The 57,671-nt window shown below is 38.7% G+C and carries 58 protein-coding genes and 2 pseudogenes (1 of these 60 running past the window's edge); 16 read left to right on the top strand and 44 right to left on the bottom strand.

The window, feature by feature from the left end; all coding sequences use genetic code 11:
- From DCC39_RS11345 to DCC39_RS11325, 5 genes are all read right to left on the bottom strand, one after another.
- Positions 1-615 carry the 5' portion of an SPFH domain-containing protein gene (locus tag DCC39_RS11345; RefSeq protein ID WP_116555017.1) on the bottom strand. Its footprint begins 228 nt before the window's first position, so only the first 615 of its 843 coding nucleotides appear in the window; its start codon is at positions 613-615; the stop codon falls past the left edge of the window.
- Between the two features lie 131 nt (positions 616-746).
- On the bottom strand, positions 747-950 hold the full coding sequence (locus tag DCC39_RS11340; RefSeq protein WP_116555016.1) for a CLC_0170 family protein: 204 nt from the start codon (positions 948-950) through the stop codon (positions 747-749).
- Between the two features lie 21 nt (positions 951-971).
- Positions 972-2,183: a Ger(x)C family spore germination protein gene (locus DCC39_RS11335; RefSeq protein WP_116555015.1), complete on the bottom strand. Its 1,212-nt coding sequence runs from the start codon at positions 2,181-2,183 to the stop codon at positions 972-974.
- On the bottom strand, positions 2,183-3,286 hold the full coding sequence (locus tag DCC39_RS11330; protein ID WP_116555014.1) for a GerAB/ArcD/ProY family transporter: 1,104 nt from the start codon (positions 3,284-3,286) through the stop codon (positions 2,183-2,185). The genes DCC39_RS11335 and DCC39_RS11330 overlap by 1 nt, the downstream gene beginning before the upstream one ends.
- Positions 3,234-4,898 (bottom strand): spore germination protein, encoded by a 1,665-nt coding sequence (locus tag DCC39_RS11325; protein WP_116555013.1) that lies wholly within the window; start codon positions 4,896-4,898, stop codon positions 3,234-3,236. Before DCC39_RS11325 ends, DCC39_RS11330 begins: the two co-directional genes overlap by 53 nt.
- A 131-nt stretch (positions 4,899-5,029) precedes the next feature.
- Between DCC39_RS11325 and DCC39_RS11320 the strand changes: the two are divergent.
- A pseudogene (locus DCC39_RS11320) lies at positions 5,030-6,046 on the top strand (DUF3231 family protein).
- A gap of 25 nt (positions 6,047-6,071) precedes the next feature.
- On the opposite strand, the gene DCC39_RS11315 reads toward DCC39_RS11320, so the two are convergent.
- The 4 genes from DCC39_RS11315 to DCC39_RS11300 all read right to left on the bottom strand — a co-directional run bounded on the left by DCC39_RS11315 (position 6,072) and on the right by DCC39_RS11300 (position 8,890).
- Positions 6,072-6,533, bottom strand: coding sequence for a hypothetical protein (locus tag DCC39_RS11315; RefSeq protein WP_116555012.1), 462 nt, complete (start codon positions 6,531-6,533; stop codon positions 6,072-6,074).
- A 253-nt stretch (positions 6,534-6,786) separates the two neighbouring features.
- The gene (locus DCC39_RS11310; protein WP_165820847.1) at positions 6,787-7,098 is read right to left on the bottom strand and encodes a cupin domain-containing protein; all 312 of its coding nucleotides are present in this window, start codon (positions 7,096-7,098) and stop codon (positions 6,787-6,789) included.
- Between the two features lie 18 nt (positions 7,099-7,116).
- Positions 7,117-7,446 (bottom strand): chaperone CsaA, encoded by a 330-nt coding sequence (gene csaA, locus DCC39_RS11305; RefSeq protein ID WP_116555010.1) that lies wholly within the window; start codon positions 7,444-7,446, stop codon positions 7,117-7,119.
- A gap of 91 nt (positions 7,447-7,537) precedes the next feature.
- Positions 7,538-8,890 (bottom strand): MATE family efflux transporter, encoded by a 1,353-nt coding sequence (locus DCC39_RS11300; RefSeq protein ID WP_116555009.1) that lies wholly within the window; start codon positions 8,888-8,890, stop codon positions 7,538-7,540.
- 211 nt (positions 8,891-9,101) lie between these two features.
- Here DCC39_RS11300 and DCC39_RS11295 point away from each other — a divergent pair, with 211 nt between their 5' ends.
- The 3 genes from DCC39_RS11295 to DCC39_RS11280 all read left to right on the top strand — a co-directional run bounded on the left by DCC39_RS11295 (position 9,102) and on the right by DCC39_RS11280 (position 12,385).
- Positions 9,102-9,554, top strand: a complete 453-nt coding sequence (locus tag DCC39_RS11295) for a TlpA disulfide reductase family protein (protein ID WP_116555008.1) — start codon at positions 9,102-9,104, stop codon at positions 9,552-9,554.
- Positions 9,555-9,683: 129 nt separating this feature from the next.
- Positions 9,684-9,953, top strand: a complete 270-nt coding sequence (locus DCC39_RS11290; RefSeq protein ID WP_116555007.1) for a hypothetical protein — start codon at positions 9,684-9,686, stop codon at positions 9,951-9,953.
- Between the two features lie 527 nt (positions 9,954-10,480).
- Positions 10,481-12,385 carry a heavy metal translocating P-type ATPase gene (locus tag DCC39_RS11280; protein WP_116555006.1) on the top strand — a complete coding sequence of 635 codons (1,905 nt, stop codon included), beginning with the start codon at positions 10,481-10,483 and terminating at the stop codon, positions 12,383-12,385.
- Between the two features lie 32 nt (positions 12,386-12,417).
- On the opposite strand, the gene DCC39_RS11275 is transcribed toward DCC39_RS11280, so the two are convergent.
- Positions 12,418-13,116: a response regulator transcription factor gene (locus DCC39_RS11275; RefSeq protein WP_116555005.1), complete on the bottom strand. Its 699-nt coding sequence runs from the start codon at positions 13,114-13,116 to the stop codon at positions 12,418-12,420.
- 189 nt (positions 13,117-13,305) lie between these two features.
- Between DCC39_RS11275 and DCC39_RS11270 the strand changes: the two genes are divergently transcribed.
- A complete protein-coding gene (locus tag DCC39_RS11270) occupies positions 13,306-14,205 on the top strand; it encodes a R2-like ligand-binding oxidase (RefSeq protein WP_116555004.1) in 900 nt (299 codons plus the stop codon).
- 125 nt (positions 14,206-14,330) lie between these two features.
- Here DCC39_RS11270 and DCC39_RS11265 read toward each other — a convergent pair whose 3' ends face one another.
- Positions 14,331-15,161 (bottom strand): YihY/virulence factor BrkB family protein, encoded by an 831-nt coding sequence (locus DCC39_RS11265; protein WP_116555003.1) that lies wholly within the window; start codon positions 15,159-15,161, stop codon positions 14,331-14,333.
- 12 nt (positions 15,162-15,173) lie between these two features.
- The gene (locus DCC39_RS11260; protein WP_116555002.1) at positions 15,174-15,608 is read right to left on the bottom strand and encodes a YtxH domain-containing protein; all 435 of its coding nucleotides are present in this window, start codon (positions 15,606-15,608) and stop codon (positions 15,174-15,176) included.
- Positions 15,609-15,818: 210 nt separating this feature from the next.
- Here DCC39_RS11260 and DCC39_RS11255 point away from each other — a divergent pair, with 210 nt between their 5' ends.
- On the top strand, positions 15,819-16,187 hold the full coding sequence (locus tag DCC39_RS11255) for a hypothetical protein (RefSeq protein WP_116555001.1): 369 nt from the start codon (positions 15,819-15,821) through the stop codon (positions 16,185-16,187).
- Between the two features lie 169 nt (positions 16,188-16,356).
- On the opposite strand, the gene DCC39_RS11250 is transcribed toward DCC39_RS11255, so the two are convergent.
- Positions 16,357-16,833, bottom strand: a complete 477-nt coding sequence (locus tag DCC39_RS11250; RefSeq protein ID WP_116555000.1) for a low molecular weight protein-tyrosine-phosphatase — start codon at positions 16,831-16,833, stop codon at positions 16,357-16,359.
- A 151-nt stretch (positions 16,834-16,984) separates the two neighbouring features.
- Here DCC39_RS11250 and DCC39_RS19730 point away from each other — a divergent pair, with 151 nt between their 5' ends.
- Positions 16,985-17,557 carry a BCCT family transporter gene (locus DCC39_RS19730; protein ID WP_338066553.1) on the top strand — a complete coding sequence of 191 codons (573 nt, stop codon included), beginning with the start codon at positions 16,985-16,987 and terminating at the stop codon, positions 17,555-17,557.
- Positions 17,553-18,518: a BCCT family transporter gene (locus DCC39_RS19725; RefSeq protein ID WP_338066554.1), complete on the top strand. Its 966-nt coding sequence runs from the start codon at positions 17,553-17,555 to the stop codon at positions 18,516-18,518. Before DCC39_RS19730 ends, DCC39_RS19725 begins: the two co-directional genes overlap by 5 nt.
- A gap of 45 nt (positions 18,519-18,563) precedes the next feature.
- Here DCC39_RS19725 and DCC39_RS19620 read toward each other — a convergent pair whose 3' ends face one another.
- On the bottom strand, positions 18,564-18,695 hold the full coding sequence (locus DCC39_RS19620; protein ID WP_276309915.1) for a hypothetical protein: 132 nt from the start codon (positions 18,693-18,695) through the stop codon (positions 18,564-18,566).
- Between the two features lie 360 nt (positions 18,696-19,055).
- Between DCC39_RS19620 and DCC39_RS11240 the strand changes: the two genes are divergently transcribed.
- Positions 19,056-19,481: a YlbF family regulator gene (locus DCC39_RS11240; protein ID WP_165820846.1), complete on the top strand. Its 426-nt coding sequence runs from the start codon at positions 19,056-19,058 to the stop codon at positions 19,479-19,481.
- Positions 19,482-19,553: 72 nt separating this feature from the next.
- Here DCC39_RS11240 and DCC39_RS11235 read toward each other — a convergent pair whose 3' ends face one another.
- Positions 19,554-20,273 (bottom strand): class I SAM-dependent methyltransferase, encoded by a 720-nt coding sequence (locus DCC39_RS11235; protein ID WP_116554998.1) that lies wholly within the window; start codon positions 20,271-20,273, stop codon positions 19,554-19,556.
- 205 nt (positions 20,274-20,478) lie between these two features.
- Here DCC39_RS11235 and DCC39_RS11230 point away from each other — a divergent pair, with 205 nt between their 5' ends.
- Genes DCC39_RS11230 through DCC39_RS11220 form a run of 3 tightly spaced genes read left to right on the top strand, consistent with a single transcriptional unit; the run spans position 20,479 to position 20,992 of the window.
- Complete coding sequence (locus DCC39_RS11230) at positions 20,479-20,580, top strand: YjcZ family sporulation protein (protein ID WP_116554997.1); 102 nt, start codon at positions 20,479-20,481, stop codon at positions 20,578-20,580.
- Positions 20,581-20,627: 47 nt separating this feature from the next.
- Positions 20,628-20,831, top strand: a complete 204-nt coding sequence (locus DCC39_RS11225; RefSeq protein ID WP_116554996.1) for a YjcZ family sporulation protein — start codon at positions 20,628-20,630, stop codon at positions 20,829-20,831.
- 56 nt (positions 20,832-20,887) lie between these two features.
- Positions 20,888-20,992: a YjcZ family sporulation protein gene (locus DCC39_RS11220; protein WP_116554995.1), complete on the top strand. Its 105-nt coding sequence runs from the start codon at positions 20,888-20,890 to the stop codon at positions 20,990-20,992.
- 145 nt (positions 20,993-21,137) lie between these two features.
- Here DCC39_RS11220 and DCC39_RS11215 read toward each other — a convergent pair whose 3' ends face one another.
- The 11 genes from DCC39_RS11215 to DCC39_RS11165 form a co-directional block, all read right to left on the bottom strand.
- The gene (locus tag DCC39_RS11215) at positions 21,138-22,619 is read right to left on the bottom strand and encodes an aldehyde dehydrogenase family protein (RefSeq protein WP_116554994.1); all 1,482 of its coding nucleotides are present in this window, start codon (positions 22,617-22,619) and stop codon (positions 21,138-21,140) included.
- A gap of 40 nt (positions 22,620-22,659) precedes the next feature.
- Positions 22,660-23,712 (bottom strand): zinc-dependent alcohol dehydrogenase family protein, encoded by a 1,053-nt coding sequence (locus tag DCC39_RS11210; protein ID WP_116554993.1) that lies wholly within the window; start codon positions 23,710-23,712, stop codon positions 22,660-22,662.
- A gap of 121 nt (positions 23,713-23,833) precedes the next feature.
- Complete coding sequence (locus tag DCC39_RS11205) at positions 23,834-24,019, bottom strand: YkvS family protein (RefSeq protein ID WP_116554992.1); 186 nt, start codon at positions 24,017-24,019, stop codon at positions 23,834-23,836.
- A 121-nt stretch (positions 24,020-24,140) separates the two neighbouring features.
- Positions 24,141-25,151: an ABC transporter substrate-binding protein gene (locus DCC39_RS11200; RefSeq protein ID WP_240613614.1), complete on the bottom strand. Its 1,011-nt coding sequence runs from the start codon at positions 25,149-25,151 to the stop codon at positions 24,141-24,143.
- Between the two features lie 50 nt (positions 25,152-25,201).
- Positions 25,202-25,960, bottom strand: a complete 759-nt coding sequence (locus DCC39_RS11195) for an ABC transporter permease (protein WP_116554991.1) — start codon at positions 25,958-25,960, stop codon at positions 25,202-25,204.
- Positions 25,893-26,732, bottom strand: coding sequence for an ABC transporter ATP-binding protein (locus tag DCC39_RS11190; protein WP_116554990.1), 840 nt, complete (start codon positions 26,730-26,732; stop codon positions 25,893-25,895). Before DCC39_RS11190 ends, DCC39_RS11195 begins: the two co-directional genes overlap by 68 nt.
- Before the next feature lie 251 nt (positions 26,733-26,983).
- Positions 26,984-28,555 carry a class I adenylate-forming enzyme family protein gene (locus DCC39_RS11185; RefSeq protein ID WP_116554989.1) on the bottom strand — a complete coding sequence of 524 codons (1,572 nt, stop codon included), beginning with the start codon at positions 28,553-28,555 and terminating at the stop codon, positions 26,984-26,986.
- A 21-nt stretch (positions 28,556-28,576) separates the two neighbouring features.
- Positions 28,577-30,121 (bottom strand): class I adenylate-forming enzyme family protein, encoded by a 1,545-nt coding sequence (locus tag DCC39_RS11180; protein ID WP_116554988.1) that lies wholly within the window; start codon positions 30,119-30,121, stop codon positions 28,577-28,579.
- An 18-nt stretch (positions 30,122-30,139) separates the two neighbouring features.
- Positions 30,140-30,916: a crotonase/enoyl-CoA hydratase family protein gene (locus tag DCC39_RS11175; protein WP_240613613.1), complete on the bottom strand. Its 777-nt coding sequence runs from the start codon at positions 30,914-30,916 to the stop codon at positions 30,140-30,142.
- Positions 30,916-31,509: a TetR/AcrR family transcriptional regulator gene (locus tag DCC39_RS11170; protein WP_240613612.1), complete on the bottom strand. Its 594-nt coding sequence runs from the start codon at positions 31,507-31,509 to the stop codon at positions 30,916-30,918. The genes DCC39_RS11175 and DCC39_RS11170 overlap by 1 nt, the downstream gene beginning before the upstream one ends.
- Before the next feature lie 310 nt (positions 31,510-31,819).
- Positions 31,820-32,554 carry a CPBP family intramembrane glutamic endopeptidase gene (locus DCC39_RS11165; protein WP_116554987.1) on the bottom strand — a complete coding sequence of 245 codons (735 nt, stop codon included), beginning with the start codon at positions 32,552-32,554 and terminating at the stop codon, positions 31,820-31,822.
- Positions 32,555-32,802: 248 nt separating this feature from the next.
- On the opposite strand from DCC39_RS11165, the pseudogene DCC39_RS11160 reads away from it, so the two are divergent.
- Together DCC39_RS11160 and DCC39_RS11155 are read left to right on the top strand one after the other, a co-directional pair.
- Positions 32,803-33,097, top strand: a pseudogene (locus DCC39_RS11160) (IS4 family transposase); the annotation flags it as partial.
- Between the two features lie 65 nt (positions 33,098-33,162).
- Positions 33,163-33,939 carry a GntR family transcriptional regulator gene (locus DCC39_RS11155; protein ID WP_116554986.1) on the top strand — a complete coding sequence of 259 codons (777 nt, stop codon included), beginning with the start codon at positions 33,163-33,165 and terminating at the stop codon, positions 33,937-33,939.
- Positions 33,940-34,306: 367 nt separating this feature from the next.
- On the opposite strand, the gene DCC39_RS11150 is transcribed toward DCC39_RS11155, so the two are convergent.
- The 15 genes from DCC39_RS11150 to DCC39_RS11080 form a co-directional block, all read right to left on the bottom strand.
- Positions 34,307-36,169 (bottom strand): alkyl/aryl-sulfatase, encoded by a 1,863-nt coding sequence (locus tag DCC39_RS11150; RefSeq protein ID WP_165820845.1) that lies wholly within the window; start codon positions 36,167-36,169, stop codon positions 34,307-34,309.
- Between the two features lie 170 nt (positions 36,170-36,339).
- Positions 36,340-37,821: an aldehyde dehydrogenase family protein gene (locus tag DCC39_RS11145; protein WP_116554984.1), complete on the bottom strand. Its 1,482-nt coding sequence runs from the start codon at positions 37,819-37,821 to the stop codon at positions 36,340-36,342.
- Between the two features lie 50 nt (positions 37,822-37,871).
- A complete protein-coding gene (locus DCC39_RS11140; protein ID WP_116554983.1) occupies positions 37,872-38,924 on the bottom strand; it encodes a zinc-dependent alcohol dehydrogenase family protein in 1,053 nt (350 codons plus the stop codon).
- Positions 38,925-39,048: 124 nt separating this feature from the next.
- The gene (locus DCC39_RS11135; RefSeq protein WP_116554982.1) at positions 39,049-41,163 is read right to left on the bottom strand and encodes an acetate--CoA ligase family protein; all 2,115 of its coding nucleotides are present in this window, start codon (positions 41,161-41,163) and stop codon (positions 39,049-39,051) included.
- A gap of 142 nt (positions 41,164-41,305) precedes the next feature.
- Positions 41,306-42,388: a TRAP transporter substrate-binding protein gene (locus DCC39_RS11130; RefSeq protein WP_116554981.1), complete on the bottom strand. Its 1,083-nt coding sequence runs from the start codon at positions 42,386-42,388 to the stop codon at positions 41,306-41,308.
- A 124-nt stretch (positions 42,389-42,512) separates the two neighbouring features.
- Complete coding sequence (locus tag DCC39_RS11125) at positions 42,513-43,790, bottom strand: TRAP transporter large permease (protein ID WP_116554980.1); 1,278 nt, start codon at positions 43,788-43,790, stop codon at positions 42,513-42,515.
- 27 nt (positions 43,791-43,817) lie between these two features.
- A complete protein-coding gene (locus DCC39_RS11120) occupies positions 43,818-44,357 on the bottom strand; it encodes a TRAP transporter small permease (RefSeq protein WP_165820844.1) in 540 nt (179 codons plus the stop codon).
- Positions 44,358-44,407: 50 nt separating this feature from the next.
- The gene (locus DCC39_RS11115; RefSeq protein WP_116554978.1) at positions 44,408-44,947 is read right to left on the bottom strand and encodes a chromate transporter; all 540 of its coding nucleotides are present in this window, start codon (positions 44,945-44,947) and stop codon (positions 44,408-44,410) included.
- Positions 44,948-44,979: 32 nt separating this feature from the next.
- Entirely contained in the window at positions 44,980-45,567 is a 588-nt protein-coding gene (locus DCC39_RS11110; RefSeq protein WP_116554977.1) for a chromate transporter, read from the bottom strand.
- 50 nt (positions 45,568-45,617) lie between these two features.
- Positions 45,618-46,409, bottom strand: a complete 792-nt coding sequence (locus tag DCC39_RS11105) for a GntR family transcriptional regulator (RefSeq protein WP_205948500.1) — start codon at positions 46,407-46,409, stop codon at positions 45,618-45,620.
- A 155-nt stretch (positions 46,410-46,564) separates the two neighbouring features.
- A complete protein-coding gene (locus DCC39_RS11100) occupies positions 46,565-47,989 on the bottom strand; it encodes an NAD-dependent succinate-semialdehyde dehydrogenase (protein ID WP_116554975.1) in 1,425 nt (474 codons plus the stop codon).
- 94 nt (positions 47,990-48,083) lie between these two features.
- The gene (locus DCC39_RS11095; protein WP_116554974.1) at positions 48,084-48,473 is read right to left on the bottom strand and encodes an acyl-CoA thioesterase; all 390 of its coding nucleotides are present in this window, start codon (positions 48,471-48,473) and stop codon (positions 48,084-48,086) included.
- A 15-nt stretch (positions 48,474-48,488) separates the two neighbouring features.
- Complete coding sequence (locus DCC39_RS11090; protein WP_116554973.1) at positions 48,489-49,664, bottom strand: iron-containing alcohol dehydrogenase; 1,176 nt, start codon at positions 49,662-49,664, stop codon at positions 48,489-48,491.
- 814 nt (positions 49,665-50,478) lie between these two features.
- Positions 50,479-51,228, bottom strand: coding sequence for an SDR family NAD(P)-dependent oxidoreductase (locus DCC39_RS11085; RefSeq protein ID WP_116554972.1), 750 nt, complete (start codon positions 51,226-51,228; stop codon positions 50,479-50,481).
- A gap of 16 nt (positions 51,229-51,244) precedes the next feature.
- Positions 51,245-52,417 carry a 3-hydroxyacyl-CoA dehydrogenase gene (locus DCC39_RS11080; protein WP_116554971.1) on the bottom strand — a complete coding sequence of 391 codons (1,173 nt, stop codon included), beginning with the start codon at positions 52,415-52,417 and terminating at the stop codon, positions 51,245-51,247.
- Positions 52,418-52,606: 189 nt separating this feature from the next.
- On the opposite strand from DCC39_RS11080, the gene DCC39_RS11075 reads away from it, so the two are divergent.
- Positions 52,607-54,565, top strand: coding sequence for an aconitate hydratase (locus DCC39_RS11075; RefSeq protein ID WP_116554970.1), 1,959 nt, complete (start codon positions 52,607-52,609; stop codon positions 54,563-54,565).
- Between the two features lie 159 nt (positions 54,566-54,724).
- On the top strand, positions 54,725-54,904 hold the full coding sequence (locus DCC39_RS11070; RefSeq protein WP_116554969.1) for a hypothetical protein: 180 nt from the start codon (positions 54,725-54,727) through the stop codon (positions 54,902-54,904).
- Positions 54,905-54,946: 42 nt separating this feature from the next.
- Here DCC39_RS11070 and DCC39_RS11065 read toward each other — a convergent pair whose 3' ends face one another.
- The 3 genes from DCC39_RS11065 to DCC39_RS11055 form a co-directional block, all read right to left on the bottom strand.
- Positions 54,947-55,525: a DUF421 domain-containing protein gene (locus DCC39_RS11065; protein WP_116554968.1), complete on the bottom strand. Its 579-nt coding sequence runs from the start codon at positions 55,523-55,525 to the stop codon at positions 54,947-54,949.
- Positions 55,526-55,678: 153 nt separating this feature from the next.
- Positions 55,679-57,022 (bottom strand): sigma-54 interaction domain-containing protein, encoded by a 1,344-nt coding sequence (locus DCC39_RS19615; protein ID WP_276309914.1) that lies wholly within the window; start codon positions 57,020-57,022, stop codon positions 55,679-55,681.
- Between the two features lie 256 nt (positions 57,023-57,278).
- The gene (locus DCC39_RS11055; protein ID WP_116554966.1) at positions 57,279-57,593 is read right to left on the bottom strand and encodes a muconolactone Delta-isomerase family protein; all 315 of its coding nucleotides are present in this window, start codon (positions 57,591-57,593) and stop codon (positions 57,279-57,281) included.
- Positions 57,594-57,671: the final 78 nt, after the last annotated feature.

Here is a 57,671-nt window from a genome sequence, read left to right as displayed (position 1 = left end):
AATTTCTGTAGAATACGCTAAATGCGTAAGCCTTGCTTCGGTGACTTCGACACCTGCAACATTTAGCCGTGCTTGCAATTCCACCTGCAGCTCATTCGAGACTTCTTCAGCATTGCCTCTTAACGTAAGCTCCACATCCTCAAACGTGTCGTACGGATACTTCGTTGCTACGTGTCGAATCGCCGTTTCGCTTTGAATTTCAACAAATTCCTCATAATTATCAACATCAAAGACTGCTTTTGCAGAATCAACCACTTTAAACACGATAACCGCGGCAATTTCAATAGGATTTCCTTCTACATCATTTACCTTGAGCCGTTTACTATTAAAATTTCTTACACGGAGAGATACTGTCCTTCTTAGTGTAAAAGGAACTGTTAAAAACAAGCCGCTTTCCCGAATGCTCCCAAGATATTTTCCAAAAAAGATAACGACAACGGACTGATTCGGCTGGATAACCGTAATGCCGCTTCCCAAAATGACAGCAACAATCAACAAAAGAATCGCCGGAACGAAGCTGCCATTATAAAACGAAAACACGCTTAATCCAAGAAAAACTGCAATCAACAAAACACCTATAAAACCATTTAACCGCCATGCATTTTTCTCATTCATACATTTCCCCCCATTTCATTTCTATATTATAATGATATCACTTTTGTATCAAAAAAGAAATAGCAAACCGAAGTAAATTGGTTTACTATTTTAAAGTGCGTGTTCAACCTCTTAAAGAAATAGATTTTGTTTCACCATAGCCATCTTTGGTACACCCACCAAGAGACACAAAAAACTGTTCCAACAACAATATTTGCCCAGCCCAAAATTTGTGCATACTTTTTTTCCTTTTTCATCTTTGCCTTTTTATATGTATTCACATCAATGAATAACACAAATATCCCGCTTCCGATCAAAAGCACAACAATATAATATGCATAATCTATATCAGTCATCGTCTACTCCCTTCAGTACGATTATTTTTCTTTCATTCCCACTCTACGAATATGTGTTGTCATTTCAACATGAATATCGATGTCTTTATAAATATTGTGCCAATTTTCCTTTGTTTTAACTTGCTTATTCCAATATGATGGATGTTCTGCCCGAATACGTTCCCCAAAACCGAAGATATCAGACTCTTCCTCCTGCAGTTTAGCAATTAGTTTTTTAAGAGCAGCCGTTGTCTCCTTCGTCGCCTGTTTTTCAATTTTTTGGATAATTTTCGGATCGTCTATATTAATATTGCCCACGGTCTTTTCTTCTATTTCACCTTCATAGCGAATACGAAGATGGACTTCTGGTTTGCCATCTTTAATCGCTGTCTTTGTCTTTGTATTTCTTCTTTCGGCTCGTACTAACACTCTTTCCTTAGTATCTGGCACTTGAATAAAGGCACCATAACCGCCTTGTTTTTGATTGATGGCGCCCATAAAAAGTCCTATTTCAATGGGGTCAATGACTCCAATCATTTTTTCCCCTTTAAAATAGCTAAGCCCCTCAATTTCAATGTTATCCTCATCTTTGATTTTTAAATAAGGAAGATAGCCATCTTGCCCTTTACTCGAAAGGTGACTCCAAAATATACCGGCAAAGTCATTTGGAAATTTCCCTAAATCAACGGCATTATCAACCATAGCTGTCACATATAATCCTGGTACGCGCTCCAATTTCGGTGCAACTTCCATATACCTCGCTGCCTCCTCTTTCGAAACAACCATCCATGTCGTCCGTCTTACTTCCGGTTGCCGGCGTAAAAAATCATTAAATCGTTCGACACCTTCTCTTGCGATTTCTTCACTGACGACAATAATACGTAAATGGCCTAAAAAAATTTCATCTGCCAACTCTTGTTGCAAATTAAGCATCGCATCATCGATCGTATGCCCTATTGCACGAAGAACCCAAACGGGCTCTTGCTCTCCACCACCGCCGCCAGTCTCCGGACCTAAAGGAATACGGCCAGGTACAGAAATTTGCGCAGTTAAACGGATCATTTCTTCAGTTAGATCATCTTCATCAAAGTGAGTGATCTTACCTGTCTCTTGAGCGTCACCAGATTCAACTTTATCAATGGCAATACCAAGAATCGTCGCACTTTTTTCAATATCCAAACTATCCCAACATCCTGATAACAATGGAAGACAGAGAAGAATAACACAAAACGTACAAATAGACTTCTTTAACATTATGCCCCGCTCCTTTTTGCAGGTAACTTGCGAGCCTTTGCCGTAATCAATAAAAAAATGGGAGCAATTGTAATGACAAGTCCCCAGGCACCAACGGTTTCAATAATTTTATACATTTGCATAACATTTTCTGGAACCATTGCAATGACGAAAAAGATCGGTAGAAAAAACATGGAAAACAGTTTATGATCGCGTAATTTTAAAAGCTGGCTTAAAGAACGTATGGTAAACATATAGCCGGAAAAAATCGTTGTAAAAACAGCGGTCACCCAAATGGCTAAAAACACAACATCTAAACGTTGTAAAATTTTTCCAGGAAATGACGTTGCCCTTGTGAGTTCTAATGTTGGCCAGTTTAGTTTTTTCACTTCTTCTGGGCCAAAAACAGCGAGGATGGCCACGACAACCATGACATACAAAACACTCGTAACCGCAATTCCCCACATTCCTGCTTTCATCGCTTTTTCAGGTTTTTCCATGGCAGGAAAAATGAGGCTAACGATAAAGCCGGTTTGAAACAAGGATGCCACGATTAACACTCCGTACAGCATGGCATTTATATTTAGTTCATTGCCAAAGACAGGTTGCAAATAGAGTGGATTTGCATTTTTCAATGATAGTACAATAATAATTAAAGTTGGTGCTAAAATAAATGGAACATAAAAACTATGAATATAAGCAAAGGTATGAAGATCATGACGAACAAACATGGTCGCCATGAATAGCATCACGATAACGATTACCTCGATTGGGGTTTCCTTCAATACCGCCGTTACGACAACCTCACCAAATTCTCTTGCCCCAAGCCCTGTAAGAATTATAAAAAAAGCGATCATAAGAAAGCCGTATAAGCGACCTAGCCATTTTCCTAGAATCACTTCGCTATATTCGATAATTGATTGATTTGGAAAGCGCATACTGAGCTTTGCAACGACCCATACTCCAACGGAAGCGACGGAAACTCCTAATAGCGTTACAAGTGGTGCTCCTGTATCACCAGCTTGAACAGCAGTAAGTGGCAGACGCAATACACCGACTCCGATAATTGAACTAATTAGAATTGCCGTTGTCTGGGCGACTGTTATTCCCTTTGGCTTCGCCATCCGCTTGTTCCTCCCATCGCTCATCATAAGGCTTCGATTGTTCTAATACGTCATTCGACCCTAGCCTATCGTCATTTGGTGGATGTAGAAACGCTGGTCTTCTTGGCATCCACCACAAAGGAGCCCTAATCATTACATCTTTTGCACCTTGGGCATTCCCAGGAGAAATAGGACTCATATAAGGCACGCCGAATGATTTTAATGCAAGCATGTGATTAAATACGAAGATAATCCCAATCATTACGCCATAAAGGCCGAAGATTCCTGCTAAGATGACTAATGGAAACCGCAATAGCCGTAATGCAAACGATGCACTATATACAGGGGTAGCAAATGACCCGATCGTTGTAAGCGCAATAACGACAACGGTGATTGGACTTGCAAGTCCAGCGCTAACTGCCGCTTCACCAATAATCAAAACCCCAACAATCGATAACGCGCCGCCAATTTGTTGTGGTAATCGGACGGTCGCTTCTCGAAGGATTTCCATCGATATTTCCAAAATAAGTACTTCAACAACGGCGGGGTAAGGAACCCCCGCACGGCCTCCTGCAACTGCAACAGCAAATTCTGTCGGCAATAATTCAGGATTAAATGAAATGAACGAAACATAAAGGGAAGGAAAAACTAATGAAAATACAAGGGCCAATACACGTACTGATCGTACGAAACTTGAAAGAACAAAGCGGGATGAATAATCATCCATTGCTTGGTAGAATTGGTTAAATACAACGGGGACAAGCATTGCGAATGGCGAACCGTCTACTAGGATAGCAACTCTTCCTTCTATCAAGTTTCCGACCGTCGTGTCTGGACGCTCTGTTAAATAGGTTTGTGGAAAAGGCGTATAATGGTTATCCTCGATAAATTGTTCCAAATAGCCAATATCAAGGATGGCATCAATGTCGATTTTTGATAGACGTTTTTCCACTTCATCAACAATCATTGGATTTGTCGTTCCCTCTAAGTAACAAATAGCGACCTTTGATTTTGTCATTTTTCCGACTTTAAGCGTCTTCACACGGAAGTCAGCTGTGGGTAATCGGTAACGTAATAAACCAATGTTTGTTCCTAACTGTTCAATAAATCCTTCACGCGGCCCTATGATCACCTGTTCAGTCTCCGGGGCGTTAATCGACCTTTTTTCAACATGGCGTGTATCAATATGAAGGGCTTGCCGAAGACCGTCCATCGCGACGACTGTTTCTCCGCTTAAGATTACTTCAACAAGCTTTGCTAAATTTTCTTCAAATTTTACTTCACTATAGTAAAGTACTTCCTCAGACAAGATTTTTATAAGCTCTTCATGGTTTAGTCCTTCTTCCTGTATCCACTCCGGTGAACTCATGAGCGGTTTTAACAGGCCATCATTAATTAATTTTGTATCAACTAAATTCGAAATGTAAAAGACCGTTGCAGGGTATTTTCCAAATATTTTTAACCTACGAATGATGAAATCTTCATTTTCCCCAAGCAAATCTTTTATGAACGTGATCGTCTCTTCCAAATTGCCTGTGACTTCTTCATGATCTCGTTTCTTTAACGTTTTATGTGGAATTTCTATCGTCTTTTGTTTACTTTTTTTCCGGTTTTTCCATTTCCAAACAGACATATTCTGCTCTCCTATCACAAATACTATTTTCAGTATGTGCAACTTGAGGAAGGCTATTCTATGCAGGATAAAAAAATAGCTTTTTGCAAATAATAGCCCTAACCGTTGTCATTAGGAGGTTATATGACATCATGAGTGAAAAGAAAATTCAGTTAACTGCATCGGAAATCGCTTCTCTTTGGCTTGCGTATATGGATGAAAGTATGTCAAAATGCATGATTGGTTTTATGTTGCAACATATCGAAGACCCTGATATTAAACCTGTTGTTCAATCCACCTATGATATTTCATCGAACCGTGTAAACAAGCTATTAACCATTTTTACAGAGGAAAGGTACGCTGTGCCAAATGGCTTTACTGATGAAGACGTCAACATGAATGCGCCATGGCTTTTTACTGACTTATTTTGTTTAACATATGTGAATCATTTAGCGCGGGTAGGGATGCTAAAATATAGTGGATTCGTCTCGATGTGTTCGAGAGAGGATATCAGAAATTGGTTTACACTAGGGCTGACCGAAATGTCGACGCTATATAATCAATCAACGGAAATCGCACTTTCAAAGGGACTATCTTCGTGATTTCCGTTTATTGAAGTTCCTAAAGAAACAGACTTTGTTGATAGTAAAAAGTATTTAAGTGGATTAAACCCATTTAACGACAAACGGCCATTGAATGCTGTGGAAATCTCTCATTTGTACATGAATATATTGACAAATACGGTTGGATGGAAATTAGGCCTTGGCTTTGCTCAAACCTCTCCGACAAAAGAAGTGCAAGAATTTATGTTGCGTGGGGCTGATATCTCAAAAAAACATATCAAAATTTTCGCTTCAACATTGTTAGAAAATGATATAGGGGCACCGGAATTACCAGATATTAGTGTTAGCAATTCGACAACGCAAACATTTTCAGATAAATTATTGATGTATCATATGTCGCTTTTGACTGCCGCCGGAATAGGAAACTATACTAGCGCTGCCGCTGCCAGCCAACGAAGCGATCTAATGGCCAATTATGAGCGCTTACAATTAGAAATTGCCAAGTATACAAAAGACGGTGCTGACATTATGATTAAAAATCATTGGCTCGAACAGCCGCCTGGGACAAAAAATAGAGAAAAATTAGCTAGAAGTAAAAAAAGCTGAACCCCACAACTGGTCAGCTTTTTTCTTATTCCCGAGCTTTTTGGACAGCCGTTATCACTTTTTTTAATAAAAGTCCAACGAATAAACCAGGTATGACAAATAATATCGATAACCATATCGGTCCAAACAACATACCAAACAACGTTAGTTTCGGTGAATAAATTGTTCCTACTGTCATAAAATAGGCGGAAAACACAAACGGCAAAAAGGAGAAAGGTTCTTTCCCGCCACCTGCGTCTTTAAACGCATCCCACATCGCGAAAAAGTATAAACAAGGGTAAAACATCAACCATTGGAAATCCGCCTGTTCAATCGCTTTTTCAATCTCTCCGTGAAAACTGGAAATAATGACTTGATTAATATTTCCTTTCACATTTACTAAAAACTCTAATAAAACTAAGATGATTCCTTTCACGAGTTTTCCGTTCAGTAGTTGACCAAAGCCTGGAAGAGCAATACTCCAAAATAATTTTTCCTTCGCACCCACATTGCTTTAATCCTTTTTCAGTTTAAGATTAGAGGCGTTTTTTTGCATCTCAGTCCGGGATGCAATATTCTTTTCATTTTCAGCAGGGTACTCCTTAATAATGAATATCTCGTGATTATATACCATGTTGGCCACCTTCCTATTCAATTCATTATAAGCACTATTATCCCCAAAAAATGAAAAAATAATAAAGCAACCATTTTTTGAATTTTCAGGAAGGTTGTAATGAGCATAATGAAGCACTGTAAAAGCTTTAAGACCGTTTAGACATGACCGCGTATACACTGAAATTCTCTTCGCTATTATTCACGGCACCAAATTCCTCGTCAGGTTCAATTTGGAATACGTAGCCTTTTTTACATGGATGGTGAACACCGTTGATGATGAATACACCTTCACCCTCGCAGCCGAGAAGGTAAAGGTTGCCGGGATGCTTATGGACGGGCATTTCCTGGCCGGGTTTGAAATTCAGCACGAAGACAGTTTCATTCTTTTCACGGAAAAGATTGTGCATTAGAAATTTTTCTTCATTAAATGGCAAATCATTCATCTTTTTTCTTTGCATTTCCATTCTCCTCTCATGTTAAGCAATGGGTGTCCCATTCGGTACTCTTTCATCTGGCGAAAGCAAGACGACATCTCCCTTTTCAGGCACTCCACCAAGAACAAGAACCTCTGACTTAAAGCCTGCAATTCGCCGTGGTGGGAAGTTTATAACTGCTGTTACTTGCCGTCCGATTAAATCTTCCGGTTTGTAGCGCTTCGTAATTTGGGCGCTTGACTGCTTTATCCCAAGAGGGCCGAAATCAATGTCTAATTTAATCGCCGGCACCCTTGCTTCTGGAAAAGGCTTTGCATCTTTCACTGTGCCTATCCGAATATCGAGTTTTAGAAAATCGTCAATCGTTGCCATAATCACATCCTCCAGTCTACCGCTAGGTTAGCATTTTCGTTATTTTATCCTCCAGTTTTTTCCTTAGTTTAACATACATTCGCCTACATAATTAGTTTGTCTTCTTTACCTGTTTAAAAAGAGAAATACTGCGCCATTTTCCAAATACATAATAAAGAGATGCAACGATACTGCTTATGACAAAACTGAACCCGATGCCAAGCGCGATTCCATTCGTTCCAAACCATTCCGATAAGATAAAAGTTAAAGGCACTCGCAATACCCAAAAGGAAATGATGTTTAGGACAAGAACTTGAAACATTGCACCTGCCGCCCGGACAATTCCGTTTAAAATAAAATTAATTCCTAGAAACGGATAGAAAAATGCGACAACTCGCAAGTACGCAGCACCAAAAGCAATGGTCTCCTCATCACTTACAAACAAACGAATGAGAAGATCCGCTGAAATAAACACGAGAAAACTGATGAAAAAGGACACTCCCAATATAAGGATAAGCGCTCTTTTTGCAATTTCTTTTACACGTTCCCATTTTTCAGCGCCGATATTTTGGCCAGCCATACTCGTCACAGCTGTTCCAATTGTTGTTGCCGGAAGCATGATAAGGCTGTCGATCCGCTGTGAAGCACCAAATCCAGCAACGACATCTTCTCCAAAACTCGCAACGATTCCCATAATGGCCGTGACTCCGCCTGAAATGACCATCATTTGAAGGCCGCCTGGAAGTCCCAACTTCATAATTGTTTTAAAATAGAGGAAATCAGGCATATGAGGGATTGTAAATGGGATGCTGCTTTTCCAAATGGAATAGATTAACCCATACAAAAAAGCTGAACCTTGGGCAACAAGAGTGGCATAAGCCGCGCCATCAATTCCTAGATCAAATGTATAAATAAAGATAGGATCAAGAACCGTATTTAAAATGACTGCTAATAATACGAATCGTACAGGCGTCCTGCTGTCACCCAACCCCCGCATGACTGTACCGATAAAATTGTAGCCAAAAAGAAAAATGATGCCTAAGAAATGAATTTGCAGGTACGATTTAGCCATCGAAAACATTGATTCAGGCGTAGATAACAATCGTAGAATAACGTCTGCCGCGAAAAAGCCAACGATTCCAAATAGAAGAGAAAGAATAAGATTCACAATGACAAACGCATTCAAAGATTCTTTTAAACGTTTTTCATCGTTTGCGCCTCTTGCTTGTGACAAAACGGTAAGGGTCGAAGTGTTTAAACCGATAACAAATGAAAGGATCGTAAAAAGAATCGGCCCAGATAATGAAACAGCGCCAAGACCTGTCGATCCAAGCAAGTTTCCAACCCATAAGCTATCGATAAATTGATACGACAATTGCAAAATATTTGTAAGCAAAAGCGGGAAAGAAAATAACAGCATCTTTTTTAAAATGCTGCCCTCAGTAAAATCCAAGTTTTTCGCCATAACTCTTTCCTATTCCTTTATGAATTCGAATGATTCCGTAATTTTCTTTCATTAAAAATTCCATTATATACACCTACCCCTGTACCATTCTATGATTATTTTAATGGAAAAGATAAAATATCGCGAGTTAGCTGTTTTTAAAGTCAAACCATTTGTGAATTTCGTCTTGCTTTGTTTATAATTGTTATAAAATGAGAAGGAGTGATTTTAAATGAAATTACGTTCTGAAATGCCTGAATTAAATGGCGCTACAAAATGGTTAAATGGTGAAGTAAAAAAAGCAGATTTGATTGGCGACAAACCAACATTAATTCACTTTTGGTCTGTAAGCTGCGGCCTATGTAAAGAAGCGATGCCCAATGTCAATGAATTCCGCGATGAATATAAAGATAAATTAAACGTGGTCGCCGTACATATGCCACGTTCTGAAAAAGATACAGATATTGATACGATTACAAAAGTTGCGGAAGAACATGACATTACACAGCCTATTTTTATTGATAATGAAATGAAATTGACGGATGCATTTGAAAATCAATACGTTCCTGCCTACTATGTGTTTGACCGTGAGGGCAAACTGCGCCATTTCCAAGCTGGGGGCGGCGGAATGAAAATGCTGACAAAACGGGTAAACCGTGTTCTTGACGAAGGCGAAAAAGAATAATTTTTCCAGGCTATCGAGTTTGATAGCCTGATTTTTTTATACGGAATATTTCGTTATATCTATTGACGGGGGATATAGCGACAATTTTTATGTTACAATAAATGATAATGATAAATGGAGTTGATTAGAATGGAAAAAATACTTTCATCAGATGATTTGATGCAGAAATTCTCCAACATGGACAGTAATAACTCTGTTTGTCAAGTGTTTATTCCCGGAAAAGGAAAGTTTACAATTGTTCTGCAGGAAGAGGATCAGAGCTCAATAGAGAAAGACATAGAGGCTAGCACAAAATTAAAAGAAATGATTCAAGAGAGTATAACAGCATATGAAGAAGGAAAAACGATGTCAACATCAGGAGTCATAAAGTCATTGTCGCCCAAGGATTTTATCAAATGATTGCTAAAAAAGTGGTATGGCCTGGCCCATACTGGATTAATTACGTTCTTTTACTAGTACACATTTTTCACCTGAAGAAACGTATGACTATATTATTCAATTAATCATCGAAGTCGAAGATTTACTGCTCAATCATACTTTGAGCAAAGCCTATACAGAAGAGTTTGGCAAATATAAAGGAATATCGCGAATAGTTAAAAAATTCAGGATATACTTCAAATTAGTTGATCACCATATTATTATTGTGGCTCTATTATTTCCTGGAGAAAATTAGACGCAAAGTCAATGCTATAGAGCATAATATGTTTTATACCAAGAGGGCCACGTGCCCTCTTTTTTAATTTTGAAAAACGGGCTTGCATTTGGTGATAATCATGCTATAATGATAATAAATAAAATATAATAATTATTATAAATAACAACTTAAGGGGAATTGCCTAGCTGTCATCAACAAACGATGACAGCGTTCGTTGTTTTAAGGGAATTGAAGATGAATATTATTCTCAATTAGAGGAAGGAGATTGAAAATGGAAGCACTAAAAGTCAAAGCAAGCCCTAGAGTGAAACAAATACTACCCTTGCCTATTATCCCTCTGTTAAAAAAGCATGGTGAATTAATCGCCGCCATCATAAGCGGTTTACTTATCGGACTAGGCTTTTTGTTCCCTGCTCATGCCCCTTTATTTTTTGTGACTGCTTTCGTCATTGGCGGTTATGCAAAGGCGAAAGAGGGGCTAACCGATCTTTTTGTAAATAAAAAACTAAACGTTGAAATCTTAATGATTTTGGCAGCCATCGGTTCAGCGATTATCGGTTTTTGGGCCGAAGGCGCGATTTTAATTTTTATATTTGCGCTTAGTGGAGCACTTGAAACGTACACGTTAAATAAAAGTGAAAAAGAATTATCATCTTTAGTAAAAATGCAGCCAGACAAAGCGACATTATTAACTGATCAGGGAGAAAAAGTTGTCCCTGTTTCAACATTGAACATTAAGAATGTCATTTTAGTAAAGCCAGGTGAACGAATTCCCGTTGACGGATTTGTGAAAGATGGCCATTCATCAGTAGACGAAGCTGCGATTTCAGGTGAAGCCGTCCCCGTCTTTAAACAAAAAGGCGACGAAGTATTTGCAGGTACTGTCAATGTGAACGGTGCATTAAAAATTGACGTCTCAAAAGAACAGAAAGATACGCTTTTCCAACGAATCATCGATTTGGTTAAAGCTGCCAAAAATGAAAAATCCCCTGCCCAACAATTTATTGAGCGGTTTGAAGGAACGTACGTCAAAATTGTTTTGATCGTTGTTTTCTTTATGCTTTTCCTTCCTCATTATGCGTTGGGATGGAGTTGGCAAGAAACGTGGTACAGGGCCATGGTGCTTTTAGTAGTGGCATCTCCTTGTGCACTAGTCGCTTCGATTATGCCAGCAACCTTGTCTGCGATTGCTTCATCAGCAAAAAAAGGAATCCTCTTTAAAGGCGGCAACCATTTGGAATCATTAGCTTCACTAAAGGCGATTGCTTTTGATAAAACAGGAACCATGACAAAAGGAAAACACGAGGTGACCGATGTCGCCGTTCGTAACGGAATGGATGAAGACTTATTTTTGCAAGCTGTCGCTTCCGTTGAAAAGCAGTCAAATCACCCTTTGGCTATTGCAATTGTCCGTTATGCTGAAAACAAGAATATCTCCTTCCTTTCAACGGAGAACTTAACCGATTTCGCAGGCAAAGGAGTCAGTGCAACAATCAATGGGAAAGAATGGAGAATTGGCAAACCATCATTTGTTTCAAAAGATGGCAATGACGCCTTTCTGAAAAAAGCGAAACAATTTGAAGCCGAAGGAAAATCTATCATTTATGCCGGGGATGATAACGGCATTGCCGGAATCATTATGTTGAAAGATACTATACGAACCGAAGCAAAGGAAGCAATTGAAAAATTAAAACAATCTGGCCTTCACACGATCATGATAACTGGCGATGGAAAAGGAGCGGCTCAGGCAATTTCTAAAGAAGCCGGAATGGACCTTTATCTACCAGATACGCTTCCCGAAGAAAAACTAGTTGAAATAAAAAAATTGCGTGAAACGTATGGACCAGTCGCAATGATTGGCGATGGAATCAATGACGCCCCAGCCCTTGCGACTGCAGATATCGGGATTGCGATGGGCGGTGGAACCGATATTGCCTTGGAAACTGCCGATATCGTTTTGATGAAAAATGATTTGAAACGAATTCCTGAAGCCATTAAACTTTCTAAAAAAATGAACCGCATCGTAAAACAAAACATCGTCTTTTCCATCGCCGTCATCCTAGTCCTAATCGCTTCAAACTTCATGCAAATCATTGATTTGCCCTTTGGTGTCATTGGACATGAAGGCAGCACATTACTTGTCATTTTAAATGGACTGAGGATGCTTAAGAACTAAAAGGGAGCTGGTAAAAATGCCAGTTCCTTTCCTTATGATATTAATCCCATCCTCAATGCTTCAGCAACCGCTTGCGCTCGGTGCTTAACGCCCAACTTCCTCATTGCCGAGCTTATATAATCGCGTGCAGTAAACTCACTTAGATTCATAATCATTGCCATTTCTTTCGTACTCCATCCATGAGACAACATTTCAAGCACTTCAATTTCCCTTTTGCTTAACTGTGTCCGTGTATCTCCCATTCTTGAAGCAGCGATTACATCCACACCTACACGAAAATAAGTCTCCACGGAATGAATCAATGCTTCATTAAGCGGCTCCTCCCCATTATATCGATCAATTAATACGCAACCGAGCACGATTGGCCCTTTCCAAAGCGGCACAATCAATACAGTACATTTATCTTCTTGTTCAAAATTCTTAACCGGAAAAAGAATACCCTTTTCTTCTGTTACATATTCCGCGCGTTTATTTCGTATCGCTTTATAAACGACTGGAATTTCTCTTACATCTTCACGGATTTTCTCAAGGGGGTGCATATTCCCTTCCGAATCGAGATAAAGCAGTCCTTCGCTGACATAATTTATTGGCGAATAAGAAAAAAGAGACAGACGAGAAAACGGAAAAAAACGAAAAAATCCTTTTAAACCGGAGCGAATTTTTTCTTCATTACAGTTGATTTTTGATAATTCTTGAAGGAAATTTTCAGCCCTGCTTTCCAGCTTTTGCATATTTTATTCCTCCTGCTCTGCCCCTACATTTTCAGGTATATAAAAAACAAAAAGTTCAGGTTATAATTTTTATGAAAACCCTTACATTTACCCGTGTCCAAATGGCGGAAATTTCAAATTATTTATTCGGGTAAATAAATTATATCGCTTGCCAAAATGAAATTCAATGATTTTAAGGAGGATGTTAGAATGTCGGAACGTGTAATCATTACAACATCATCGAGAGGAATAAATGAAGACTCGCTTCCTTATCGGCTATACCAAAAAGCAAAGAAATTTGGCGTTTGGAATCCGACTGATATTGACTTAAGCCAGGATCGCGAAGATTGGCAAAAGATGACCGATGCCCAAAGGAACCAAATCTTAAGCCTTATTTCGCAGTTCCAAGCCGGCGAAGAAGCTGTAACACTTGATCTTCTTCCTCTGATTAATGTGATCGCCAAAGAGGGACGAATCGAAGAAGAGATGTTTTTAACGACTTTTTTGTTTGAAGAGGCAAAACATACCGAATTTTTCCGGCTGGTGCTTAATGCCATCGGGGAGACCGGCGACCTCTCCCACTACCATCAGGGAACGTATAAAAAAGTGTTCTATGAGATTCTGCCGGCGGCGATGGGACGCCTAGAGCATGATCATTCTCCAAAAGCAGTCGCAGAAGCATCGATCATTTACAATATGTTCGTTGAAGGCGTACTTGCCGAATCCGGGTACAACTCCTTCTATAATACACTTGATAAACTTGGTTTGATGCCAGGGCTTTTGCAAGGCATTACATTGCTTAAAAGAGATGAATCGCGCCATATTGGTTATGGAACGTATTTGCTCACACGCATTATTACCGAAAACCCAGAGTTATACGACCACATCATGATGAAGATGCAGGAAGTTGCAGTATTGGCGAGGCAGATTATTGAAGAAAGCATTCAATCAGGGGAAGGGAAAGAGCCGGCATTTGACACTGATCCCGATGAGTCAAGAAAATTCACTGAGACGCAATTGAAAGTAAGAATGGAAGTGCTCGCAAGGGCAAAAGACAAAAAGGTTGACGAGATTTACAAAATTAGAGAAAAAGATGTCGGAGTATATTAAGAACAAAGACGTTGACGCGTCCTTGTTCGGAGGTCAGAGGTCAGAAGCCAGATTGGTCTAAATTTGCGACAAAGACAAATTTATACTTTCTTAGTTTCATTGAAAGCCGCGTAGTAAGATTAAAATTACGCGGCTTTTTCTTTTTTATGATGAATGAGCACGTTAATAATACCGCCTAAAATGATAATAAAGGCTGACACGTAGAACCAAATCATTAAAATGATAACGCCTCCTAAACTACCATAAGTGGAGGAATAATTTCCGAAATTTGATACATAAAAGGAAAAGACATAGGAAGATAAAAGCCAGCCAACCGTTGCAAAAATGCCTCCTGTCATCACTTGCTTAAACTTTAAGCGTTTATTCGGTCCCATATAATAGATAAAAGTCAAAACAAATGCAATGACAGAAAAACTAATGAGCCATCTGAACACTTCCCACACAACAAGGAATGTCTCTGTCAGCCCAAGAAATGAAAATATAAAATGACCAATCGCTTTACCGAATACAGGCAGTAATAGGGCGACAACAATGACAACAACCATACCAATAGTCAATAAAATCGCAAGGCCTCTTGCGACAAGAAAATGACGAGTTTCTTCAACTTCATATGCTTGGTTCAATGCTTTAATAATCCCGTTAATGGCATTTGATGCAGACCAAATTGTCGCGATAATCCCAAAAGATAATAGGCCACCCTTTCTGCTGTCCAAAATCGTTTTTAAATTATCCTGAATAAGATTCATTGCTTGATCAGGTGTGTAAGGAGCAACTAGCGAAAGAATGTCATCCGTTGTAATCCCTAAGTATGGTAAAAGTGTCAATGCAAAAATTAAAAAAGGAAAGAGCGACAGCAAAAAGTAATAAGCTAATTCTGCAGCTATTTCTGTCGCTCTTACATGTTGAATCCGTTCAAATATTGCTTTGCCGAAGTTAATGAACTTATCCTCTTTCACGGTATCACCCCATTAATGCAGTTTAGGATAGGTTTCTCCTTTCTCCATTGGAGCGCCATATTCAAGGTTGTTTTCAGAATGGGAATTAAGATTAACGAGGCTGCTGCCAACTTCCTTCATATCCTCGCCTGCATCTTTTGCCATTTCAATTACCTTCGAGGACATTTTTTTCACTTCATCTAAATGAACAAATATATTCTGCAATGTGTCGGCTACTTCCTTGAAACTTTTTGAAACTTGGTCAACGCCTTCTTTTACATTGCTCATGAAGGTGTGTGGATCTTCTTTTACTTCTCGAATCCAATGCATCGTATTTTGGCTATAGCTTTTTGTTTTAACAATCATATTTTTCCTCGTTCTTTTATCAAGCATGGCAACTGCTACTCCAGCAAGCGTTCCCACTACTGCACCTGTAAGAATTTTTTTCTTAACGTTCTTCCTCTTCATTTCGGAACCTCCATTTTGTATCAAGATTTTCTTTTTTATACTTTACCCCCACCGCTAACTTCTAAACGAAATGATCACCTTAACTGGGCGAATGAATATATTGAATTGAAGGCCTATGTATAAGAAAAACGCTAAGGCGTCTTCCTTAGAGGTAAGAGGTTAGATGCTAATTTAAACTATCCAAATATTTTTTTAAAAAGGGTGATAACTATGTCCGTACCATATATGGGAGATTATTACAGTGCTTCTGGAATACCTAGAATAACGAAAGATTACTGCCGGCAATATCTCGATCAACCTGTTCACATTACAATGAAAGACAATACCCAAATTCAGGCAATTATTATTGATGTCGATGATCACAATGTAACTGTACTTGCGCTAAATATGATGGAAGAAAACGATTCAACGATGACAAGGGAAGAGGATGAAAGGTTTTTCGGATATGGTTTCCGACCGGGTTTTTGGGGATTTAGAAGGCTTATATTTCCATTGGCTGCGATTTCTGCATTAAGTTTATTGCCTTTCGCTGCATATCCTTATTATCCATATTATCCGCCTTATCCTTACTTCTACTAACAAGAGGTTGCTCAAAAAGTCAGGAACTTCCCATTTTAATAATGATCAGAGGAAATCGGCTAACTTAGCCGATTTCTTTGTCTTTAAAGGAATGTATAAATTTGCTTCACTCGCAAAATTAAACCAATCCGGCCTCTAAGCGAGACGCGAATGCGTTTGCTTTATCATTCTATGCGTCAGCAAGTCTTTCATTTTTAATTCTTTCAAGCAATGCTTGGCAGCCTTTTACAACCAATTCATATACTTCGTCGAAGTCACCAGTAAAATATGGATCCGGCACATCAAAGAAAGGTGCATCTTCAACTAAATCAAGCAGCCTTGTCATAACAACGCCTTCTTTTGCTTGAATCGCTTTCTTAATATCGATTAAATTCTGGCTATCCATCGCGATAATATAATCAAACTTATCGGCATCTTCAGGGACAATTTGTCTTGCCTTCATCCCTTCTGTACTGATTCCTTTCTCTGACAACAGTGTTGCCGTTCCCTTATGCGGCGGGCTTCCTACATGCCATGAACCGGTACCGGCTGACTCAATGTTTATTTTATGCCCAAGCCCTTCCTTATTCACCATATCCCGAAAGATAGCTTCAGCCATTGGTGAACGGCAAATATTTCCTAAACAGACGAATAACACGCGAGCCATTCTATCCCTCCATCAAAATACATTCAATTTCTATAGTACCATATATGCTTTATTGATTTAAAAATAATCATCGCAGAGAAGGTTTTACTTTCTCGAAGTAGGGAAAGCTTTTACTTAGATGTTCTAAGGCAGATGAGAAAGGAGTATTTAAATGCCTTCAAACAAACTCCAAGCCTTTACCCCTGTATTTAAAATTTCAGCTAGCATTATCCTAATACTTGTCATCATAGGCGTTGCAATACCAGACACCCTAGAATATGTAACGAATAATGTACAGTCGTTCATTTCAACTTCATTTGGTTGGTATTATTTGATCGTTGTTACTTTTTTCGTACTTATTAATATCATTTTGCTTTTTAGTCCTGTTGGCAGAATCAAACTTGGCAAAATAGATGATAAACCCGATTTTTCTCGCCCAACTTGGATTGCGATGCTGTTTAGCGCAGGAATGGGAATTGGGCTCGTATTTTTTGGCGCTGCTGAACCGATTAGCCACTATGCCATTCAATCCCCAACAGGAGAGACCGGTACGAATCAAGCGATACGGGATGCGATGCAGTTTACTTTCCTCCACTATGGCATCCATGCATGGGCAGTTTATGGAATTGTTGCCCTTATTTTGGCTTATTTTAATTTCAGGCATGACAAAAGAGGATTAATTAGCCAAACATTAAGTCCCTTGCTAGGCAAAAAAAGCGGATGGCCTATGGGGAAATACGATTGACATTTTTGCGGTCATCGCAACGGTTATTGGTATCGCGACAACACTTGGATTTGGCGCTGTACAAATTAATGGAGGTTTATCTTATTTACTGAATGTGCCTTCATCGATTTTAATCCAGCTTATTATTATCATTGCAGTTACCGTTTTATTTATGATGTCCGCTTGGTCAGGCTTGAGTAAAGGAATTAAAATTCTAAGCAATGCAAATATGATTTTAGCCGCCCTATTGTTTATGGCGATTTTCATCATGGGGCCTACTTTATTCATTTTAAATTTATTTACAAATACAATTGGAACGTATATCGAAAACCTTCCAGCGATGAGTTTTCGAATCGCACCATTAAACGCAGAGATAAGGGAATGGATCAATGATTGGACCATTTTCTATTGGGCATGGTGGATTTCGTGGTCGCCTTTTGTAGGAATTTTTATTGCTCGCGTTTCGAGAGGACGCAGTATAAGAGAATTTATTTTTACTGTTTTGCTTATTCCTTCTTTTATTGGATTTCTATGGTTTTCCGCTTTTGGAGGAACCGCTATTTATTTGGAGCACAATGGCATTGATACCATTTCAACTTTGGCCACAGAGGAAACGTTATTTGGCGTTCTCTCTAACTATCCTTTAGGCAATGTCGCTTCAATCCTCGCTATGATCCTTGTTGGAGTGTTCTTTATTACATCTGCTGATTCAGGAACCTTTGTCTTAGGGATGATGTCAACAAACGGCTCCATGACACCGCCAAACAGAATAAAGTTAATATGGGGGATTTTGCTGTCAGCGATTGCCATTGCCCTGCTTTATTCAGGCGGCCTTCAAGCACTTCAAAATACGATGATTATTGCTGCTTTACCTTTTTCGATCATCATGCTATTCATGACGATTAGCTTTTTGAAAGCCATTCACAAAGAAGCAAGAGAGTTAGGGATAGGAAAAATCCCTCATCAAAAAAAGAAAAGATGATTTGTGAGCTTTTAAAGGTCCACAGATTATCTTTTCTTAATGATATTAGTTCGCTTCAATACAACCTACTCCATTGCAAAGCGGGCATGGTACAATTTTTGTTTCAAACTCATGCGCCTGTTCAATCATCGCAATTTCAACTTCGCCATTCCCCATACATTTTGGACAATCATACATCCTTTGGTTCCTCCGTTCAATTGTTATAATACAGATTTATTTATTTTAAATTATAATATAACAGGAAACAGGATTTTGCAACTGCTTTTTAAAAAAATCACAACTTTTCTGTTCGCAACGGACTAGGCTTTTATGTTACGATGTTAGGTAAGAAAAATGCTAAAGCGTTTTTCTTGGAGGTTAGAGTGAGAGGTGTGATTGGTTTAGATTGGCGAATTGCCAATTTGCATTTTCTTATTTTTTGGTAAAAACGCTGAGATGTTTTTTCTTCAGAAGTCGGAGTTCAAATTGTTTGTGAAAGAGGAAACCTTTCTATTTTTTTGGGGTAAAAAATTACACAACACTAAGGAGTGTTACGATATGTCAATTGATACAGAAAAAAGCGCCATTCTAGAAATGACGGAAAAATTGTGCGAAACCATTTTAGATCAGCCCGAATATAAAGAAATCAACCGAAAAATTAATACGTTTGCTTATAATGAGCAGGCTAAAATGCTTTACCAATCATTGTATGATCATCAAATGAGACTTCACCAAAAGCAGCAACAGGGGTTCCCTGTTACTGACGAAGAATCTCAAGCATTTCAAAAAGAATATGAAAAAGCACTTGAAAATGACACGATAAAAGAGTTTATTGAAGCACAGCAGCAAATTGAGGAAATCGAGCAAACAGTGAATATGTATGTCAGCACAACAATCAAATTAGGCCGTCTTCCGAAACCAGAGGATTTCCAATCAGGTTCTTGCGGCTGCGGCGGCGGTGCATGCGGCTGCGGAGGACACTAAACAAGAAATCGGAAATCAGAAGCCAAACAAATAGTAAAAGTCCCTTATACGTAAGGGACTTTTACTATTATGCTAAGCATTCGATTTTTCCGCTTTATAAATTCTGTATGTTAATCGTTCACGAAGCCGATTCATGATTTCTTGGTGTTCCATCCATATTTGGAACAAATGCAGTTCAAAATCTTGCGAAAGTTTAAATTCAGATATTTCTTCAAGAGGCGCATGTTTAACCGTTGTATCTTCCGCTATGGTTTCCACTTTATAAAAACCTGCATGCAACATTTCATTGCACCACTCTTTTTCCGATAAAATATCTTTTACTCCATAAAATTCTTTTACTTTTTGTTCCTCCTCAAAAGTGAAATCCCCTTCCTTCGTCATTTCGATCGCAAGCAGCCGGCCCCCAGGTTTCAACACGCGAGCATACTGCTCTAGTGATTTCGTTATATTCGTAAATGCCGTGACTGATTCGGAAAGCACAAGATCGAATGATTGATCGTCAAAAGGCAAATTTTCAGTCGAGCCATGGACGATGTGGACTGGCAATTTTTCTCTTTCGAAACGCTTAGCCGCTTTTTCAAGCATCATTTTTTCATAATCCAATGCGGTTACATCGCAACGGAATTTGCGTGATAGGTAAGCCGCGGTTTGTCCAGTCCCACAACCCGCATCAAGAATCGCCATTGAATTTTCTACTTTTTCACTCTTCAGAATTTCTTTTGTTAAAGGCAATCCCCCCGGATGCGCTCCCCCGATGCCAAATTTAGCGAGGAATTTAAGATAGTCGCTCATCTGCTCCCCTCCCTCTCTAGAACATAAACGTGTCGTTATATCTTATGTACCTTAATAAAAAACGCTAACGTATTCTTTTTGGAAGTGAGAGGTGAGATTTGATTAAATTTACGAAAAGGAATTTTAAAAACCGGGACAAATGCCTTTCCGCAAAGCTACCTACCTACATATTGTGTAATTGAATAACAAAAAGGGAGGTGTAATGATGAGCGGAGTTGCTGGTGGATACGGTGCTGGTGCAGGATTTGCACTAATCGTCGTATTGTTCATTTTGTTAATCATTGTTGGAGCTGCTTACGTTTGGTAATCCCTTTTTGAGACACATTTGATGCCTTAGTGAAAGGAGATGTTTTTATGGGATTTGGTTATGGATATCCAGGTTGGGGAAACCCAGGTTTCGGATATCCCGGTTATGAGGCCGCTGGATATGGCGGCGGCTATGCTGGTGGATACGGCGGTGGCTGTGGCGCTCCCGGCGGGTACGGCGGTAATGCTTTCGTGCTAATTGTCGTATTATTCATCCTATTAATTATTGTAGGTGCAGCCTACGTACGTTAACAAGGCAGCTGAAGCTTTTTAAATAATCGCTTTTTTCGAAAAAGGAGGTTAATAGAATGAGCGCTCCTGACTGTGGTGGATACGGAGGAGGAGCCGGCTTCGCGCTAATTGTTGTACTGTTCATTTTATTAATTATTATAGGTACAGCATACGTGTATTAGTTAAGAAACCGGATTCAAAAAACAAACTAGCAGCAAATTGGGAAAATGAATACTTCCTTTAAGCAATAATCCCGCCCTCGAGGGGGCGGGGTTTATTCCGTTTCAAATTGGCGAATTGCCAATTTATACTTTCTTATTTTTTGACTTATTTCATGTTAATAAACACACTTTTCACTTCTGTATAGTTATCAAGCGCATACGAACCCATCTCACGCCCGCTTCCTGACTGCTTAAAGCCCCCGAATGGCGAAGCCGCGTCAAGAACATTGTAGCAGTTGACCCAAACGGTTCCTGCCTGAAGCTTATTTGCGACATAATGGGCGTTCCTTACATTTTCTGTCCACAAGCCTGCCGCAAGGCCATACGTTGTATTATTCGCGCGCTCAATGACTTCATCTAAATCTTCAAAAGGCATAGCTGCAACAACAGGACCGAAAATCTCTTCCTTCGCAATCGTCATGTCATCTTCTACAGCGGCAAAAATCGTTGGCTCGACAAAATAACCTTTGTCAAAAGGATTGCTTCCCCCTGTCAGCATTTCTGCGCCTTCTTCTTGCCCTTTTTGGATATAGTTCATGACACGGTTTTGTTGTTTATCGGAAACAAGCGGTCCCATTTGCGTACTCGTGTTCAGCCCCGGTCCCTGCTTAATACTTTTTGAATGTGACACGAGATCAGCCACAACATTATCATACGCTTTTTTCTGAACAAAAAGACGTGATCCCGCACAGCATACTTGCCCTTGATTGAACATGATTCCCATAAGCGCTCCCGGAATCGCTCTTGTCAAGTCGGCGTCAGGCAAAATGATGTTTGGTGATTTACCGCCTAATTCAAGCGTCACTCGTTTTACTGTATCAGCGGCACGGCGCATAATATGTTTTCCCACTTCAGTTGAGCCGGTAAATGCAATTTTATTTACTTTCTCATGGGAGATAATAGCCTCGCCGGTTGTCGGGCCAAAACCTTGAACTATGTTGACAACGCCATCAGGGAAACCTGCTTCTTGAATTAATTTCGCAAGATAAAGAGCCGAAAGTGGCGTCTGTTCTGCAGGCTTGAGGACAACGGTACAACCTGTCGCAAGAGCTGCGCCAAGTTTCCAGGCCGCCATCAACAGCGGAAAGTTCCACGGAATAATTTGGCCCACAACACCGACTGGTTCATGTCTTGTATAGTTGAAATAAGGGCCATTTACCGGAATGGTTTGCCCGACAATTTTCGTTGACCAACCGGCAAAATAACGAAAATGCTCAATAGCCGCTGGAACATCAATATTTCTTGTTTCGTTAATTGGCTTCCCATTGTCAAGAGTATCAAGCTGCGCCAATTCCTCAGCGTTTTCTTCCATTAAATCAGCGAGTTTGTAAATAAGCCTGCTTCTTTCCGAAGCGCTCATTTTGGACCAAGGCCCGTGATCAAAAGCCTCTCTCGCCGCTTCCACCGCCCGATTGACATCTTCCTCGCCAGCTTCGTAAACTGTTGCAAGAACTTCACCTGTAGCAGGGTTTTTCGTTTCAAATGTTTGTTCGCTGATAGATGCCACCCATTCACCGTTAATAAACATTTTTTTCGTGCCTTGTAAAAATTCCGCCACCTTAGGAGCCGTATCCAATGTTTGTTCCATTTTTCATACCTCCCGAAAGATTATCGTATATGCGAAAGCGCTACCATTTATTAACGACTGTTACACCCAATGTGTTGTAATCTCCCATTCCCTCGATAATACCGCTTGCTTCCTCAATTGAAACGCGATTCGTTACAAGCTGTCCTGGATCAAGCTTACCAGCGCCAATCATTTGAAGCATTGAGGGGTAATTCGGGGCTTGCATACCAAACGATCCGATAAACTGAAGTTCTTTTGCTGTGATCACATCCGTTGGCAATGCTGTCATTCCTTGTTGATCGCTCGATGTCAAGCCGATTTGAATATGCCGGCCGCGTTTTCGAAGCGACAATACCGAGTTCAAAATTGTCTCTTGTATGCCAAGCGCATCGATGGATACGTGGGCCCCACCCTTCGTGATTTCTTGGACGGCTTCCGAAGCATTTGTATCTTTGCTGTTGATTGTTACAGCGGCTCCTACTTTTTTCGCAAAATCAAGCTTATCCTGTCCAATATCAATCGCAATAACATTCGCTCCCGCAGCGTTTGCAATATGAGTTGCAGCCAAGCCAATACCGCCTTGCCCATAAACAGCAACCCACTCACCAGGCTTTACATTCGCCTGTTCCGTAACCGCGTGAAAGGAGGTCATAAATCGGCAGCCGACACTCGCACCTTCTTCAAACCCTACTTCATCGGGCAGCTTTACCATATTCAAATCAGCATTCGGAATGGCTGAATACTCTCCGTACCCTCCCCAATAGGCAAACCCAGGCATCACTAAATTGTCGCATATGTTGTGGTGCCCTGAGAGACATTGTTCACATGTGCCATCCCCCTGGCTAAAGGGAATGATTACCCTATCGCCTTTTTTAAAATTTTTGATATTCTTTCCAACTTCTTCAACTACGCCTGTAAATTCGTGTCCCATTACCCACGGCATTTCCAACGTTAGTCCTATCCAGCTAAGATCACCCATCCACGCATGCCAATCCGATCGGCAAATCCCATTTGCCTTGACACGAACGATTGCCCCATTGTCGTCAATTGTCGGGTCTTCCACATTCCTTACAACAAGCGGTTCTTTCAATTGCTCCATTACGGCTGCCTTCATCGTTTTTTCATTCCCCCTTATTGTTATGAAATTTAGAAAATTTTGCTAATTAATATTCTACAGCCTAATTTGAGTTAATGCAAGAAAAGTTAATGATATGCGAAAATTCAGATTAGTTTCCCTATTCCATTTTTACAATTTTATACTCGCTATGCCGAATCACTTGGCGTTCATGTTCAACACCCAACGAATCAAAATTAGACATGTACGTTAAATCTGCAATGACCGTATTCTGCAAAACAGCTACAACTTTTCCGAGCATTCCTTCATTGAACGAAATGATATTGCCTACTTTTGCAGTTTTCATTTGTCATCCCCCAATGTATAGACTTCATTATAAATTGTACTCTTTTCTTGGACTTTTAGAAAGTATTTTCGGAAAAATAAATCTGCAGGGTTGCTACAACTCTGCAGATCATTCCTAAAAATTATTTAATTTCTTCTAAAAATGAAAGGTCAATCATGCCATCAATGTTGTTATTTGGTACATATTCCGCTTCCAGGCTAATATCAGCCATCTCTTGAATCACTTTTTCATTCACATCGGTGGTTACTTCAAGCTTGGAAAAGGCGGCTTCAACTTCTTCTTTATTAAGCTCTTTCCCTGTCAGATCCTTGATGTGCTTCATCACCACATCTTGAGCCTCAGCCGGATTTTCCTGTATAAATTCTACAGATTTTTTATGCGCAGCCAAATATGCTTTGACAAGTTCTTTTTTCTTTAAAAAGTCTTCGCTTGCTGCAACAACAGTATTTGTCGATTCTTTCCCCCATGCAAATTCATCCCAATCAAGAAGCAGCTTGCCTTTTGCCTGTGTTTCAAGTACATAACCCCAAGGCTCCTGCGTAGCCGCGGCTTCTACTTGATCTTGGATAAAAAGAGAGACGGTGTCTGCTGGAGCGGAAGCAAAAAGTTCGACTGTTCCTCCGTTTGTCGTCGGTTTCAGATCAACCTCTTGAAGCGCTTTTCTAAGCATCACATCTTGCGTGCTTCCAATAACCGGAATGGCAACCCTTTTCCCATCCAAATCTGCTAAATCTTTCACTCCACTCGCTTCACTTGCAACGAGAACAGCACCGCCATTCACGGCACCTGAGATAATATGAAATTTAGGATTTTTAACGTAAAAGTTTAAGAGAGGCCCCGGGCCAACCGTTCCGACATCGATTGCTTTTGTCGCCATGGCTTCCATAAATAATCCACCATTGCTGACTGTCTTCGTCGTAATTTCAACATCATCCCCAAGCTCTTCTTTAAAGTAGCCTTTTTCAAGGCCTACAATCGTTGCGATATGCGTCAGGTTGGGAAAATATCCAATTTTCACTGTTGCTTGTTTAGTAGAATCTCCTGATGCTTCTTTATCATCTTTTCCACAAGCAGCAAGCAGACTGGCAACCATAATCAAAACAAATAAATAGATAAACGATTTTCTCAGCACTTTTTCTTCCCCTTTCACTTTGTAAAACCAAATTCTTACATTCTACTAAATTATTGCTGGCTGACTCCCCATTTCTTCTGCACACTGCGATCCAGCCTCAAGAAGACGACATTATCCATAATCGTTCCAATGACAGCGATAATAATCATAATTGAAATCACGAGATCCATTTGGCCGAGCGATCTTCCCGTTTCAAGCAACTGGCCAAGCCCACCCCCGGCACCGAGGAGTTCCCCAGCCATCAATGCGCGCCATGAGAACGCCCAAGCAATTCGCAATCCTGAAATAAGCTGCGGAACCGAAGCTGGCAAAATCACAGTACGTATAAAATGAAAGCCTTTTGAACCAAATGTTTTGGCCACCCGCTGATAAAGCCGCGGTACGTTTTTAAAGCCGCTCGCCGCACTAATCGTCATCGTCCATGTTGCTCCGATTGTGACAATAAACAAAATGGATAAGTCGTTTAAACCGAACCAAATAATGGCGATTGGAAACCAGACGATGCTCGGAATGGACTGAAGGGCCGTAACAACAAAGCCCAATGTATCTTCGATTAATTTAAAGCGCCAAATAAGATAGCCCAATAAGAGCCCAATCGTAATGGCAATGGCAAAACCGAGAAAAAGCCTGCTAAGGCTTTTAAAAACAGCAGCCGTAATTTGTCCGCTAACCAACCCGTTGAATAAAGTCCCGAGCACTTGCGTAAGGCTTGGAAACATGAAATCGGGGAGGCCTGAAAACCTAGATGTGACTTCCCATATCACCGCTATTATCGCGATGAAGATGATTCGCCTTAAAGCTGTAGTCATCCCCGATTTCCTCCTTCAATACTTTTTCGATTTCTTCCTGCAAAATGGATAACACCCGCTGTTCGACATTAAGCGTTACACTGTCAGGCATAACCCCATCTTTCGTTGATGGAACAGAAATCGTTGCTTTAATTTTTCCTGGGCGTGTCGCAAATACAACAATTTTTTCAGACAGAAGAACCGCTTCACGAATGTTGTGCGTCACGAAAAAAATGGTAACTTTCGTTTTTTTCCAAATTTCAAGTAATTCATGATGCAAAACCATTCTCGTTTGCTCATCAAGTGCCGAGAAAGGTTCATCCATTAGCAGTACATCCGGCTCCATAACAAGTGATCTTGCAATCGCCACCCTTTGCTTCATCCCTCCGGAAAGCTGATGTGGATACGCATCCACATAACGGCTTAGATGAACCATTTTTAAAATATTTAGCGCTTTTTCCTTCGCTTCCTGTTTTGGTATTTTTTTAAGACGAAGGCCGTAAGTCACATTTTCCAAAACGGTAAGCCAAGGGAACAAACCCGCCTCTTGAAACACGACAACGCGGTCAGGGCCGGGTTTTTCGACTTTGTTGCCTGCGACCTTTATTTCCCCGGAATCTGCTTTTTCCAGACCGGCAATTAAATAAAGAAGCGTTGATTTTCCACAGCCGGAAGGGCCTACAATTGATACAAAGCTCCCTTTCTCCACAGATAAATTAATCTTTTCCAATACCTTTAATTCGTTTCCGTCATGCGCAAAACTTTTTTCGATATCATCTATAGTAAGGTACATCTTTTCACCCCGATTTCCAATCCTCAGTAAACAAATAGGTTTAGGCTACTCCATATTATGATAAAGCCGATAAGAATTGTCAATAATAAATTAATAGAAAAAAGCAATTTCGATTGAAATGAAACCGAAATTGCTTTTTTATCTAGTTGCATTGCAAGCCCGTCAATACCTTAAAAATCAATGCCTGTAATCTAGTTAGATTGATATCCTGCACTTGTTCTTTTATTTTAAATTTTGTTCTCAATCTACAATTAAGAGATTTGAAAATCACTATCACTCCAATAAGCTTTGCGTAATTCCCCTTTTAAAATTTTCCCGGATTGCGTTCGAGGAATTGATGAAACAAAGTCAACAGATTTAGGGACTTTAAATGATGCTAAGCGTTTTTTGCAAAAAACAATCACATCGTTCTCATCAATTGTTTCGTTTGGATGTAGTACAATAATTGCTTTGACAGCCTCTCCCCATTTTGGATCTGGCACGCCGATTACAGCGACATCCTGCACTTCTTCCATTTCATGAATGATTTCTTCAATTTCCACAGGATAGACATTAACGCCGCCAGTAATAATCATATCTTTCTTTCGATCGACAATATAGTAATAGCCTTCATCATCTTGGCGAGCCATATCACCAACCGTTGCCCAGCCACCTTCAAGAAATGCTTCTTCCGTTTTTTCAGGCGCGTTCCAATACCCTCTGAAACCGCTTAGGCCACGTGAATAGAGCAGGCCGATCTCCCCTTGTTGAACTTCATCGCCTTCGTCATTGCGTATGCTTAATTCTACATCTGGCATGGGCAGCCCTACACATCGTTCCTTTCTGAGTTGATCTTCATCTCTCAGGCTCGTGGAGACACCGAGTTCTGTACTTCCGTAGAATTCATAAAGCTCACTATCGCTAAATGCTCGCTTGATGCCAACCTTTGTTCTTGTATGGAGAGGTGCTCCCCCTGATATCAATGTTCTAAGAGAGCTTAAATCATAGCCTGCCAGCTTTTTTTCAGAAAAAGCAATTAAATGATCAAACATGACAGGCACCGCCATCAGCCAATTTACTTTATGTTTTTCAATTTCCACAAAGACAGCCTCTGGATTAAACTGCGGCAATATGACATAAGTTCCGCCTGTTATCATCGTCGCAATAAACCATGCGATTGGGGCTGCATGATAGAGAGGGGTGATCGCTAATTGCACATCTCCCGAACGGATCTTCCATTCGATACAAACGCCGACTCCTGTATGGTAGTTTTCTTTGTAGCCGCGAATACCGCCTTTCGGTCGGCCTGTCGTTCCTGAAGTGTAGAGAATCATTTGAATATCATCAGGTGAAATCTCTACATCGGGATCTTTGTCTGCTCCCTCATTTATTAATTGTTCATATGCATGATCACCTTGCCCAGCAGCTGTCCCGGTAACCACCATCTGTTCTAACGATGGCAATTCATTTCTTACAGATTGCAATGCTGCTGCATACTCTGGATTTGTAATCACAACTTTAGCTCCGCTGTCTTGCAAATGATATGCCAGTTCTTTCGCTTTAAGATTTCGATTCATCGGAGTAACTATAAAGCCAAATTTCGCACACATTACAAATGATTCAGAAAACTCGATGCAGTTATTTAAAATGAGGGCAACTCGATCGCCTTTTTGTACGCCTAGGGAGCATAGTGCCTGGCCTAACTGATTTGTTCTGCTCCACATCTCTGCCCAGCTAACAGACTGGTCCCCGCAAATGAGCGCTTTCCTTTCAGCAAATTTAACGGAGTTCATCTTTATACTGCTTACAATATTGTTTGAATAAATGGTAGATTGTTGATTCATTGGACACCCTTCCTCACTTTTTTAAATTTTCCTTTCCCAATAAGGTTCCCTTAGAACACGGCGAACCACTTTTCCAACTGCACTTTTTGGAAGTTCTTCAATAAATTCAACTGATGAAGGCTTTTTATACGATGCAAGTCTTTCTTTACAAAATTGAATAATTTTTTCTTCGCTCACAGTTTGGCCTGAACGAATAACAACGAAAGCCTTAATCGCTTCAACCCATTTCTCATCAGGAACGCCAATAACCGCAGCTTCCACCACAGCCGGATGCTGATAAAGCACCTCTTCCACTTCACGCGGATAAACATTAAAACCACCAGTAATAATCATGTCTGATTTTCTGTCGACTAGAAATAAATAACCACGTTCATCCAGATAGCCCATATCCCGCGTGTAAATCCATCCATCTTTGATTGTTTCCCTTGTTAACTCAGGTTCTTTCCAGTAGCCAACCATCATTTGAGTCGATTTTACAGCAATTTCTCCAATCGTTCTTGTTGGAACTTCCTGATCGTTCTCGTCTACAATTTTGACAGATGCAGTAGGAACTGGCCGTCCGCATGATAACAGTCTCTCTTCTGCTTCAGGACCTTCCCCGAGATGATCCTGTTTATTTAAAATCGATAGAATGAGCGGAGCTTCCGTTTGGCCATAATATTGAACAAACTTTGGTCCCCATAGCTTGAGACCACGCCTTAACGCTTCTCTTGGCATTGGTGAAGCACCATAGATGATGTTTCTTACTGATTCAAAGGAATATTGCTCGACATCCGGCTGTGATAAAAGCATCACGATCATTGTCGGAACAAGGTTTAATGTCGTCGGTTTCTCATTATGAATCACCTCAAGATATTCTTTTGGATTAAAGCCGGATAAAATCGAATTTGCCGCTCCTGAAACCCAGTGAGGAAGAACTAAAGTTCCAGATGCGTGTGTTAACGGGGCGGCATGAAGCATAATATCCCCTTCTTGAATATCCAACGAAGTTAAAATATTGTTACATATTGCTGTCCAAGTTTCTTGAGTATGGACAGCAGCTTTCAATGTTCCTGTCGTTCCAGATGTATATTGAATTGTTGCAAGATCACTTTCATTGATTTTCACTGCCGGTTCATCTTCAGACATTCCTAGCACATATTCAGGCATGTTTATCATCCATGATTCTCTTGCTGTTCCATTGATTTGGCAAAAGTAGCGAAGCCCTTCACAGCTTTGCTTCAATGCATTCGCCCGTTCATTAAACTCCTCAGTAAAAAGAAGCGCTTTTGCATCCGTTTCCTTAATCATATGGCTGTGCTCATTTTCAGAAAGTCTTGTATTCAATGGTACCCTGACAAGCCCAGTAAGTAAAAGAGCAAAGTCAATTTCTACGCTTTGCAATGAGTTTGCCAACAAAAATGCGACTCGATCCCCTTTTTGCAAACCGAGCTGCAACAGTGCATTCGCCAGACGGTTGCTGTTTTTATAAACTTGCTCAAAAGTTAATTTTTTTCCTTCATAAATAACTCCTGTATGATTTGGATAATAAATGGCGCCACGTTTAATTAATTCAATTGCATTCACTTATAATCCCTCCCAAAATTAATTAAATTTTCCATGCCTTCCTTCCCCTTTGGCAAAGCGGGTCGCACCTTCCACGGTTTCCCCGCTGTTCACGACATTCATGCCTAACAAAAATTCGAGCTGCATCCCTTTGTCAAAATCTTGATCAAATCCTCGGTAAACAGCCTCACGGTCGCTTCTCATACAAATTTGCGGAAATTCTGCAATTTGTGCGGCAAGCTTCTCAGCTTCTTCTCTTGCTGTGCCAGTTTTTACAACCCGGTTAGCGAGACCTATTGCCAAGGCTTCCTCGGCATCAACAGGGCGGCCGGTTAAAATGAGATCTAACGCACGGCTCATCCCAATCAAGCGAGGCAACCTTTGCGTTCCTCCGTCAACGAGAGGAACGCCGAAGCGGCGGCAAAACACCCCAAACATCGCATTCTCTTCCATTACCCTTAAGTCACACCAAATGGCAAGCTCCAATCCTCCCGCAACCGCATAGCCTGACACCGCTGCGATAACGGGCTTTGATAAATGCATTCTGCTAGGACCCATCGGCCCATCTTTGGACATGTCCATTTCCATTCGATTACCCGCATTCATTGAGAGCGCTTCCAAATCTGCACCGGCACAGAAAGCGCCACCATTCCCATACAATACAGCGGTATGCATATCGGGATCACTTTCAAAATCTCGAAAGGCATCTGCGAGCAGCCGTGCCGTTTCCCGATCAACCGCATTCCTTACTTCTGGCCGATTAATTATAATCGTGCATACTTTTCCTTTCTTTTCGACAAGGACCTTCATTGTCATTACCTGCCTTTTTCTAGGTTTACATAACTAAAAATTAAATCTTTTATGCTCGTTTCCATTTCCTCTATGTCATAAAATTGGTTGTCCATCGTCCACATTATTCCCAGACCTAATCCAAGGGCATAAATCATGATAGGAAGGTGTTTCATTCGAGCGTCAGATTTAAGATCTTTACCTAAATACTCTTCAATGTACGTCTTCAAATTACGGAAAAATTTAACAACGATTTTTTTGATTTCAGGATGATGCTTCGCCTCTCCTAAATAGTTCATGAGCAAAAGATAAAAATCGGGATTTTCCTTCGGAACGGAATTAATGTTCTCCAAATGCTTTGTTAACTTCTCTTCCGGCGTTTCAAGCGGCTCAACCGTCTCCATAACTTGTTCATGGGAACTGCGAAAGGATTCTTTTAGAACTTGCAAAAGGACATCCTCTTTATTTTTAAAATAATGATAGATAATCCCTGTGCTTACTTCTGCTTCCTTTGCAATATCCTTCATCGACAAGTTAGAAAGCCCTTTATCAACAATACATTTCTTGGCCGCTTCGATGACTTGTCCTTTTCGAATGTCTTCCATTCCTACCTTTGGCATGTTGTGTCTCCTTGTTGATATGTGTCATTAAAAGTCGGTTTTTATTTATAATGAATGTTCAATATAAATTTTATTATTTTGGTGAATGTTTTGTCAATATTTTTTATAAAGTCTGTTCTGCTGTAATTTTTATGCTGTTTTCGTATAGATTGTGTTGCCAATTTGGCCATAATATAAATAGCTTGATATAATGCCATTTAAAGAACGGGTAAAGCAACTTTTATTTGGTGCTGTCATAAATCCAATTATACTACCGTAGATATGCTTAGAAGTGCATAAAAAAACGCTTGAAGTATCAAGCGTTCTAATTTTATTTATGTTCTTTTAACTCTCCTAATTTTGCTACATAGTCTATCAAGAAATGAAAGACGATAAGTGGCAAAATTGAACCTATTCCAATATAAAGAATAGAAAATATTACTCCAAAAACAGTTGTTCTTAAAACTCCAGTTACGAAACCTTGGTAGGTATGAGCTAATCCGAACAAAAGTGAAGAAAATATAATAATTAACCAAATAGAGAAATCAGGGAATAAATAAGCTAAAGCAAAGATTAAAAAACCTCTATATATAATCTCTTCAGTAATTCCTGCTGTTAACGAAACATAGTTCCATATTTTTTTCTCTTTATTAGTAATGGGTAATATTTCTGAAAAGCTGACATTATCCAATTCTTTCTGTTTTGCTTGTACCAATTTAGTCCTAATCTTATCGCTAAATTGATAGCCAATAGAATAATACAAGATACCAATTAAATAGAGAAAGGCAACAGCAAATACAGAATAGGTAACGAATGGTCCTAAAATATTAATGTTAATGTTTGGGACAGACAAACCAATATCTTTTAAAGTTAGTTCTGTGAAAATAACTAACAGCAATATGAAAACAGTAGGAATCCAAAGACCAAGTATTGAACTTTTATAAAATTTCAACCTCGCCTTTTGATTTTCTCTTACATCAACTTTAAATTTTTTGAAATCAAAATATCCGAATATCGGTTCATATAATAACGCATAGATGATTACTAACCAAAAACCATACTCCATAGAATTCACCCTCCTCCTTCACTTATTTTACCATTTTTTTGAACAATCTCTTTTTAAACAACAAACTTTACGAAGACAGCCGATTTTTAATAAATGACTCAAACTTCGCACCTAAATAATTAGGTTAAAGCCTTATGCTTATTTGATAACTCGTTGTTTCATTATGTTCCTTGACAAAATGCATCAAAAATGCAAAAAACACCTCATTCTTTGGTATAGTGTGATTGTCCAGAAAACACTACCAAACAGATTTACTCATTAGCCACACCACCATTGTATTTTCCAGATATATCGTGTTGTCGTGGCAGAATCGCTGCATACAGATCAACTTACCTTAGGTGGAATCCTCTATGGACTTTGCGATGAAGTAAACGAACTTGATTGGGCAGCCGCTTTACAGCAATTAATCGAGCTTCTTAAAGATACCCTAAAAAAGTCAAATAAAACGACCCAAAAATTAATCAAAAGTCAACTTCAGCAATGGATTAACGGTCTGCCTAACTATACAAGGCTTATTTGTCGATTTCAGTCTGCGAAGTTTGAGTTATTTAATTAGAAATTTGATAAGATAGTTCTTAAGATAAATTTACAAAGCGAGAGTGAATAAAATGCTAGATGAAAAAAGCGTGATACCACTTTACTATCAGTTAAAGGAAATATTAAAAGAGAAAATAAAGGAGGGTTCTTGGAAGGAAGGTGAAAAGGTTCCTTCAGAAAGAGAAATTATGGAAACTTACAATATTAGTCGTGCAACCGTTAGAAAAGCGTTAAGTGATTTAATGGTTGAAGGATTGATTGAAAGGAAACAAGGGGTAGGGACGTTTGTAGCTAAAAGAAAAGTGTTTGATGATTTAACAGGAGATTTAAGCTTTCTTCAACAAGCAAAAAAACAAGGTTTACAACCAAAATACAAAGTAATTGATCAAGGTATTGAAAAAGATACACCTGAACGCATTAAAAATATCTTAGAAGAATCAAACAATATTTATAGACTATTCGGTGTTTTCTCTATCGATAAAGAACCAATAATGTTATCGACAATCTATATTCCGTTAAAATTAATCCCTAATATTTTAAGTGTTGATATTGAAAATACTATATTTTATGAATATATAAAGAATGAGTATAATATTAATTTCACTCATTCTACATTAGAAATTGAACCAATTTTAATAAATAATTTTGAAGCTAATCATTTGAATACACACCCAGGAAAACCATCTCTATTATCAGAACGAGTTTTATTTGTGGAAAAAAAAGCAAAACTCGTTCAAAAGAGGATAATTCTCGGTGATAGGTGTAAATATTTCTTTACTTTAAAACAAAATACAGTTGAAAGCACAAATTATACGTTACAACTAAAGCTTGATTCGTATAACGGCTAATATATCTTAGATCGAGATATTATGATAAATATTTATTGGTATATTATTCAATGACTTCCTATCAGATACAAAAAAACCTAACATTAGTATCGGCTGACTAAAAATCATGTTTAAATACTTCTAGACAGCCTCTGGTATTACTACAGTAGTACTTGCAAAAGTAGTACCTGCAAACTCACCCATTTGAAATCCTTTAAATGAAGCTGTATTTATTCAATTACCCCCAGTAACATATCTGCTATAGGAAATTCTTCTTAAGATCGATAGAAAAAATGTTGGGGATATCTTTCTCACATTAAAATGTTATACTTGAAAGATTCCCCAACTCAATCTTTTGCTTTTTCATTTTTAAAATAGTTTTAAAAAATTATGGGGTTACAATGTTAATAGGATGATCAAAGTTATCCAAAAGTGCTAAAAATTCATTGAATTTATTTTCATCTCCAGATAGTTTCAATTTGTCAGAAGCTTGGGCTTGGTCGAGATCTAGGCCTCCAGCAGTAATTTCATAGAATGTAACTTTATCAGTTGTTAATGAAACATCTGGGTTAACATCTAACTTATTTTTCTTATTCAATACAGAATTTTCTAGGTAAATCGTATATTGGTCTTCCAAATCTGATAGGGATACATTAATGGTGATTTTTACCCCTTCAGCTTTCGGTCCGTTTAGCCTAACGGCAAGCAACTTACAAAATTCATCAAAAGGCATTCTTTGTACCATCTCTGGCATTTCTTTTGGAGCAGGTGCTTTTTTACGTAATCCATTCCTTAATTCTAATGCCCCCATAAGATAAGTGTTTCTCCAGTTAGCTGATTCGGCTTGATACCCTAATTGTTCATAAGTGTCAGCCAATAAATTTTTTGCTTCCGTATTATTTGGGTCGGCCATGACTACATGTTTTAAAACTTGAGCGACCCAACGATATTCGCCATTTTCGTAATCTGCCTTCGCTTGTTTTATAACGTTAGCTGCGCCACCCATATACTGCAAATACTTTTGACCCGATTCAATCTGAGGAAGTGCATCTAAATCAGATGGATGTCCGCTATAATATCCTAAGTAAAAATTATAAACTCCTTTGGAATTATGTTTTACAGTTCCATAATATTCTCGATTTCCCCAGTATTTACCCAGTGAATCTGGAAGTTTAAGCATTTCTGCAATCTCTTCCATCGTATACCCATGATTCACTAAACGAACTGTTTGGTCATGAATGTATTTGTATAAATCACGTTGCAATTTCAAATGTTCTATCGCTCGCTCTTTGCCCCATACCGGCCAAGCGTGTATCATTATTAAAGCATCAAGCTCTTTGTCTCCGAATAAATCAATTGTTTTGTCAATTGCTTTAACCCATTCTAAAGTGTCTCGGGTTTTTGCCCCTCTAATCGTATAAATTTGATGCATCGTTTTATTTGCATTTTCTGATACAAATAGCGCTTTATAATCTTGAATATAAAAATGCATTTCAACAGGTGCTTCAGTATTTGGAGCCAATAGAAATTGGAATGTTACCCCATCAACTTCCATTGTTTCAAATTCATTTTTTATTTCAATTGTTGGCATTTCAAAACCATATGGTGCACTACTTGAACCGAAAATGGAACCAATGCCTGTTGATAAAAATCCTTTATCACCAACAGGTAAACCATGGCCAAACTGATAAACTGCACGTCGACCCATAATTGGTCCCAACAAAACATTTTCACTGAACGCCTCTTTAGCAAAATGCTCTGGAACAATAATTGGAATGTTAGGATCCTCTGCATACTCAAGGATTGCCTTCGTGCCACCATAATGATCGGCATGACTTTGACTAATAATAATCGCGGTCACTGGCTTTTTAGGTCTATGGTTATAATATAACTCAATAGCTTCTTTTGCTGTTCGTAATCCAGATGACGTATCAATTACGATGACCCCATTTTTTCCTTCTACAAAGACTGTCGTCGCAATTGAAAGCCCGCGAACTTGATAAATACCATCAACTACTTTAAATAAACCTGATTTTGCTTGTAATTGCACATTTCTCCATAAACTTGGATTGACTGTTTCAGGTGATGTTCTATCATTTACATTTAAATTTTCTATCCTATTTTCATATGAAGCAATTAAGCCTCTATCTGCATCTTCAAAATCCTGTTTGTCTTCAAAATTAAGATACTCCATAAACTTTTCATGTACGTCCTTTGTAAAAGAGGTAGCATCTGTTGATTGGCTTGTCATTTTTACAATCCTCCTAAAATGTTTTTTGGGATAGCTATTGAGTCGCATAACCTGAATTTTTTCCTAACTTTTTTAACGAAACTTTTTTTAACGAAAGCCGTTACTCTCTCTTTATGCTCATCTGATAGCATGCAAACTACTTAACATCTTTACTCTTGACCAAGATCCGATTATTTTAAATTAATAAAAACACTTTTCACTTCAGTATAATTATCAAGTGCATAAGAACCCATCTCACGTCCGCTTCCAGATTGTTTAAAACCACCGAATGGTGACGCTGCATCTAGAACATTATAACAATTAACCCAAACGGTACCTGCTTGAAGTTTGCTAGCAACATAGTGAGCATTTCTTAAATTTTCAGTCCACAAACCGGCCGCTAGTCCATAAGCCGTATCATTTGCACGCTTAATGACTTCATCTAAATCTTCGAAAGGCATCGCTGCAACTACTGGACCAAATATTTCTTCCCTTGCAATTGTCATATTGTCATCAACTGCAGAAAAAATCGTTGGTTCAACAAAATAACCTCTATCAAAGGGCTCATTTCCGCCAGTCAACATCTCCGCGCCTTCTTCCTGGCCTTTATGAATATAGCTCATAACTTCTGATTGCTGTTTTTCAGAAACTAAGGGGCCCATCTGAGTATCACTGTCCATACCCGGTCCAAGTTTAATTCTTTTTGCATAGGAAACTAGATCAGATAAAACGTTGTCATAGACCTTTTTTTGAATAAAAAGACGAGAACCTGCGCAACATACTTGACCTTGATTAAACATAATACCCATAAGTGAACCTGGGATCGCTCTGGACAAATTAGCGTCAGGGAGAATAATGTTGGGCGATTTACCGCCTAATTCCAGAGTCACTCTTTTTACTGTATCTGCAGCTCTGCGCATGATGTGTTTTCCAACATTTGTTGAACCTGTAAATGCAATTTTATTTACCTTTTCATGCGTTATAAGAGCTTCACCAGTTGTAGCCCCAAATCCTTGAACAATATTTACAACCCCATCTGGGAACCCAGCCTCTTGGATCAACTCAGCAAGATAGATTACAGATAACGGTGTTTGTTCTGCGGGCTTCAATACCACAGTACAGCCCGTCGCAAGAGCGGCTCCAAGCTTCCAAGCTGCCATAAGTAAAGGGAAATTCCACGGAATGATTTGACCAACAACCCCGACAGGCTCATGCCTTGTGTAATTAAAGAAATTCCCTCTTACTGGTATTGTTTGTCCAACAACTTTTGTAGACCATCCTGCAAAATACCGAAAGTGCTCTATGGCAGTAGGGATATCTACGTACCTTGTTTCTTTAATAGGTTTACCGTTATCAAGAGTATCAAGTTGTGCAAGCTCTTCAGCATTTTTCTCCATTAAATCCGCAAGCTTGTAAATAAGTCGACTGCGATCAGAAGCATTGATTTTTGACCATGGCCCGTTATCAAAGGCTTCTCTGGCGGCTTCAACCGCGCGATTTACCTCTTCTTTACCTGCTTCATATACATTCGCTAATACTTCGTTTGTTGCTGGGTTTTTTGTCTCAAAAGTTTTGCCGCTAACCGATTCAACCCATTGTCCGTTTATAAACAACTTTTTATTACCTTGCAAAAACCTCGCAACTTTTGGACTAAGTTCAATAGTTTGTTCCATCGTAATTCCCTCATTCCCTCTCAGAAGTTAATTTAAATTAAAGTTTTGATTTACCATTTGTTCACAACTGTTACACCAAGTGTGTTATAATTTCCCATCTTTTCGAGGATACCACTAACTTCTTCGATGGAAACAAGATCCGTGACTAATTTACTAGGATTGAGTTTACCCGTACTAATCATTTGTAACATAGCCGGATAATTTGGTGCCTGCATACCAAATGAACCAATAAAATGCAGTTCCTTGGCTGTAATAAGATCTGTAGGTACGGACACCATTCCTTTCTCGGCACTTGATGTCATCCCGATTTGAATATGGCGACCCCGCTTTCGAAGGGAATTCACCGAATTTAAAATTGTTTCAGAAATACCGAGAGCATCAATAGAAACGTGCGCACCGCCTTTTGTAATCTGTCTAACCTCTTTCCAAGGATTTGTTTCTTTGCTGTTAATTGTGACGTCCGCTCCAACAGACTTAGCGAAATCGAGTTTGTCTTGTGCAATATCGATGGCAATCACATTCGCACCTGCAGCGCTTGCAATGTGCATGGCTGCTAAACCGATACCACCAGCTCCATAAACAGCCACCCATTCCCCTGGTTTAACTTTAGCCTGTTCGGTAATAGCATGAAATGATGTCATAAACCGGCAACCAATACTTGCACCTTCTTCAAAGCCTACGGCATCAGGCAACTTGACCAAGTTCAAATCTGCATTTGGAACAGCTGTATATTCTCCGAAGCCCCCCCAATATGAAAAACCAGGCATTTGAATGTTATCGCAAATGTTCTGATGGCCTGACAAGCATTGTTCACAAGTACCGTCACCTTGAGTAAACGGAACAATGACACGATCTCCTTTTTTGAAATTTTTGATGTTCTTTCCTACTTCCTCAACTACACCAGTAAACTCATGCCCCATCACCCATGGCATCTCTACTTTTATCCCAACCCACGTAAGATCACCCATCCACGCATGCCAATCTGAACGACAAATTCCATTTGCCATCACACGAATAATCGCACCGTTCTCATCAATTGTAGGATCTTCGACCTGTCGAACAACTAAAGGTTTTTTTATTTGCTCCATTACTGCTGCTTTCATAAATATATCCTCCTTGGGTTTAAAAAACCTATGTCAATTGGAAAAAGATTTCTTTTAATCTATAAAATCATTTTATAAACTCTACATCCTATTATGATTCCGATTCCCATTTCATACACTGACATTAAACATTGGACGGTTCTAATGCCTTTCCTATGATTAAGGTGTCTAAAGCCAAAACACCCTTCCCTTCTTCATAAACAATTAAAGGGTTTATATCCAATTCTTTTAAGTCATTTCTGTGATCCCAACAAAAGTCTGAGACATGTACTAGTGTCGAAACAAGTGCCTCAATATCTGATGGTTTCTGTCCTCTTATACCTTCTAAAATCTTATATCCCTGAATGCTTTTAATCATCTCGATTGCATCCTTACGTGTCAATGGCGCCTTCCTAACAGCTACATCTTTTAGAATTTCGACATAAATTCCACCTAATCCAAACATGATGCAGGGTCCAAATAATGGATCTTGGAAACAACCAATAAACACTTCTGTTCCTCGTTCACTCATTTTTTCTACTAATATCCCATCAATTTTTGCCGAAGGGTTGCTATCATAGCATTTTTTTATAATTTCATGATAGGATTCATTCACTTCTTTTTTAGACTTGAGATTAATTATTACCCCGCCCACATCACTTTTGTGAGTAAAATCATTTGATATTACTTTTAAAACGACAGGATAGCCAATTTCCTCAGCAACTTGAACCGCCTCAACAGCCGATTTTGCAAGTTTTCCTTTTGGGATTGAAATACCATACTTTGAAATCATTTGTTTTCCAAGAAATTCAGTGACAACTCCTTGAATAGGCCCTACTTCTTTTTGTTGTGGTTCACAACTATTTACTTCATGTTGTACCAAAGTTTCTCTGTTTTTCTGGTATTGCATAAAATTTTTTACTGCTTTAATTGCACGACTTGGAGTGGGCAACCAACATACACCGCCGGATATTAACGCATCTTTCGTCTCCTTAGAAGCACCTGTCCAACAAACCACTAAAGTTTTATTAGTTTGTTTGGAAATCTCAATTAATCCCGGAACAAGCTGAGGGGCTAAATGATGTCCAATTTGCATATAAAATATAACAGTCTCTACATTTTTATCTTCTAATAATACATTAAGAGATGCTAAAAATTTGTCTAATTCATGAAACGCCTGTGCCGTTACATCAACTGGATTTTTCACCGATGCAAATGAAGGTAACAATTCTGTTAGTTTCGAAGTTGTTTCAGGCATGAACTTTGCAAGCTTAACACCATACTCTTCACATTTGTCAGCCATTATAATTCCAGATCCCCCTGAAAGAGTCACAATACCTAATCCCCCTCTTTCACGAGAAGCCTTTGCCTTAGTAAAGATCGTTAAAGTATCTAATAATTCCTCTTCATCAGACACTTGTACAACATTCTTTTGCCTAAAGAAGCTTTCATACACAGATTGATTACCAGCTAAAGAGGAAGTATGTGAAGCGGCTGCTTCAGCGCCTTTTTTTGAATTTCCAACTTTCATCATCACAAGTGGTTTATTGTTTTCCTGAGCACTCTCAATGGCACTCTCCATTTTTTCAAGGTCTCTCGCGCCTTCAATATATCCTCCGATAACTTTTAAGTTTTCTTGCTTTGCAAAAAAGTCTACATAATCAAAGAAATCAATTGCAGCTTCATTCCCTGTCGATACAAAATATTCATAGCCTAATCCCATTTCTTTAGCCAATTCATAAGTAAAGGTACCGAAAGCACCGCTTTGTGTGATAAATCCAACAGGATCACGCTGTGTAAACTTAAGTTTTGCGAACGTTGCCATTGCACCATTACTTAAGTTAAATAAACCAATTGAGTTTGGACCACAAACTGGTATTTTAAAACGCCTTGAAAAATGTGTTAATTTTTGCTGTAACTTTTTCCCCTCTTCACCAGCTTCTGAAAAACCTGAACTAAATACAACAGCACTTTTGATTTCTCGTTCAGCTAACTTTTCCAACGATGGCAATACGTTTTGAGCTCCAACTGAAACAATAGCAAGATCAATGTTTTTTGGTAAACTCTCAATGTTGTGGTAACATTTATATCCGTTTATTTCATTATAGTTAGGGTTAACCGGGTATACATCGCCTTCATACCCACAGGATTTTAAATTTTGTAAAGGAATAGCTCCAATTTTACCTTTTCCTCCCGATGCTCCAATGATTGCAATAGATTTAGGATGAAACATGGGATTTAAGTCAATTATTTTTCTCATTATGGCACCTCAATTATTTAAACTAAGTATAAAGAACACCGAAGGAATGATGGAAAATCTATTCCTTCGATAATAAGTTCTTGAATTTTTAAAACTCTAGGTAAGGTTTATTTCTTTTTAGCTATACTTTAAGATTAGCGACTTACTCATGTTTTTTTGAGAGTTCTTTATACATATTTAATACCTCACCATAAGGTAATCCTTTTGATTCGTTATCTTTTAACCATTTTTTTTGAAATTCTTCAGAAATATTATCCCATTTTTGTTGTTCATCTTCTGTCAATTTTGATATAGTTGCGTTTTTTGATATTTCTTTAACAATTTCCTTCGTATTTTCATCTTGTGTTTTTGCAAGTTGTACTGCAACTTCCTCATTCGCTTGTGAAATTGCTTCTTTAACATCGTCAGGCAATTTATCCCAAGTTTTTTCGTTAATAATTAGTGGGTAAACCGCCGTAACCCAAAATATTTCTGTTCCAAATTTTACAATTTCATCAATACCTGATGTATTAACTGCAACCGGAAAGAGTGAAACTGCATCAACAATGCCCCTTTCCGTCGATTCATACAAATCTGGAAAAGCAATTGATACAGGTGCTGCTCCCACAAATTCAAATATTTCGTTTTCAATTCCGCCTCCAGTTCTAATCTTGAGTCCTTTTAAATCTTCTGGAGTTTTTATTTCTTTTTTTACTGACCAAAGTTCATAGGCCGGTGAAACATTAGCATATAATGGCCTTACACCATTTTTTAAGTAATCCGTTTCCAACAGAACGGGGCTTTCCTCGAGTAAATCTTTATAAGCTAATGTCCCTTGTAGTGAAGATTTATTAATCCTTGGCATTGCTGAAAGCATGTTACTTATTGGAAAAATATCAGAATTATAATTGACCAATGTAAATCCAATGTCTGCGACACCATCTTTTACTAACTTGTACTGATCTGCCGCTTTTCCTAATTGTTCTCCAGGATAATACTCAAATTGCACTTTACCATCAGTTAATTCTGTTACTCTTTCCATCCAAGGCTGAACACCATATTTAGAAAGAGGTGCAGTGTTTGCCAAAAAATTGGTTACTTTTAAAGTAATTGTTTCAGAATCATTTTTATTTGAGTTGCTTTTCTTTTCATTCTCTTTATCCGAAGAACTTGAACTGCATCCAACAGTAATGAAAGAAAAAACTGCGATTATTACCGTGTAAAGAAATAATTGTTTTAATTTCATTGTTACTCATGCCCCCTAGAATTGTTTAAAATAGAGTTAATTTTTCCTTTTTCTAAATAGTTATAAGTTAATGTCGCTTTAAACTAAGTGATGTATAATCTATTTCACCCCCTTAAATCCAGAACTACATATTATTTGGTAAAAACGTTACGATCTGCGGGAAAATGATTAAAATTAAAATCGTAAGCAGTAAAATACCAATAAACGGTATCGTGCCGTAAAATACTCTTTGTACAGAAATTCCCGTATACCTACTTGTAATAAAAAGGTTAATTCCCACTGGCGGGGTCACTAATCCGATTTCTAATAGAAGTACGACAATCACGCCAAACCAAATTTCACTGAAACCTAAACTCATCATTATAGGAAATGTTAATGGCAAGGTTAAAATAAGAGAACCAAACAAATCCATAAATAAACCAAGTATAAGATAAAAAAGAACGATTAAAGCCAGAATTGTCCATTTTGATAAACCGCTTTCAGAAATAGATGTAATAAGACTTTGACCTACCCCTGATATAGTAATGAAATATGCAAAAATATGGCCTCCAACAACGATCGTAAAAATCATTGCGGTCTGTTCAGTTGCTTCGATAAACGACTCAATAATAGATTTCAAATTGAGCCTTCTTAAGATGAGGCCTACTAACAATGCCCCAAAGGCACCGAAAGCTGCTGCTTCTGTTGACGTTGCAATACCAAAATAAATAACAGCCAAAACAAACACAACAAGCAACATCATGGGCCAAATTGTCCGTAAGGATGACCATTTTTCATTCCAAGGATGTTTATTAGTTTTGTTATTCAATTTAATAGAAGTAAAAATAATAAAAATCGATAAAAGCAAAGCAAGTAATATTCCTGGCAAAACCCCAGCAATCAAAAGTTTTCCTATAGAGGTTTCTGTTTGGACTGCGTATAGGATTAAAGGAATACTAGGTGGAATCATAACTGCCAGGGTTCCAGTTGATGAAGCAACTAGACCTGCGGCAAATGTATCCTTATATTTGGCTTTAACCATTTCCGGAATTGTAATTTTGGACATAATCGAGGTAGCAGCTACACTTGAACCAGATAGAGCGCCAAATCCCGCACTTGTTAATACTGTTGATATTCCTACTCCGCCTGGTATATGTCCAATCCATTTAAGTAGACAATCATATAAATCTTTAGCTATATTACTTTTAGAAATGAAATGAGCCATAAGTATAAATAAAGGTATCGTTGTTAAACTAAAGCCGTTAACACTACTGAAAGCAGATGTGGATAAAATTCCATTAAATGCGGTAACGCCCCCAACCATATAAATTCCTAGGGAACCAACAACAATAAGTGTGAATCCGATAGGCATGCCTATAAATAACAACAGCAACATTAGCAGAACTAAACTTAAAACTAGCATAGAGACCCCCCTTATTAAGTCAAATCTTTAGATAGTACTTTTTAGCCCTTTATTTGAATCCGCAATAGAAGGCTTCTTAGTATTTTGTTGAATCAAGATAGCAATACATTCAATTAACAATCTTAAAGAAATTGTTAACAAACCAAGCGATATAATCATAAATGCCGGTGCTAGTGGATAGTTTAAAACACCAGAGGATTTAATCCCCATTTGAAAGTGCTCTAAACCATTTAAAAAGTTCAAAATACTGATGTAGATGAAAAAAAACGCCGCAAGAAGATTTGTAATGAATGTAGTTATTTTTTTTATATTTATAGAAAATTTTTCTTCAAACATCGTCACTTTTACATGGCCGTCAACCTTATACGTATAGCTTAAAGATAGATAAACTAGCAAAACCATTAAATATTCCCCAGTTAACTCAATCGTGCCCGGTATTGGCCGATTTAAAAAAAACCGTAAAATTACATCTGTGAAAATCCATAACATCATTACAAGTAATGTAAAAGCTGATGTTGCTAACAATATTTTTTCAATTCTATTAAAAAGACTGGTTATGTGTGCCATTTTCTTCCCCCCCCAAACAATTAAAATAGGTATATAATCTTTTAAAACTCCTAATAATATAAAATAATCCCACATATTCCTGAAATAAATATTACTAACATCGGATGGGTTTTTTTAAAAATCAAAAAACCAAGCGCAATTAAAAAAACAATAAGAAAACTTGTACTCTTCCAAGAGAAAGAAGTTATTATTTCCATCGATAAGGCGAATTTAATTGCCGAGAAAATAATGAGAGCCATAATTACCGGCCTTAAACCATAAAAAACCTGTTCAATAAACTTTCTATCTTGAAAATCTTGGACAAATTTCCCAATTAGCAGAATAATGATAAACGATGGTAAGACCATTCCCAATGCTGTTAAAGCAGCTCCTGTAAACCCCGCTGTTTGAAAACCTACAAATACTGCAGCATTGATGCCTATTGAACCAGGCAACATGCCTGAAATTGCGATGACTTCAGTAAATTCCTCCACCGACATCCACCCGTGGCTTGTTACCAGGCGATCAATAAGGGGCAACATCGCATATCCTCCACCAAAAGAAAAACAACCAATGACGAAGAAATTCCAAAATAATTGAAAATAAATCATAATTACACCTCAGAAATCCTCTCTCTCGTAAATCATGACACGTTCCTTCTTCTATTTTTACGTTTCTCCTTTCTTGTAACCTTTAATTTACTGAAAATGAGTCCCACAAATCCTCCCCCTAAAATTAATAAAACTGGATTTACATTTAAAAAAATCAGGATAATAAAACTAATCAGTGCAATTACGATTGTTGTTAAATCCGAAATAGCTGTTCGTCCTATCATGTAAGCAGCATATACAATTAATGCAATGACTGCTGAAGCCAACCCATTAAATACTGCTTCAATAATCGGATTATCACGAAATGCGAAGTACATAAAAATTGCTATAATCACAATTAGTAGATTAGGCAACATTATTCCAAATAGGGCAACAATGGAACCTAATAATCCAGCTACCCTATAACCGATAAAAATTGCTGAATTAATCGCAACAGCACCTGGCGCTGTTTGAGCAACAGTTAAAATGTCAACAACTTCGTGTTCATTTAACCATTTACGCCTTTTTACAACTTCCCGCTCAATTAACGGGAGCATGGCATAACCCCCACCGAATGTAATAGGGCTTACTTTTAAAAAAGTAAAGAATAATTTATATAGCGTCTTGAGTTTCATTTCCATCTGTCTACCCCATTTTCTTCCATTTATTATCAATACCGGGGTATTAATTTTTAATCGGATTGCTCAGCAAATTCTAAGCCTACAAGATACTTTGATTTGCTATCTGAGTTTTCGCCTAAAGTTAACGAAAATTTCCCCTTGTCCCCTCTCATGATTCTTTGCTGAATAGCAACAGCATGAGCATCTGAATAAATAACTCTTTCTAAAGATAGTGCAAGTTGGCCTATTTCGACCTCTAGATACTTTGATTCAAATTCATTAATTACGACAGGCTCTATATCTAAAGTGGAATGAGTGAAATTAAGCTTACAATCTTTTTCAAGGTATTCAAATACCGCTATATTTTCCAAATCTTGCTTTAATATATTTGGAGCGTATTTGTATGGGATGTATAACGTTTCCAAAATTAGTGGATAACGATTTGCTAAACGAACGCGAATAATTTTAAAGACATTTTCTGAATCCGTTAACTCAAAAATATTATTAATGCGTCTAGATAGCCTTGTATCTATGGATGAGTACACCACTTTAGAACTAGGAGATAACCCTTGCTTTAACGCTTGCTGATTAAAGCTAAGTTCTCCAATTAAATTTTGTTCAATTTTTGATTTGGATACAAAAGTTCCTACACCTTGTTTTGTGTAAATCAATCCTTCTATCATTAACTCGCTTAAAGCCTTTCTAACTGTAGCACGGCTTACATCATATATATCCATTAATTCTCTTTCAGACGGAACTTTTGAATCTTCTTTCCAAGATCCCTCTTTTATTTTTTCTTTCAGAATTTCTTTTAACTGATAATAAAGTGGAATAATACTTTTGTCATCCAACAATAAAATCATCTCTCTTCGACAGATATTCAGTCCATTATCTTTCATTATTAAATTTAAATTCGAGAACATCAGATGATAATTCTTAGCATCCTATTTATGTCTCTTATACCTGTTCAAACACTTTTCCTCATTGACATGAAAAAGAAATCAAGAAAAACAAAGCATTAAGACCCAATTGAAACATACTTCGTTTCAAGGTATTCCTCAATTCCTTCAATTCCACCTTCTCGTCCGATACCGCTCTGCTTCATTCCGCCAAACGGTGCTTGGGGCGCAGATGGAACGCCGTCGTTCCAACCAACAATGCCATAATTTAGACTTTCGACTACGTTAAGTCCGCGACTATAATTTTCGGTGAAAACATAAGCAGCAAGCCCATACATTGTATCGTTCGCATAGTGAATCGCTTCTTCGTCACTTGCTATTTTTTGAATCGGTGCAACGGGCCCAAATGTTTCTTCGTTCATGATTATCATCTCTTTTGTTACATCCGCTAAAATAGTAGGATAATAAAAATAAGCGTTATCTTGTTGTTCCCCTTTTCCACCTAGTAGACATGTTGCGCCTCGATTTAAAGCATCTTGAACATGCATGTTTATTTTGTCATAGCCGGATTTGTTAATGATTGGACCGACTTCAATACCTTCTTCAAGTCCATTTCCAACTTTTAGTGTTTCTACTGCTTTTATAAATTTTTGAATGAAATCGTCATAGATGCCTTCCTGGACATAAATTCGATTACCACATATACAGGTTTGTCCGCCATTCCGAAATTTGGATAGAAGAACACCTTTTACAGCTTTTTCAACATTTGCATCATCCAGAATAATAATCGGGGCATGTCCACCAAGCTCCATGGAAATTTTCTTTACTTGCTCTGCACTCTGTTTAATAAGCAGCTTCCCAACGGCTGTAGAGCCTGTAAATGTAATCTTTGAGACTTTCGGATTTGCCATAAATTCTTCACCTATTTGAACTGGTTGTCCTGTTATCACGTTGACAACACCTTTTGGAATACCTACCTTTTCACATAGCATAGCAAGCATTAAAGCGGTAAGCGGTGTTTCTTCAGCCGGTTTTAAAATGAATGTGCATCCTGCTGCAAGTGCTGGTCCCAGCTTTCTTGTGATCATCGCAGCCGGGAAATTCCATGGTGTAATCGCTGCCACAACCCCAACAGGCTGCTTTATTAGCATCATTCGTTTATCTTTCGTATGTGAAGGAACCGTCCGACCGTATACGCGCTTCCCTTCCTCTGCAAACCATTTAAGAAATTCAGCGGCGTATTGTACTTCTCCTTTTGATTCAGAAAGAGGTTTTCCCATTTCAATTGTAATTAGCTTAGCTAGTTTATCTTTATTTTCAACCATCATTTCGTACAGTTTTTCCAAATATTCGGCACGTTCGTAAGCAGTTAAAGTAGACCACTCAAGAAATGCGCTATAAGCAGCATCAATCGCTTCTCTCGTCTCTTTCACTCCTGCATTTGGAACAGTTCCAACGATCTCCCCTGTCGCCGGGTTGGTGACGTTAATTTTTTCTAACTCACTCCCCATCCATTCACCATTTATATAGAGTAATTTATCCATTAACATCGCCTCTTTTAAAATTAGATACAGTTCGTATAATGTCTATATAGGAATTTGTTTGTATTTTTCAATTCACTTAATAGAGCAGACAAAACTAAATGGAATGTTCTTCAAGTTGTTTTCGGATGTGGCCTGGAATAGGCTCTTTTGACTGAGTTTTTAAATTAAAATTGACGTAAACTGCATTTCCTTTCACACATAGTTCGCCATCCTGATGCAGTTCTTCATACAGGACGAAACTCGTATTTCCGATGCTTTTCACCCATGTTTTCACAACCACTTCCTTGCCATAAAAAACTTGCTTGACATAATCAACAGATGTGTGCAAAATAACACATCGCCAATTCTCAAAAGAAAAATCAGGTGTAAACATCTCAAAGATTTTATTTCTTCCTGCTTCAAACCAAATGGGTATTGTTGTATTGTTAATATGTCCAGCTCCATCAGTTTCACTTACACGTGGTTCAATTCTTGTTTCAAACATTTTGTTCCTCCTGATTTATTTTGAAGGGATTACACCTTCAAAAGCAGCTGTATAAATGTTTCGAATATCCTGTTCTAAAAGCGGCATCGGACTCCTGGCTAAAAGGCGCGTTTGCTTATATGCATCTTCTGTCAATGAATCGATTGCGGTCTTTGGTATGTCAAATCCTTGTAAAGTTTGTGGGATGCCAACATCCTTAACTAGCTTACTTAAATATGAAACAAACTCCTTGGATGCCTCTAGCTTCGTCAATTGATTTTCTCCGGTTAATACGTAATAGAGATGAGCCATCCTCTCTTCGGAACTTGAACGTATGTATCCCATAACATATGGAAGTAACACAGCATTGGATTCTCCATGGGCGATATGAAATTGGCCTCCGAGTGGATAAGCAAGCGCATGAACCCCACCTACACCAGCATTAAAAAAAGCGAGTCCCGCTATATAACTTCCCATTCCCATGTCATTCCGTGCTTCTTGATCAGAACCATTATTAACCGCTGCTCGAAGCGATCGTCCAATTAGTCTTACAGCTTGAATCGCCAAACCATCAGAAGTTTCACTAGCATCCACAGATAGATAGGCTTCAACCGCATGTGTTAAGGCATCAACTCCGGTTGCCGCTGTCACTCTGGGTGGAACTGATAGAGTAAGTTCGGGATCGATGATTGCAACATCTGCTAAAAGCAAATCATTTGTCACGACATCTTTCGTTGACTCCAGAGAGAGGACAGATATGTTTGTCACCTCTGAACCTGTACCAGAAGTAGTAGGAATTAAGATTTTTGGAAGGCCTTTCTTCGTTACTTTCTTCGAACCTGTTAAATTTAAATAATCTGAAACCTGGCCTTCATGCACCGCTAAAACTGCAGCAAGCTTCGCCAAATCAAGAGTGCTTCCCCCTCCAAGTCCGATTACAAGATCAAATCCACCTTCTTTTGCATAGTCTACGAGATTTTGTCCACATTGAAGAGAAGGTTCTGGTTGAACATCAGTAAAGAAACTAATCTTGTAACCCTCTTGAGCAATTGGTTTAGTCACCTTATCAACGAGCCCAATATCCATTAATATTTGATCAGTTATGCAGAGAATATGATTTGGTTTATATTTTTCAACTTCTGAAAGTAACTCACTTGTAGCCCCCCATCCTGTATAACTTAATGTTGGAAATACTAGCTTTGTAATTGTCATCTTTTCATCCCCTGTCTTCTTAGACTACTGAAGCTCTCGCCCTCTCTTATAAACTGTTCAACTTCTACTTTCAAGTCACTTGTTTATCGGTTGAGAGAAGAAGAATTTGATAGAACTTCCATACATCATATTGTTATCCCATTAGGTTGTACGTACCACTGATTAATAGATAGTTTATTATTATTTTTATTGTTTGTCAAACAAATTTCGGCATTTTTTTTATTTAGTTAACCGTCTTTCAAAAAATTTAATTTGATCGATGAACTCTCTAATTTTTCAGTACTTTATATGAACTCACAACTTGGAATCTTGGTAGGAAAGAGGTTTTTTGTTATTTTTGTCATATTTTGGTATATTTGTAGATTTATATGGTAAAATAAGTATTAAATTGCTTAAGATGCGAGTGACTCTATGTATTTGAGAAAAGTGAATAACAAGAAAACAGGACGAATTTATTTATCCAAAAAGCGAGTTGTAGCTATCTAAAAGACAATTATTATTTATTTGATTATATGGACAGCGTCCTGGTTGATTAAGGAGTAGAATTGGATATCGATTTCGGAAAGAAAATTTCAGACGCTGGAAGAAATAAAAAAATTTTAGGTTCGTTCATAAAGGGATAAAATACACTACAACTTTTGGACAAACAAAAGCAGCCTGAAAACCAGTAATCACATGAGGTTCAGGCTGTTTTTTAACTCGTATAGCTGCAAAAGTCAGGGTATTATTCTTTAGACTTGTCATAAAGTTTCCCATGGATCTTTTGTGCTTTTTCAAATAACGTCAATTTTAACGCTTCCATCTTGTAACAAATTTACCTCCCTAGCAACGTCCCCCCATCCACAACAAGCGTCGTTCCTGTCACAAACGATGCTTCATCCGATGCTAAGAACAACATCGCATTCGCTACTTCTTCAGGCTGACCAAGCCTTCTCAGGGCATTTGCAGTTGATAGGACGGGCCATTTTGATGTCTTTTTCCAATCATCTGTAATCGGTGTATCAACAATCCCCGGCGCAATGGCATTTACACGGATATTGTGTTTCCCGAATTCTAATGCTGTACTTTTTGTCACGGCGATAACCCCGCTTTTTGCTGCTGTGTAAGCGGCGAGAAGTTTTTGTCCTTTTATGCCAGCGACACTTGCTGTATTGATTATCGAGCCGCCATTGTCAATCATTTCAGGAATGGCGTATTTCATGCCGAGATAGACGCCTTTCATAGAGACGTCAACCACTTTATCCCATGTCTCAACCGGCACGTCGGGAATTTTTGCTTCGATATGTGAAATGCCGGCATTGTTCACCATAATATCGATCTTTCCGTATGTATCAACGGCTTTTTTAACAAGCTGCTCGACTTGTTCAGGTTCCGTCACATCAGTGCGAAGAAATTCAGCATGTCCCCCGTTGTCTCTTATCATTTGTGCTGTCTCTTGTCCCGTTTCTTCATTCATATCCGCAACCATCACGTTTGCGCCTTCTTTAGAAAACCGAATTGCTGTCGCTCTCCCGATTCCACCGCCGCCACCTGTGATAACCGCCACTTTATTTTCTAATCGCATCCAATCACCTTCTCTTTTAAATATTTTTTACCGATTGAAAAACTACATCAGGATTCTTTCTCAAAATATTTGCTGGCTTTAATATTTCTTTATTAAATCTTGTAGACAAGTATTCGAGCCGATCGATAACTTCGTTTAAGTCGAGCTTGCTTACATATTCAATGGGGCCCGCCTTATAACCCGTGCCAAGTACCATTGCGGTGTCGATGTCTTGTGGATCTGCAATCTCATCTTCAATTAATTTCGCTGCTTCATTGAATTTGACGATTTCAAGATCCTCAATTTTAATTTTGTCGGTCCTTTTGGCAATGTCAATTGAAGGTTTTCCATTTGACCAGTCATAATAGCCTTTGCCGGTTTTTTTGCCGAATTGTTTTGCTTCTAATTTTTCGAGAAGCTTTTTGTTTGGTGCGTAATCTGGATGAAGCACTTTTTTTCGATATTGGGCTGAAAAGTTTACGACATCAAGGCCGATATAATCCGACAGTTCAAAATGGCCAATCGGAAGACCATGGTATCTCATTAACGCATCAATTTCTTCCGGTTCAGCAATCTCTTCATCGACGACGGCACCTAAATATACACGAACAGGGCCATTAATGCGGTTCACAATAAATCCCGGGCTATCTTTTTCCACCCGAACTGGAATTTTGTTCAGTTTGACGCATAAATCATAAGCCGTCTGCATTGTTTCTTTGCTTGTGTCTTTGCCGCTAATGACTTCAACAATTTTCATTAAGACGACAGGAATGAAAAAATGAAGCCCTACAATACGTTCTTTACAACGGGCACGCTCTGCGATTGAAGAGATAAACATATTTGATGTGTTCGTTGCCAGAATCACATCCTTTGATGTAAGTTCGTCTAACTGCTGGAATACATCTTGCTTAATCTCTAGCACTTCCGGCACCGCTTCGAAAACGAAATCAACATTTGATACCGCTTCTTCCAAATTTGTAGTGGGAGATAAATTATTTTTAAACTCTTGTGCATCGTTTTCGGAAATTTGGCCTTTGGATGCCATCTTGTCCAAACCTGCATGAATTTTGTTCGTTCCCATCTGCAAATTGCTTTTGTCATTGTCATATAAATAAACGCGTAAGCCTGCAAGTAAAGCCGACTGGGCAATCCCATGTCCCATGCTTCCCGCACCGATAACAGCAATTTTCTTGATTTTTTCCACTGCCATAGAATTTCTCCCTCTATTTTGTTTTTCATTTAGAACTTATCATAATATTCTGTACTTGTAAAACAATTTTGAAAAACCTCATTCCCTTATTCCTCCCATGATTAAAATGTATATTTTGTCGCTTAAAGCCAAAATTATAAGCAAACATGTCATGTATGATGTTATTTGATTTTTACAGGAGGAAAACATATGCCCTTGAACGTTACTCAAAAACTGATTAAAAGTCATCTTCTCTCTGGAGAAATGACGCCTGGTGAAGAGATCGGCCTTAAGATCGATCAAACATTGACGCAAGATGCTACGGGAACAATGGTTATGCTGGAACTTGAAGCGATGGGGCTGGATCGGGCGAAAACAGAAGCTTCGGCGCAATACGTTGACCATAACATTATCCAAGAAGACAGCAAAAATCCCGACGACCATTTATTTCTAAGAAGTGCGACCCAGCGATTCGGCTTATATTACAGCCGTCCTGGAAATGGCGTTAGCCACCCTGTTCATATGCAAAGGCTTGCCAAACCGGGGAAGACGCTGCTTGGCTCGGACAGCCATACGTGCGCAAATGGATGTATGGGTATGCTTGCCATGGGGGCGGGCGGCATTGATGTTGCCATGGCGATTGCAGGCGAGCCTTTTTACGTAAAAATGCCGAAAGTCTGGGGGATCAAATTAACAGGTGAATTGCCGGATTGGGTGAGTGCGAAGGATGTGATTCTTGAGCTGCTCCGGCGCCACGATGTAAAAGGCGGTATCAACCGAGTTATCGAATATTACGGGCCCGGTTTGAAACAACTGAGCGCTATGGATCGCCACGTGATTGCAAACATGGGCGCAGAGTTGGGAGCAACCGGAACAGTTTTCCCATCAGATGAAGAAATTAAACGATTTTTAAAAGAGCAAGATCGGGAAGAAGATTGGATTGAACTTGTGGCTGATGAAGGAGCTTCGTATGATATTGATGAAGAAATTAACCTTTCTGATTTAGAGCCTCTCATCGCAAAACCGTCAAGCCCCGGCAATGTTGTGCCTGTTCGCGAAGTGGCTGGTGAACCGATCTATCAATCGTATATTGGGTCATCCGCTAACCCGGGGTATCGTGATTTCGCCATTGCAGCAGAGATTGTAAAAGGCAAGCAGATTGCTGAAGGGATTTCATTCGATATTAACCCAACTTCAAGGCAAATGTTAACAGACCTTGTGAAAGAAAGCCATATTGCAAGTTTGCTTCAAGCAGGCGCCAGGCTACACCAAGCTGGCTGCAATGGCTGTATTGGTATGGGCCAAGCACCAGCAACAGGGCGCAATAGCTTGCGGACGACACCAAGAAACTTCCCTGGCCGCTCAGGAACGAGAGAAGACAGCGTATTTTTATGCAGTCCAGAAACAGCTGCTGCTTCAGCTTTGACAGGGGTTATTACCGATCCTCGTACACTTGGAATGAAATACCCTAAAGTGAAGGAACCTAGAAAACCAACGATTGATGTAACTTTGTTAGAAGCTCCTCCACCTATGGATCAGGCAAAAACCGTCCAGCTTCAGAAAGGGCCAAACATTGCTTCCATTCCTGAAATGGACGCACTCAAAGATACGCTTGAAGTCCCCATTTTATTAAAAGTCGGCGACAATATCTCAACCGATGAAATTTTAGCCGGCGGGGCACGGGTTCTTCCTTATCGAAGCAATTTACCTGAAATTAGTAAGTTTACATTTGAAATTGTGGATGACACGTATTATACAAGAGCGATGAATAGTAGGGATCAAGGCGGTCATGCCATTGTTGGCGGGTTCAATTATGGACAGGGCTCAAGCAGGGAGCACGCAGCCCTTGCCCCGCGATTCCTTGGATTAAAAGTCGCGATTGTCAAAGACTTCGCACGGATTCATTGGCAAAACCTCGTGAATTTCGGTATTTTGCCTGTCACTTTTGTCCATGAAGAAGATTATGACAAGCTTGAACAAGGCGATGTCCTCATATTTTCAAATGTAAGAAAAGCACTCCAGCTAAGAAATGAACTGCATGTTGAAGTAAAAGATAAAAATTTTTCTTTCAGTGTTACGCATGCATTATCTGAACGGCAAATTGACATTATGCTTAAAGGCGGACTAATTAATGTTGTAAAAGATAGGCAGCAAATGGTTAATGCTTAAAGACTCCGCTAATCAGTAATGTTGAAATTCCCGCGGGGCAATTTACCTTTCGAGAAACAGGTTTTTCTTACGAAAAAAAGGTTCTCTCCAAGCAAAATCGCCCCGCTAACATTTCGTTAATCTAAAAGTCAAAATAATAATGAAAGGAGATGACCCGACATGGCAGTAAATCGAGAACACATTTGCAAAGCATGTGATGGAACAGGAATGCTGGCAGATGACGAAGCGTGGAAATACACATGTTCTGTCTGTAATGGCGACGGTGTCGTCATGCCTGGAGAAAACACATCCCCTGAAGCACCGTTTTCCGTTGATGAAACGAACCGTACACTTGAATAATCACGAAAGCCATGCCCTTCGGTTTCAGGCATGGCTTTCAGCTTATTGCAGTGTTTTATTTTGATCTTGATTAATCTCTGTGAAGATATTTTCGTTAGAGGATTTTGCTTGAAGCTCCATATGCCCTGTTTGAATCAGTTGGATAATCTTTTGGATATCTTCTTTTGTAGCCGGTTGTTTCTCCGGTTTTAACGTATACCCAATCTGTCCACTTGTTTCCAATGTAGCGTACTGAACATCTGTTATCGCTATAATTCCAGATTGTCTTAATCGTTTTTCTAATTTATCAACGGTTAACCTAAATTTTTTTAAGTTTGCTTTATTCAACACACCATTTTCAATGACAGGAACCGCTTTCCCAGTTATAAGAGATTCCGATTTATTAAATGTAAGTTCAATGTATTCTGTTAAGATTAAACAGGCGATAAGAACAGCAGCCAAAACAAAAGTGACCCATAGTCCATTTCCTGTTACCGGTTGGATAATCAATGTGCCTATCGCAATCACAATGACAGTTTCAGGAATCGTCATTTGCGAAATGGATTTCCTTCCGCCAATTCTTAATAAAACTGTTCCAACAATAAAAATAAGTACGGTTTGCCAAATTAAATTGAAATTCATTTTCATTCTCCTTGTACAGTTGATGTGTTTATTTTCTGTACAAAGATACATTGCTATCCGTAAAATGACATGTTAGTTTCCTGATTCCAGCGATTCCTTTAATATCAATGGGTCTTCACCAGTATTTTGGATTCCGATATAGTTTTCCCTTTATCATCGGTATTTCTTTAACTTATTCACGAGTGACGACTGACTGATTCCAAGTGCTTTCGCTGCTTTTCTTGTCGTTTTGTATGTTTCCATCTTTTCCAAAATAATTTCCTTCTCCACTTCTTGTAGTATCTTTTTTAATGATAAGCTTTCAGTAATGTCTGAATGTTCGGAAATAAATGGTAACTCACTCCAACTAATTTCATCATGTCCAGATGTCACAACGAGTCTTTCGATAATATTTTCCATCTCCCGAATGTTCCCAGGCCAACTGTATCGTTCAAGTAATTCAATTACACCTGGTTGAAAATGCTTATTAAGCTGATATTTTTGGTTTGCACGATTTAAAAACATATGCGCAAGTGGTGCAATGTCATCCACACGCTCTCTTAAAGGGGGTATGTGGATCGGAACGATATTTAATCTATAAAACAAATCTTCACGAAATTTTCCCTTCTGAACGAGCTTCCCCAAATTTTTATTTGTCGCTGAAACAACACGTACATCGACTTTAATATTTTTTCTGCCCCCAACTCTCCTAATTTCAAATTCTTGAAGCACCCTAAGCAATTTTACTTGTAAATCGAGTGGCATATCTCCAATCTCATCCAAAAAAATTGTCCCGCCATTCGCTTCTTCAAATAGCCCCGGTCTTCCACGTTCATCCGCTCCGGTAAAGGCTCCTCTTTCATATCCAAAAAGTTCCGACTCTAATAAATGATGCGGGATTGCAGCGCAATTTATTTTAATCAATGGGTTATCTGAGCGTAAACTTAGACGATGAATAAGTTTTACAATAACTTCTTTCCCAACACCTGATTCCCCTAAAAGAAGTACAGTTGAATCAACTTTTGCAATTTTATTTACTAAGTGAATGATTTTGTTCATTTTCTTGCTTTCAGCAACAACCCCATCAGGTACCATATGCTTTGGTAGTTGATTATCCTTATCTGAACTTTTTGGTTTTTTCTTCTTTTTTAAAGCAATGGAAAGCAATAAATCCATCTTTAAATTATTTAACTGTGATATATCACGTATATTTTCGACAACATATTCTATTTTCCCGTCGTCGTTCAATATAGGACTACCTGTTATAAGTACTTCATTGCCACGAATACTGACGACATCCGTTACCGTTCGCTTTTCTTTCAATACTTTTAAAAAAACGGAATTCGAGATAATTCCTTCTTCCAATAAATGGTAAATATTGCTTTCAAAGAATTCTTGAGAGTCGTATCCGGTTATCCTTTCCGCAGCTTTATTAATGGCAACACCTTTTCCTTCTATATCGAAAACGCATAACCCGTCATAACTATAATTAAAGACATTATAATAAAGTTGCTCCACCTTACTCACCTCCTCTAATTTTAAGAAAACAAAAAGTGATTAGTTTTTTAATCACTCATTATATCTTTTATAATAAATAATTTAGAAATGTTTGCAAGCGGTTACAAAATTTAATTAGGACAAAAAAAGCCTTCGCCCATTAATACAGGAGAAAGCTAGAACAACACTTAAAGTTAAAGTTCGTTTTTTTCCAATTGGTTTTGTCACCCACCGCAATCTATTCTTCAGCTGTCGTTTATCCCTCCATTTATGTTCATTATTGATTCGGTTTTTTCCACCGGTTTGTAACATCTTCAGCAAAGTCAAGATACGAACGAATAGGTAAAATTTCATCAATCACTGCATAATCTGATAAAGGAAGTCCCGCCATAAAGACACGATCGATTTCGTCGTGAGAATCTGCATCATAAATAAGAATGACTTGACGTGAACCAGCAACTTTATATGCATTCATAATTTTCTTCCGTTCAATTGCCTTTTTGGCAAACTTTGCTTCCTTCTCCCAAACTTCCCACAGTTTCTCCGTTGTCAACTCTTTCTGATTAACGCTTACTTTGATAAAAAATAACATAAAGCTACCCCCTTTTGATATGAAAATAATATCTACTTGAAAACACAATGTCTTGATTTGTCAAGTACCCGGAAACAA

This window comes from Pueribacillus theae, assembly GCF_003097615.1.
In the GTDB taxonomy this organism is placed as follows: Bacteria; Bacillota; Bacilli; order Bacillales; family UBA6769; genus Pueribacillus; species Pueribacillus theae.
The sequence above is the reverse complement of the archived record's forward strand: the minus strand, read 5'-3'. Positions and strand labels throughout refer to the sequence as shown.

Coding starts and splice junctions, on each gene's coding strand:
- DCC39_RS11175 (WP_240613613.1), bottom strand. CDS start 30,916: ATGACAATGAAGGTCCTTGTCGAAAAGAAAGGAAAAGTATGCACGATT.
- DCC39_RS11140 (WP_116554983.1), bottom strand. CDS start 38,924: ATGAAAGCAGCAGTAATGGAGCAAATAAAAAAACCTTTAGTTGTTCGA.
- DCC39_RS11095 (WP_116554974.1), bottom strand. CDS start 48,473: ATGTTTGAAACAAGAATTGAACCACGTGTAAGTGAAACTGATGGAGCT.
- DCC39_RS11330 (WP_116555014.1), bottom strand. CDS start 3,286: ATGGCGAAGCCAAAGGGAATAACAGTCGCCCAGACAACGGCAATTCTA.
- DCC39_RS11230 (WP_116554997.1), top strand. CDS start 20,479: ATGAGCGGAGTTGCTGGTGGATACGGTGCTGGTGCAGGATTTGCACTA.
- csaA (WP_116555010.1), bottom strand. CDS start 7,446: ATGGCAACGATTGACGATTTTCTAAAACTCGATATTCGGATAGGCACA.
- DCC39_RS11145 (WP_116554984.1), bottom strand. CDS start 37,821: ATGGAACAAACTATTGAACTTAGTCCAAAAGTTGCGAGGTTTTTGCAA.
- DCC39_RS11090 (WP_116554973.1), bottom strand. CDS start 49,664: ATGACAATTACAAAGCTAGTATTTCCAACATTAAGTTATACAGGATGG.
- DCC39_RS11290 (WP_116555007.1), top strand. CDS start 9,684: ATGGAAAAAATACTTTCATCAGATGATTTGATGCAGAAATTCTCCAAC.
- DCC39_RS11280 (WP_116555006.1), top strand. CDS start 10,481: ATGGAAGCACTAAAAGTCAAAGCAAGCCCTAGAGTGAAACAAATACTA.
- DCC39_RS11250 (WP_116555000.1), bottom strand. CDS start 16,833: ATGGCTCGCGTGTTATTCGTCTGTTTAGGAAATATTTGCCGTTCACCA.
- DCC39_RS11225 (WP_116554996.1), top strand. CDS start 20,628: ATGGGATTTGGTTATGGATATCCAGGTTGGGGAAACCCAGGTTTCGGA.
- DCC39_RS11075 (WP_116554970.1), top strand. CDS start 52,607: ATGCCCTTGAACGTTACTCAAAAACTGATTAAAAGTCATCTTCTCTCT.
- DCC39_RS11260 (WP_116555002.1), bottom strand. CDS start 15,608: ATGAAGAGGAAGAACGTTAAGAAAAAAATTCTTACAGGTGCAGTAGTG.
- DCC39_RS11135 (WP_116554982.1), bottom strand. CDS start 41,163: ATGAGAAAAATAATTGACTTAAATCCCATGTTTCATCCTAAATCTATT.
- DCC39_RS11255 (WP_116555001.1), top strand. CDS start 15,819: ATGTCCGTACCATATATGGGAGATTATTACAGTGCTTCTGGAATACCT.
- DCC39_RS19620 (WP_276309915.1), bottom strand. CDS start 18,695: ATGTATGATTGTCCAAAATGTATGGGGAATGGCGAAGTTGAAATTGCG.
- DCC39_RS11325 (WP_116555013.1), bottom strand. CDS start 4,898: ATGTCTGTTTGGAAATGGAAAAACCGGAAAAAAAGTAAACAAAAGACG.
- DCC39_RS11065 (WP_116554968.1), bottom strand. CDS start 55,525: ATGAATTTCAATTTAATTTGGCAAACCGTACTTATTTTTATTGTTGGA.
- DCC39_RS11115 (WP_116554978.1), bottom strand. CDS start 44,947: ATGATTTATTTTCAATTATTTTGGAATTTCTTCGTCATTGGTTGTTTT.
- DCC39_RS11300 (WP_116555009.1), bottom strand. CDS start 8,890: ATGGCGAAAAACTTGGATTTTACTGAGGGCAGCATTTTAAAAAAGATG.
- DCC39_RS11235 (WP_116554998.1), bottom strand. CDS start 20,273: ATGAGCGACTATCTTAAATTCCTCGCTAAATTTGGCATCGGGGGAGCG.
- DCC39_RS11210 (WP_116554993.1), bottom strand. CDS start 23,712: ATGAAGGCAGCCGTAATGGAGCAATTGAAAGAACCGCTTGTTGTAAGG.
- DCC39_RS11105 (WP_205948500.1), bottom strand. CDS start 46,409: ATGATTTTATTGTTGGATGACAAAAGTATTATTCCACTTTATTATCAG.
- DCC39_RS11110 (WP_116554977.1), bottom strand. CDS start 45,567: ATGGAAATGAAACTCAAGACGCTATATAAATTATTCTTTACTTTTTTA.
- DCC39_RS11080 (WP_116554971.1), bottom strand. CDS start 52,417: ATGGCAGTGGAAAAAATCAAGAAAATTGCTGTTATCGGTGCGGGAAGC.
- DCC39_RS11215 (WP_116554994.1), bottom strand. CDS start 22,619: ATGGAACAAACATTGGATACGGCTCCTAAGGTGGCGGAATTTTTACAA.
- DCC39_RS11100 (WP_116554975.1), bottom strand. CDS start 47,989: ATGGATAAATTACTCTATATAAATGGTGAATGGATGGGGAGTGAGTTA.
- DCC39_RS11155 (WP_116554986.1), top strand. CDS start 33,163: ATGCTAGATGAAAAAAGCGTGATACCACTTTACTATCAGTTAAAGGAA.
- DCC39_RS11120 (WP_165820844.1), bottom strand. CDS start 44,357: ATGGCACACATAACCAGTCTTTTTAATAGAATTGAAAAAATATTGTTA.
- DCC39_RS19730 (WP_338066553.1), top strand. CDS start 16,985: ATGCCTTCAAACAAACTCCAAGCCTTTACCCCTGTATTTAAAATTTCA.
- DCC39_RS11130 (WP_116554981.1), bottom strand. CDS start 42,388: ATGAAATTAAAACAATTATTTCTTTACACGGTAATAATCGCAGTTTTT.
- DCC39_RS11340 (WP_116555016.1), bottom strand. CDS start 950: ATGACTGATATAGATTATGCATATTATATTGTTGTGCTTTTGATCGGA.
- DCC39_RS11085 (WP_116554972.1), bottom strand. CDS start 51,228: ATGCGATTAGAAAATAAAGTGGCGGTTATCACAGGTGGCGGCGGTGGA.
- DCC39_RS11240 (WP_165820846.1), top strand. CDS start 19,056: ATGTCAATTGATACAGAAAAAAGCGCCATTCTAGAAATGACGGAAAAA.
- DCC39_RS11195 (WP_116554991.1), bottom strand. CDS start 25,960: ATGACTACAGCTTTAAGGCGAATCATCTTCATCGCGATAATAGCGGTG.
- DCC39_RS11295 (WP_116555008.1), top strand. CDS start 9,102: ATGAAATTACGTTCTGAAATGCCTGAATTAAATGGCGCTACAAAATGG.
- DCC39_RS11275 (WP_116555005.1), bottom strand. CDS start 13,116: ATGCAAAAGCTGGAAAGCAGGGCTGAAAATTTCCTTCAAGAATTATCA.
- DCC39_RS11170 (WP_240613612.1), bottom strand. CDS start 31,509: ATGCCAAAGGTAGGAATGGAAGACATTCGAAAAGGACAAGTCATCGAA.
- DCC39_RS11220 (WP_116554995.1), top strand. CDS start 20,888: ATGAGCGCTCCTGACTGTGGTGGATACGGAGGAGGAGCCGGCTTCGCG.
- DCC39_RS11205 (WP_116554992.1), bottom strand. CDS start 24,019: ATGAAAACTGCAAAAGTAGGCAATATCATTTCGTTCAATGAAGGAATG.
- DCC39_RS11125 (WP_116554980.1), bottom strand. CDS start 43,790: ATGCTAGTTTTAAGTTTAGTTCTGCTAATGTTGCTGTTGTTATTTATA.
- DCC39_RS11070 (WP_116554969.1), top strand. CDS start 54,725: ATGGCAGTAAATCGAGAACACATTTGCAAAGCATGTGATGGAACAGGA.
- DCC39_RS11270 (WP_116555004.1), top strand. CDS start 13,306: ATGTCGGAACGTGTAATCATTACAACATCATCGAGAGGAATAAATGAA.
- DCC39_RS11310 (WP_165820847.1), bottom strand. CDS start 7,098: ATGCAAAGAAAAAAGATGAATGATTTGCCATTTAATGAAGAAAAATTT.
- DCC39_RS11190 (WP_116554990.1), bottom strand. CDS start 26,732: ATGTACCTTACTATAGATGATATCGAAAAAAGTTTTGCGCATGACGGA.
- DCC39_RS11055 (WP_116554966.1), bottom strand. CDS start 57,593: ATGTTATTTTTTATCAAAGTAAGCGTTAATCAGAAAGAGTTGACAACG.
- DCC39_RS11150 (WP_165820845.1), bottom strand. CDS start 36,169: ATGACAAGCCAATCAACAGATGCTACCTCTTTTACAAAGGACGTACAT.
- DCC39_RS11165 (WP_116554987.1), bottom strand. CDS start 32,554: ATGGAGTATGGTTTTTGGTTAGTAATCATCTATGCGTTATTATATGAA.
- DCC39_RS11335 (WP_116555015.1), bottom strand. CDS start 2,183: ATGTTAAAGAAGTCTATTTGTACGTTTTGTGTTATTCTTCTCTGTCTT.
- DCC39_RS11185 (WP_116554989.1), bottom strand. CDS start 28,555: ATGAATCAACAATCTACCATTTATTCAAACAATATTGTAAGCAGTATA.